This is a genomic window from Clostridium sp. OM02-18AC (assembly GCF_003481825.1).
GTDB lineage: Bacteria > Bacillota > Clostridia > Lachnospirales > Lachnospiraceae > Brotaphodocola.
The window spans coordinates 1-43,802 of record NZ_QULW01000019.1 but is presented as its reverse complement, the minus strand read 5'-3'; the positions used below and the strand labels follow the sequence as shown (position 1 = coordinate 43,802).

General features: G+C 49.1%; 38 protein-coding genes, 5 tRNA genes, 1 pseudogene and 1 other annotated feature. Of the genes and pseudogenes, 5 read left to right on the top strand and 39 right to left on the bottom strand.

Annotated features, from left to right (window positions below):
• Positions 1–500 precede the first annotated feature (500 nt).
• The 4 genes from DXB18_RS13060 to DXB18_RS13045 form a co-directional block, all read right to left on the bottom strand.
• Positions 501–2,477 carry a TRAP transporter fused permease subunit gene (locus tag DXB18_RS13060; protein ID WP_118708248.1) on the bottom strand — a complete coding sequence of 659 codons (1,977 nt, stop codon included), beginning with the start codon at positions 2,475–2,477 and terminating at the stop codon, positions 501–503.
• A gap of 131 nt (positions 2,478–2,608) precedes the next feature.
• A complete protein-coding gene (locus DXB18_RS13055) occupies positions 2,609–3,667 on the bottom strand; it encodes a TAXI family TRAP transporter solute-binding subunit (protein ID WP_118541142.1) in 1,059 nt (352 codons plus the stop codon).
• A gap of 253 nt (positions 3,668–3,920) precedes the next feature.
• Complete coding sequence (locus DXB18_RS13050) at positions 3,921–5,846, bottom strand: FAD-dependent oxidoreductase (RefSeq protein WP_118708246.1); 1,926 nt, start codon at positions 5,844–5,846, stop codon at positions 3,921–3,923.
• Positions 5,847–5,877: 31 nt separating this feature from the next.
• On the bottom strand, positions 5,878–6,717 hold the full coding sequence (locus DXB18_RS13045) for a sugar phosphate isomerase/epimerase (protein ID WP_118541146.1): 840 nt from the start codon (positions 6,715–6,717) through the stop codon (positions 5,878–5,880).
• Between the two features lie 193 nt (positions 6,718–6,910).
• On the opposite strand from DXB18_RS13045, the gene DXB18_RS13040 reads away from it, so the two are divergent.
• Positions 6,911–7,792, top strand: coding sequence for a LysR family transcriptional regulator (locus DXB18_RS13040; RefSeq protein ID WP_118708244.1), 882 nt, complete (start codon positions 6,911–6,913; stop codon positions 7,790–7,792).
• 19 nt (positions 7,793–7,811) lie between these two features.
• Here the strand turns inward: DXB18_RS13040 and DXB18_RS13035 are convergent, their stop codons facing one another.
• The 6 genes from DXB18_RS13035 to DXB18_RS13010 all read right to left on the bottom strand — a co-directional run bounded on the left by DXB18_RS13035 (position 7,812) and on the right by DXB18_RS13010 (position 16,344).
• Positions 7,812–8,690, bottom strand: coding sequence for a shikimate dehydrogenase (locus DXB18_RS13035; RefSeq protein ID WP_118708242.1), 879 nt, complete (start codon positions 8,688–8,690; stop codon positions 7,812–7,814).
• Between the two features lie 161 nt (positions 8,691–8,851).
• Positions 8,852–10,852, bottom strand: a complete 2,001-nt coding sequence (locus DXB18_RS13030; protein WP_118708240.1) for an FAD-dependent oxidoreductase — start codon at positions 10,850–10,852, stop codon at positions 8,852–8,854.
• 232 nt (positions 10,853–11,084) lie between these two features.
• Positions 11,085–12,998 carry an ABC transporter ATP-binding protein gene (locus DXB18_RS13025; RefSeq protein ID WP_118541154.1) on the bottom strand — a complete coding sequence of 638 codons (1,914 nt, stop codon included), beginning with the start codon at positions 12,996–12,998 and terminating at the stop codon, positions 11,085–11,087.
• A 4-nt stretch (positions 12,999–13,002) separates the two neighbouring features.
• Entirely contained in the window at positions 13,003–14,736 is a 1,734-nt protein-coding gene (locus tag DXB18_RS13020) for an ABC transporter ATP-binding protein (protein ID WP_207665788.1), read from the bottom strand.
• A gap of 67 nt (positions 14,737–14,803) precedes the next feature.
• On the bottom strand, positions 14,804–15,241 hold the full coding sequence (locus DXB18_RS13015) for a MarR family winged helix-turn-helix transcriptional regulator (protein WP_118541156.1): 438 nt from the start codon (positions 15,239–15,241) through the stop codon (positions 14,804–14,806).
• 230 nt (positions 15,242–15,471) lie between these two features.
• Positions 15,472–16,344, bottom strand: a complete 873-nt coding sequence (locus DXB18_RS13010) for an NAD(P)/FAD-dependent oxidoreductase (protein WP_118708238.1) — start codon at positions 16,342–16,344, stop codon at positions 15,472–15,474.
• A gap of 341 nt (positions 16,345–16,685) precedes the next feature.
• Here DXB18_RS13010 and DXB18_RS13000 point away from each other — a divergent pair.
• A tRNA-Leu gene (locus DXB18_RS13000) sits at positions 16,686–16,769 on the top strand.
• 5 nt (positions 16,770–16,774) lie between these two features.
• Positions 16,775–16,858 (top strand) — tRNA-Leu (locus tag DXB18_RS12995).
• 92 nt (positions 16,859–16,950) lie between these two features.
• Here DXB18_RS12995 and DXB18_RS12990 read toward each other — a convergent pair.
• The 17 genes from DXB18_RS12990 to DXB18_RS12915 form a co-directional block, all read right to left on the bottom strand.
• The gene (locus tag DXB18_RS12990) at positions 16,951–17,406 is read right to left on the bottom strand and encodes a SpoVA/SpoVAEb family sporulation membrane protein (RefSeq protein ID WP_118541160.1); all 456 of its coding nucleotides are present in this window, start codon (positions 17,404–17,406) and stop codon (positions 16,951–16,953) included.
• A gap of 89 nt (positions 17,407–17,495) precedes the next feature.
• A complete protein-coding gene (locus tag DXB18_RS12985; RefSeq protein ID WP_347560894.1) occupies positions 17,496–17,951 on the bottom strand; it encodes a stage V sporulation protein AB in 456 nt (151 codons plus the stop codon).
• Entirely contained in the window at positions 17,941–18,573 is a 633-nt protein-coding gene (locus tag DXB18_RS12980) for a stage V sporulation protein AA (RefSeq protein ID WP_118541162.1), read from the bottom strand. Before DXB18_RS12980 ends, DXB18_RS12985 begins: the two co-directional genes overlap by 11 nt.
• Complete coding sequence (locus tag DXB18_RS12975) at positions 18,570–18,797, bottom strand: hypothetical protein (RefSeq protein ID WP_118708236.1); 228 nt, start codon at positions 18,795–18,797, stop codon at positions 18,570–18,572. Before DXB18_RS12975 ends, DXB18_RS12980 begins: the two co-directional genes overlap by 4 nt.
• A gap of 225 nt (positions 18,798–19,022) precedes the next feature.
• On the bottom strand, positions 19,023–19,292 hold the full coding sequence (locus DXB18_RS12970; protein ID WP_118708234.1) for a hypothetical protein: 270 nt from the start codon (positions 19,290–19,292) through the stop codon (positions 19,023–19,025).
• Positions 19,293–19,423: 131 nt separating this feature from the next.
• Positions 19,424–20,143, bottom strand: a complete 720-nt coding sequence (locus DXB18_RS12965) for a SigB/SigF/SigG family RNA polymerase sigma factor (RefSeq protein WP_118708232.1) — start codon at positions 20,141–20,143, stop codon at positions 19,424–19,426.
• Between the two features lie 6 nt (positions 20,144–20,149).
• Positions 20,150–20,566, bottom strand: a complete 417-nt coding sequence (spoIIAB, locus tag DXB18_RS12960) for an anti-sigma F factor (protein ID WP_118541168.1) — start codon at positions 20,564–20,566, stop codon at positions 20,150–20,152.
• Positions 20,567–20,701: 135 nt separating this feature from the next.
• Positions 20,702–21,043, bottom strand: a complete 342-nt coding sequence (locus DXB18_RS12955) for an anti-sigma factor antagonist (RefSeq protein WP_118708230.1) — start codon at positions 21,041–21,043, stop codon at positions 20,702–20,704.
• A 179-nt stretch (positions 21,044–21,222) separates the two neighbouring features.
• Positions 21,223–22,527 (bottom strand): tetratricopeptide repeat protein, encoded by a 1,305-nt coding sequence (locus DXB18_RS12950; protein WP_118708228.1) that lies wholly within the window; start codon positions 22,525–22,527, stop codon positions 21,223–21,225.
• A 12-nt stretch (positions 22,528–22,539) separates the two neighbouring features.
• Positions 22,540–22,674 carry a hypothetical protein gene (locus tag DXB18_RS16755; protein ID WP_279220625.1) on the bottom strand — a complete coding sequence of 45 codons (135 nt, stop codon included), beginning with the start codon at positions 22,672–22,674 and terminating at the stop codon, positions 22,540–22,542.
• 114 nt (positions 22,675–22,788) lie between these two features.
• Positions 22,789–24,051 (bottom strand): folylpolyglutamate synthase/dihydrofolate synthase family protein, encoded by a 1,263-nt coding sequence (locus DXB18_RS12945; protein ID WP_118708226.1) that lies wholly within the window; start codon positions 24,049–24,051, stop codon positions 22,789–22,791.
• A 73-nt stretch (positions 24,052–24,124) separates the two neighbouring features.
• On the bottom strand, positions 24,125–26,776 hold the full coding sequence (locus tag DXB18_RS12940) for a valine--tRNA ligase (protein ID WP_118708292.1): 2,652 nt from the start codon (positions 26,774–26,776) through the stop codon (positions 24,125–24,127).
• Between the two features lie 123 nt (positions 26,777–26,899).
• Positions 26,900–27,179, bottom strand: a binding site (T-box leader).
• Positions 27,180–27,320: 141 nt separating this feature from the next.
• A tRNA-Met gene (locus DXB18_RS12935) sits at positions 27,321–27,394 on the bottom strand.
• 16 nt (positions 27,395–27,410) lie between these two features.
• Positions 27,411–27,483, bottom strand: a tRNA-Val gene (locus DXB18_RS12930).
• A gap of 170 nt (positions 27,484–27,653) precedes the next feature.
• Entirely contained in the window at positions 27,654–28,265 is a 612-nt protein-coding gene (locus DXB18_RS12925) for a class I SAM-dependent methyltransferase (protein WP_118541175.1), read from the bottom strand.
• A complete protein-coding gene (locus tag DXB18_RS12920) occupies positions 28,262–28,603 on the bottom strand; it encodes an arsenate reductase family protein (RefSeq protein WP_118708224.1) in 342 nt (113 codons plus the stop codon). The genes DXB18_RS12925 and DXB18_RS12920 overlap by 4 nt, the downstream gene beginning before the upstream one ends.
• Before the next feature lie 123 nt (positions 28,604–28,726).
• On the bottom strand, positions 28,727–28,924 hold the full coding sequence (locus tag DXB18_RS12915) for a hypothetical protein (protein ID WP_118541179.1): 198 nt from the start codon (positions 28,922–28,924) through the stop codon (positions 28,727–28,729).
• A gap of 270 nt (positions 28,925–29,194) precedes the next feature.
• Here DXB18_RS12915 and DXB18_RS12910 point away from each other — a divergent pair, with 270 nt between their 5' ends.
• Positions 29,195–30,286 carry a ribonuclease H-like domain-containing protein gene (locus DXB18_RS12910; protein WP_118708222.1) on the top strand — a complete coding sequence of 364 codons (1,092 nt, stop codon included), beginning with the start codon at positions 29,195–29,197 and terminating at the stop codon, positions 30,284–30,286.
• A gap of 86 nt (positions 30,287–30,372) precedes the next feature.
• Here DXB18_RS12910 and DXB18_RS12905 read toward each other — a convergent pair whose 3' ends face one another.
• Positions 30,373–31,860, bottom strand: coding sequence for an aldehyde dehydrogenase family protein (locus DXB18_RS12905; protein ID WP_118708290.1), 1,488 nt, complete (start codon positions 31,858–31,860; stop codon positions 30,373–30,375).
• Between the two features lie 675 nt (positions 31,861–32,535).
• Between DXB18_RS12905 and DXB18_RS16235 the strand changes: the two genes are divergently transcribed.
• A complete protein-coding gene (locus tag DXB18_RS16235) occupies positions 32,536–32,673 on the top strand; it encodes a hypothetical protein (RefSeq protein WP_182430571.1) in 138 nt (45 codons plus the stop codon).
• Here the strand turns inward: DXB18_RS16235 and DXB18_RS12900 are convergent.
• From DXB18_RS12900 to DXB18_RS12850, 11 genes and pseudogenes are all read right to left on the bottom strand, one after another.
• The gene (locus DXB18_RS12900) at positions 32,667–34,598 is read right to left on the bottom strand and encodes a diguanylate cyclase (RefSeq protein ID WP_118708220.1); all 1,932 of its coding nucleotides are present in this window, start codon (positions 34,596–34,598) and stop codon (positions 32,667–32,669) included. The two genes, DXB18_RS16235 and DXB18_RS12900, sit on opposite strands and share 7 nt — an antisense overlap.
• Before the next feature lie 266 nt (positions 34,599–34,864).
• Positions 34,865–35,743: pseudogene (gene trpB, locus DXB18_RS12895) on the bottom strand (tryptophan synthase subunit beta); the annotation flags it as partial.
• Positions 35,744–36,130: 387 nt separating this feature from the next.
• Complete coding sequence (gene fsa / locus DXB18_RS12890; RefSeq protein ID WP_118541187.1) at positions 36,131–36,784, bottom strand: fructose-6-phosphate aldolase; 654 nt, start codon at positions 36,782–36,784, stop codon at positions 36,131–36,133.
• Between the two features lie 208 nt (positions 36,785–36,992).
• Positions 36,993–37,685 (bottom strand): L-ribulose-5-phosphate 4-epimerase, encoded by a 693-nt coding sequence (locus DXB18_RS12885; protein ID WP_118541189.1) that lies wholly within the window; start codon positions 37,683–37,685, stop codon positions 36,993–36,995.
• Positions 37,686–37,894: 209 nt separating this feature from the next.
• Positions 37,895–39,511, bottom strand: coding sequence for an FGGY-family carbohydrate kinase (locus DXB18_RS12880; protein WP_118708218.1), 1,617 nt, complete (start codon positions 39,509–39,511; stop codon positions 37,895–37,897).
• Positions 39,512–39,711: 200 nt separating this feature from the next.
• Positions 39,712–39,855, bottom strand: a complete 144-nt coding sequence (locus DXB18_RS16365; RefSeq protein WP_195715064.1) for a hypothetical protein — start codon at positions 39,853–39,855, stop codon at positions 39,712–39,714.
• A 206-nt stretch (positions 39,856–40,061) separates the two neighbouring features.
• A complete protein-coding gene (locus DXB18_RS12870; RefSeq protein WP_118708214.1) occupies positions 40,062–41,114 on the bottom strand; it encodes an NrtA/SsuA/CpmA family ABC transporter substrate-binding protein in 1,053 nt (350 codons plus the stop codon).
• Positions 41,115–41,133: 19 nt separating this feature from the next.
• Positions 41,134–41,847 carry an ABC transporter ATP-binding protein gene (locus tag DXB18_RS12865; protein ID WP_118541249.1) on the bottom strand — a complete coding sequence of 238 codons (714 nt, stop codon included), beginning with the start codon at positions 41,845–41,847 and terminating at the stop codon, positions 41,134–41,136.
• Between the two features lie 23 nt (positions 41,848–41,870).
• Entirely contained in the window at positions 41,871–42,707 is an 837-nt protein-coding gene (locus tag DXB18_RS12860; protein WP_118708212.1) for an ABC transporter permease, read from the bottom strand.
• Positions 42,704–43,423 carry a hypothetical protein gene (locus tag DXB18_RS12855; protein ID WP_118708210.1) on the bottom strand — a complete coding sequence of 240 codons (720 nt, stop codon included), beginning with the start codon at positions 43,421–43,423 and terminating at the stop codon, positions 42,704–42,706. The genes DXB18_RS12860 and DXB18_RS12855 overlap by 4 nt, the downstream gene beginning before the upstream one ends.
• A 226-nt stretch (positions 43,424–43,649) precedes the next feature.
• Positions 43,650–43,721, bottom strand: a tRNA-Glu gene (locus DXB18_RS12850).
• Positions 43,722–43,802 lie beyond the last annotated feature (81 nt).

Sequence of the window (43,802 nt, the reverse complement as noted above, 5' to 3'; positions counted from 1 at the left end):
CTTTTGCTCGTAGGCTGCGCCGCCTATTGTTGGAACTGCGACCCAAACTCGCACGCGCTGCGTGCTCAAACAAGGGTCTCCGTTCCAACGCTATGCTCGCCCACTCACGGATTTTCAAACAAATGCTTATCCTGTACCGGCTGGCTTGCGTTTCCTGTGTACTGGCTTTACTAACATAAAAACCTGCAACCATTACTGATTTGGCAGATAGTTAGCCTATCTCTGCCATTTCAGTAGTGGTTGCAGGTTTTTTGTATGTAGTGGAGCCAACACAGTAGAAAGCCCCCGCCCCGCCATGCATAAGCGCATTCTTTTAGCCAATTTTGCCCGTTTTGTGAGCATAGCGATTGCTTCGGAGCTCTGTCTGAGCGAACGCAGTGAGCGAGTTAGCGGAGAAGCAATCTAATAGGCGGCGGAGCAAAACGGGCGAAAATTGGCGTGAATGCGTTTATGCATGGCGGGGCGGGGGCTTTCGGACTTACTGTGCTAAATTGTTTATTTTATGCAGCCAGCATCTCCTTCTCTTTCTTGGCTGCCTGGTATCCCAGTACGCATACCGCACCTACCAGAACCAGTCCGATAAGGTCGGTCAGGCTTCCCGGTACGAGCAGGGTCAGACCACCTACAATGCAGAGGATACGCTCCCACCATTTCATGTTGCGGAATACGAATCCACTTAAACCGGCTGCCACACCGAAGATACCGATGAGGCTGGTGATGGTGATCATAACAACCTCCGGGATAGTGGTGTTGATGAACAGCATAGCCGGATTCATGGCGATAATGTACGGTACGATGAATGCTGCGATGGCAAGACGGCTTGCGTTGAACGCGGTCTTCATCGGTCCAGCCTTTGCGATGGCGGCGCCTGCGTAGGCGGCCAGTGCAACCGGCGGGGTGATATCTGCCACGATACCAAAGTAGAATACAAAGAAGTGTGCTGCGAGCATCTCAACACCAATTTCCGGGCTCATGAGGATCGGGGCACAGGTTGCTGCCATGATGCAGTAGGTTGCGGTGGTCGGAACGCCCATACCAAGAACGATACAGCAAAGCATGGTCAGAAGCAGTGCTACGATCATGACACCGCCGGATGCAGATACAATGGCACGCAGAAGTTTGGATGCAAGACCGGTAGAAGTGATGCAGCCGGCTACGATACCAGCCATGGTACATGCAGATGCTACAGTGATGGTTCCCTTGCCGCCTGCCTCCAGCGCATCGATGATCTTGCTTACGTTGATACGGTTATCGGAGTTGAACAGACCTACTACGATAGTTACCAGGATTGCGATTGCTGCGGAGCTCTGCATGGTACGGGTACCATTGGATACCAGAACGACAAGAACTACAAGCGGAGCCAGCAGATAGATTTTGCGGATCAGGTAGCTGAATTTCGGAAGGCTATCTTTATCAAGTCCCTTTAAGCCAAGCTTCTTTGCTTCCAGATGTACAGCAATGTAAATACCTGCAAAATACAGGATTGCCGGAAGAATTGCAAGGACTGCAATGCGGGAGTACGGAACACCGGTGTACTCTGCCATGAGGAATGCGGCTGCGCCCATGATCGGCGGCATGATCTGTCCGCCGGTGGATGCTGCTGCCTCAACAGCGCCTGCAAAATCCGGTTTGTAGCCGGTCTTGATCATCATCGGGATGGTGACGGAACCGGTAGTTACGGTGTTTCCTACGGAAGAACCGGAAACCATGCCGCACAGAGCAGAGGAAATAACAGCTACCTTCGCCGGACCGCCGCAGGAGGAACCTGCCACGCAGTTTGCAAGGTCAATGAAGAATGCGGAAATACTGGTCCGCTCCAGGAAAGCACCAAAGATAATGAAGACCACAATGTATTTCTGACATACATTGATCGGGGTGTTCATAACACCATTGGTGGTGTAGAACAGATCGTAAACAACCTTACCAAAACGGACATTTGCAAAGGTGTAGATCAGCAGTGCACCGACTACAAACAGGATCGGCAGGCCGACACACCGGCGGCAAAGCTCAACCAGAACAAGAATGGCAACGATGGCCAGAGCCAGCATAAACGGGTCTTTGGAAATGACACTGTAGCTGGTTAACAGGATTTTCTGTGCGTTTGCTGCAAAGTAAAGAAATGGACCTGCGCCTGCGACCATCAGTACAATATCATACCACGGAATGTAGTTTACACGGACGTGCCCTTTTTTGACCGGATAGTTTAAAAATCCGATGATGATGATCATAGCCAGAAACAGCGTCAGGCGAACCTCTGGAAGACTCTTATCCACCAGGGTCAGGTAAATGCAGAACAGGGAAAATGCTGCCATCAGGAAACGGATCACGGCTTTCGGCTTTCCTTCCCATACACGGACGTTCGATTCCCTGTCATATTTTTTCATCACCGCATCAACATCCTCTGCGGTTCCGGTTAAACCGTCAGCTGCCGGGGCGCTGTCCACAGCTGCTGTGTGTTTTTTATTCAGAAAGCTCATAGTCGAATCCCCTTCCTATTCTTATTCAGGCGCTTCCGGGATTCGGAAACGCCTGATTGTCTTCATTTTGGAGCAGTCTCACCTGACCTTGCTTAACATACACCGGTCCGATGATACTTTTCCACTGCTTCCTATTTGGTCGGAACAGTCAGACCTTTTTCTGCGAAGTATTTTGCAGCGCCAGCGTGATACGGAACTGCGGTTACGGATGCTGCAAAGTCAAGGTCCAGCTCATTCTTCTTGTCGTGTCCAAGTGTGTCGATGCTGTCGTAGATGCCTGCTACTACGTTGTAGATATCGTTCTCGTCTACATCGTCCTGCGCGATGATAACTGCGCCGACTGCAACGGTGGTTGCGTCTTTCTCAAGACCGTAAGCATCTTTGGAGATCACGTTCTTGGTGTAGTAAGGAGAAGTCTCCTGAAGTTTTGCGATGTGCTCATCGTCTAACTCTACCAGATATACGTCTCTGGTTGCTGCCAGGGAGGTCACTGCGGTGGTCGGTGCGCCTGCTACGATGAAAGCTGCATCGATCTTGCCATCCTGCATAGCCTCGACGCTGTCGCCGAAGGACTGGTAGGTAGGCTTGATGTCGTCGATGGTTAAATCATAAGCACCCAGGCAATCCAGAGCGTTGAAGTAAACACCGGAACCGGAATCACCAACGGATACGGTCTTGCCTTTTAAGTCTGCCACGGTTTTGATCTCCGGGTCGAGGGTTACGATCTGTACCTGTTCCATGTAAAGCGCTGCCACGGTAGAGAAACCGTCGATCTTTGCGCCCTCAAAGAGGTTCGTACCGTTGTAAGCGTATGCCATAACGTCGGACTGTACGAAACCAAGCTGTGCGTCGCCTGCATCCATGGCCTCGATGTTGCCCTTGGAGCCTTTGCCGACGATCGCGGTTACGGTGGTGTCGGTCAGGTCACTGATCTGGCCTGCGATCACACTTCCGAATCCGTAGTAAGTACCCTGGTCACCGCCGGTGGTAAAGATCAGCTCTTTGCCGCTTCCAGCCTGACCGATCTTGTCAGCCGGTGCTGCTTTGGTGTCTGCCGCGCTGTCAGCTGCAGTGGTATCTGCTGCTTTTGTATCAGCTGCGGTGGTAGATGCGGAACCGGAACCGCCGCAAGCGGTGAGGGATAATGCTGCCATCATAGATGCCATAACCAATGCCATGTTCTTTTTCATAATCGTATCCTCCTCGGGTTTTGTTTTACAGCCTGCTGTTCACGCCTGGCATGAATCTCAACTGTTTTTCTCAACTTGGTGCCCATTATAGCATAAAGATTTTTTAATATCAAGCAAAATATTGTAACTATTACAGCTTTTTAGTTGTGCTTTTTCGCGCTAAATCGCGAAACAAATTGAGATTTGATATGCCGGACAACAAAAAAAATCCAGAAACATCATTCTGACATTTCCGGATTTTTTGCATTATATTCTATAATTTCATTGCCGCCTCATAGGCTTCTTTCGTAGCATCCAGGGCTCTTCTTGCCTTCCCTGCATCCCCGATCACATATACTTCTTTTCCAAGTGCTTTCAGTCCGTCTGCAAACGGATTGTAATTTTTATAGCCCATTGCCAGCACAACGCTGTCATAGCCTCTTACTTCCTGCATACCGCCATCCGCTGTCTCATACGCAACACCGTCTTTGTAGAAGCGGCTGACCTTTGCTCCCGTGATCTGTCCGATCTGGTACTGTTCGAAGTCTTTCATCAGATAGATCTTATGTTCCTTGATCACATCAGCACCGATCTCATCGCGCAGCTCAATCACATCTACCTCATGCTCCTGCTCGCCTAACAGTGCCGCAATCTCACAGCCGACCATGCCGCCTCCGACTACCAGGACCTTTTTGCCCGGTGCACATCTTCCATCCAGTACATCAGAACCGGAAAGGATCTCCGGCTGGTCAATGCCTTCGATCGGAAGAACTAACGGCTTTGCTCCGGTTGCCACGATCACTGCATCCGGATTTTCTTTCTGAATCTGTTCCAGGGTAACTTCCTGATTCATCACGATGCGGACTCCGTCTTTTTCACAGCGGTGGATATAGGCACGCACCATATTGGTGATGTCTCCTTTTCCCGGCGGGAAAGCTGCAAGGCGCATATTGCCGCCCAGGGTTTCGCCTGCCTCATACAGAGTCACGTCATGTCCGCGCTCTGCTGCGACAAATGCCGCACACAGTCCGCCGACACCGCCGCCAACGACCATAACGCGTTTTGATGTCTTTGCCTTTTCCATACCGGCAGACTCATGTCCAAGGAATGGGTTCGTCAGACAGCAAAGCGGCTTTCCCTGGTACATACTCGGAACACAGCCCTGAAGGCAGGCAATACAGGGGATCATGTCTTCCAGCCGCTCTTTTAGTGCCTTGTTCGGCAGTTCCGGATCCGCAAGACTCTGACGGCCAAATGCCACCAGATCCGCACGTCCTTCCCGCACCAGAAGCTCAGCATACTGCGGCTCCGTGAAACGGCCGACGGTAATGACCGGAATGGTCACGGCACGTTTGATTTCCGATACCAGATCTGCAGAAAATCCGCCATGAATTGCAGTCGGTGCCCACATAAATTCATCCCGGATATGTACCGCACGGGAAACATGGAGCGCATCGATGCCGCAGTCTTCCAGATATGCGGCAATCGCTGCACTGTCATGTACATCGTTTCCGCCTAACACCTCATCTGCGCTGTTGATACGGACCAGAATGGCAAGCTGGTCTCCCACTCTTTCCCGGATATTCTCAATGATCAGACGAGAAAAACGCATCCGGTTTTCAAAACAGCCACCAAATTCATCGACACGCTTGTTGGTTCTCGGTGAAATAAAGGAATTCACCAGGTATCCATGTGCCATATGCACTTCCACTGCATCCGCTCCTGCTTTTAAGGCGCGCTCTGCCGCTGCACCATATCCTTCGATCAGCTCATAGATTTCCCCGGTAGTCAGGGTTTCCGGAATATCCCTGCCGCAGCAGGCCTGGATGGAAGATGCTGCCTTGATCGGTGCCCCTGCATTTTTTGCATTGCCTTCCGGTCCGGCATTCTGAAGCTGAATGGAAACCTTTGCCCCATATGCATGGCAGGCATCGATCACCTTTCTAAAACTTTCAATTGTCGTGTCATCATACAGGCATGGTTTTCTCGGACCACCCTTTGCGTCCGGATGGACTACCGTTGCCTCAATGGTAATCAGTCCAAATCCGCCCTTTGCCCGCGCTGCATAGTATGCCGCAGACTGTTCACTCATGGTGCCATCCGTGTTTGCAAAATTGTTTCCCATCGGCGGAACCACAAATCTGTTTTTTACTGTCATATTGCCAATCTCGATTGGCTGAAACATTGCTCTGAATTTCATGTCCTTCTCCGTTCTCCCAGGCGGTATTTCCTTAATCTTCCAGTAACTCCGGCCAGGTTTCCTTTAAAACGTTCACCGTGTTTTCGTGCGTATAGACTGCTGCTTCTTTTACTCCCTTTGCCAGGATCGCATCGGAGATAACTTCCACGCCAACCGCACGCGGGGAAACCCCTGCCTCCCGGATCATCCGGATAAATCCCGCGGTGTCTTTCGCTCCGGTTCCCGGTGCAAGACGGTCATGCATGGATTCATCTCTTAAAATGGAATCCGCATAAGGTCTCTCATAGGCATCGTTGATCTGAATGCTCACAACCTTCTTTGCCATTTCCTTTGTCAGGATGTCATACGGCTGGTTTGCTCTTACCCAGTGCCAGGTATCCAGAATGATCATCGCATTGTCGCAGCCGGATGCCATGACTACCTTGTATGCCTTGTCCAGATCCGGGATACCACTGTACGGCATTGGCTCCACTCCGATGATGTACGCTCCGGCTCTCTGGCACAGCTCTTTTAACTTCTGCGCAGTGTACTCCACAGAATAGTTTTCCATCAGTCCGCAGTTGATATGCTGCACGTCAAAAAGATCACACATATGGAAACACATCTGCTCTTTATACTTCTGCTCGTAAGAACGGTGTTCCTCCGCCCACTGGACAATGTATTCCACTTCCGTTACTTTCATATCATACTTTTTCAATATTGCAAGGATATCCTCATCCTTTAATCCTTCGTTCAGTGCGTCCACATACGTTTCTGCGCGCAGGCCGATTCCCTCGTAACCTGCCTCTTTGGCTGCTTTTACACGCTCCTCAAAACGGCACTGGTCTCCCAGAGTCCAGGAACTGATCGTGATTGGATGCTGTTTTGACATAATTTTTCCTCCTGTCTTTTGCCATCAGCGGCATACGATTTCCAGTTATAGAATGACAATTTTCTATCAATTGATTGGTTTTATTATACGTGCTTCCGTTTCTAAAAACCAATGCTTAATTTTCACAGAATTAATAGAAAAAATCTATCATTTATGTTATTCTTTTAGCAGGGAAAGGAGTTTGATCTTACGCATGAATTTATATCAGCTTCGTTATTTTGTCACACTGGCCAAGCTGCAGCATTATCTGAAAGCATCGGAACAGCTTTGCATTACCCAGCCAAGTTTAAGCCATGCGATCTCATCGCTGGAAAAAGAACTTGGTGTAAAACTTTTTGAAAAAGACGGACGAAATGTTGTCCTCACGAAATGTGGACGGGAATTTTTAAAGGACACCGAATATACCCTCCAGCTTCTCGACCACAGCATAGAAAATTTAAAATCTTCCGGAGCCGGAAACGGAAGACTCGATATCGGATTGCTTCCCACACTTGGAACAAATTTCGTTCCAGGTCTGGTCCGCAGCTTTTTAAACGAATATCCGGATAAACAGATTGACTTTCATTTTTCGAATGGACTGACTGCCGACTTTCTGGAAGGACTCAAAAACCAGAAATACGACATTGCCTTTTGTTCCCGTATGGACCAGGAACCGCTGATTGAATTCGTTCCTGTCGCAAAACAGGAACTGGTCGTCATCATTCCCAAAGATCATCCCCTGGCAGACCGCGACTCGGTCACCCTGCGCGAAACCCTTGACTATCCGCAGATCATGTTTTCCAAGCGCAGCGGACTGCGCCCCATGATCGACAAGCTGTTTCTTGCCTGCGGCAAAATGCCGGAATGTATTTTTGAAATTGATGAAGACCAGACCATTGCAGGGTTCGTCGCACATGGCTTCGGCATGGCCATTGTCCCGGACATGCCAATTCTAAGTAACATGAGCCTGAAAGTCATTCATATTACCGAAGCCAACTGGGAACGCCGCTTTTACATGGCGTACTTAAAAAACCGCTACCGCACCCCGCTCGCAGAACAGTTTTTAGCCTACGTAAAATCCCATACTGCGTTATAAAACGACCAAAGTTTCCGCTTTAATCATCGTAGCGGATGTTCAATACTTCTTTCATGTGCTCGATCGGCATATCTTTTCCAGTCCACAGCTTAAACGCTGCTGCGCCCTGGAACAGCATCATGCCAAGTCCGTTCATGGTTTTGCATCCCGCTTTTTTCGCCATCGCGCGCATCTTGGTCTCCAGCGGAGAATATGGGATATCGACTACGATCAGTTCCGGGCGGAAATAGGACTCGTCTGGAACAACAGACAGACCTTCAAGCGGCTTCATGCCTACGCCGGTTCCATTGACGAACAGATAGGAATCTGCCATTTCTTCGCGGAGTTTGTCCTTGTCTTCTAAATCATAAAGGGTTGCTTTGCACGCGGTTTTCTCATTGATCTTTCTGACGGTTTCCTGTGCATTTTCCCAGAATTTATCATGTGCATTGAAAATAGAGATCTCCTTCACTCCGTCCAAAGCAGCCTGGATCTCCACTGCAGTTGCAGCACCGCCGGCACCTACAATGGTCATCTTTTTGCCAATCACATCGATATCGTTATCCTGCAATGCCTGCATAAAACCGATGCCATCGGTAATATGTCCGGTTAATACACCATTTTCATTGACAATGGTGTTGACTGCCCCGCAAAGCTCTGCTGCCGGAGATAACTTGTCCAGATATTTTCCAACAACAGTCTTGTTCGGCATGGAAACATTTGCGCCAACCATCTTCATCGCACGAAAACCTTTGATCGCATCTTCCAGGGTGCTGTTGTCTACCTCGAATGCAAGATACGCGTAATCCAGACCCAGATAGGCAAATGCCTCATTGTGCATTGCCGGGGAACTGGAATGCCGGATCGGGTATGCAAATAATCCAATTAATTCTGTATGTCCTGTAATTCTCTCTGCCATAATGATAACTCCTCTCCATTTCAAACGATTGCCAGACAATCATAGCAACATTTTAACAAAAGTTCAATATTTCGCCAAAAACTCCCGCCATTTTCCTACATTACATATTACATGCCGCCGGACACTGCACGTGCATGTGCCGGCAGCATGGTCTTCTGATATTACAGATAATCGTGACGTGCCAGTGCACTTAAGATATTGCGTCCTTCTTCCGTTCCCTCAATGATCCTGCGGGCACGCTTGCTGTCGCCAATGTTGATGATGTCCACATTGGTATCTCCAAAAGCCTCTTCCAGATCCGCAAGAACCGGTGTATTGGCTCTCATGCCAAGACAGATGAAGCCATAGTCGAACGGAATTTCCTGAATTTCGCCCTGCGGGGTTTTTACGATGAACCGGTCATTCTTCACTTCCTGCAAAACGGTGTTTACCATCTGTTTTACCTGATATTTTTTCAGTTTTGCCTGAATATCACATTTGGAAACCGGATCCAGACCATTGCCGATCATCGGAAGCATTTCTACCATGGAAACCTCTGCGCCCCGCTCTGTGAAAAATTCCATGACGTCAAGACCAACGGCGCCGCCGCCAATGATGGAAACCTTTTTTCCAGCCATATCTTCCGGATACTCCTGGATACGGTCGATCATTTTCAGCACGGTAGCAACATTCGTGCCCTCTTTGTCAACCAGATCATGAAGACCGGTGATCGGCGGAAGGGTCGGAACGGAACCGGTTGCATTCACAATGATATCCGGATTCAGGCTCTTTACCAGGTCCACATTTGCACTGGTATTGCGGAAAATAAATAAATTATGCAGTTTTTCTGCGCGGTGGATCAGATACTGCGGGAAGTCTGCAAGGCGCTTTTTGTCCGGGATTTTGGAAATCACGGAGGCAAGACCGCCCAGCTGTGCACTCTTTTCGATCAAAAACGTGGTACATCCAACTTCTGCTGCCGTGCAGGCTGCTTCCAGTCCGGCAGTACCACCACCGATCACGACCACGTTGCAAGGCTTTTTGACTTTATGCTTCATGTAATCTTCTCCGCTGTTGACAGCCGGATTCACGGTACAGCGGATTGGCTGGTTTAATCCGATCCGGTGACCGGCACAGCCGATATTACAGGAGATACAGTTGCGCAGATCACATTCTTTTCCATATTCTACCTTGTTGACCCATTCCGGTTCTGCGATCAGTCCGCGTCCCATACCGATAAAGTCTGCATCACCTTTTGCAAGAATGTCCTCAGCAACCTGCGGATGACGGATATTTCCTACCGTAATACAAGGTTTACCAAACTTTTCTTTCACTGCTCTGGCCATGTAGGAGCGCCAGCCATCCGGCAGATAGTTTGCATCGATCTGGTACTGGATGGAACCGTTTAAGCCGCAGGAAACATCGAACACATCGACTTCTTTCTCCAGATACTGCAAATAGGTAAGGGTATCCTCGAGAGTATTGCCGCCTTCCATAAATTCATCAGCACTGATACGAAGGAAGATTGGGAAAAATGGTCCAACCTGCTTTCTCACTTCTTCAATGACCATGCGTGCAAACCGGGTACGGTTTTCTACGGAACCGCCAAATTCATCGGTACGCTTATTATAGATTGGGGAAAGGAACTGGCTGATCAGATAGGAATGACCGGCATGAATCTCTACGGCATCAAATCCACAGATCTGTGCGCGCTTTGCAGCCTCTCCGTACTTACGGACGATATGTAAAATTTCATCTTTTTCAAGCGGTCTCGGAATCTCCCCGCCTGCTTTGGAAGGAACGTCCGAAGCAGAAACTGGCTGCATGCCAATTCGGGACGACATTGCAGATGCTCCGGCATGGTTGATCTGGATCGCGATGCAGGCACCATGTTTGTGAACATTTTCACATAATTTGTACAGACGCGGGATGTAGTTATCGAGGTCAATGCGCAGCTGGGTGGTTCCGTTTGAGCCCTGCGGGGAATCCACACTTGCATTCTCCACGATCAGAAGACCCGTGCCTCCCTTCGCCCTCTGTTCATAATAATTGATGTGCAGAAAGCTCATTTCTCCGTTCTGTTCTCCAAAGTTGGTGCCCATCGGCATCATGACAATTCTGTTTTTTACAGTCATATGACGGATGGTCATCGGACTGAAAATATGCTGGTAGTTGTTCTTCATAGTATTCTCCGTTTTTCTTTGATACCTATAATTTACGTCAAATGATAAAAAAATACCAATTCGTTTTTTTGAAAAAAATCATAGATATGGTCTATGGATTTCCAGGCACCGGACACGCCGCCGGAATATCTTGCAGGGCACTTTGTTTCGCAGAACCACGCTCTTCTATAAAATAGAAAAGAGACTGCCAAAACAGCAGTCCCTTCGTAAGTATATTTGTATGTTATTCTGTTTAATCCAGCTCGAACGCTCCGGTATACAGCTGATAGTAAGTACCCTTCTGGGCGATCAGGTCGTCATGGTCACCACGCTCGATGATGCGTCCGTGGTCAAGCACCATGATGGCCTTACTGTTGCGGATCGTGGACAGGCGGTGTGCGATGACAAGCACGGTTCTGCCCTCCATCAGGTTATCCATACCCTGCTGTACCAGTGCCTCGGTACGGGTATCGATGGAACTGGTTGCCTCGTCTAAGATCATGGCAGGCGGATCCGCCACAGCCGCACGGGCAATGGAGATCAGCTGGCGCTGTCCCTGGGACAGGCTTGCTCCGTTTCCGGTCAGCATCGTATTGTAACCGTCCGGCAGACGGGTGATGAAGCTGTCTGCATTCGCCAGCTTCGCAGCTGCGATGCATTCCTCATCGGTAGCATCCAGACGTCCATAACGGATATTCTCCAGAACGGTTCCGGTAAACAGGTTGACCTCCTGCAGTACCACACCTAAGGAGCGGCGCAGGTCTGCCTTGCAGATCTTGTTGATGTTGATGCCGTCGTAACGGATCTTTCCGTCCGGGATATCATAGAACCGGTTGATCAGGTTGGTGATCGTGGTCTTTCCGGCACCGGTCGCACCAACGAATGCAATCTTCTGTCCCGGCTTTGCAAACAGGGAGACATCATGCAGCACCAGTTTCTCCGGAACATAACCGAAGTCCACATGCTCCAGACGGATATCGCCCTTTAACTCGGTGTAGCTTACAGTTCCGTCCGGACGCGGATACTTCCATGCCCAGATATGGGTCGGGTGATCGGCTTCCACCAGTTCCCCGTTCTCATCGTGTTTTGCGTTGACCAGGGTAACAAAGCCCTCGTCCTCCTCCGGCGTTTCATCGATCAGCTCGAAGATACGTCCTGCACCTGCAAGACCCATCGCGATCAGGGCTACCTGGTTGGAGCTCTGTCCCACGGTCTGTGCCAGCTGTCTGGACATGCCGAGGAAGGTGATAATGATGCCGACAGACACCGGGCTGAAACCGCTAAGGGTCAGGTTCGGAGCCTTGCAATATACCATCAGACCGCCTACGATCGCCAGGACCACATACATCAAGTTACCCATATTGCCCAGAATCGGCATCAGCGCGTTGCCGTACTGGTTTGCCGTCTTACTGTCGCTAAACAGCTGCTCATTGTACTTTAAGAAGTCCTGCTTTGCTTCTTCCTCATGACAGAAGACCTGGACAACCTTCTGACCGGACATCATCTCCTCGATGAAGCCCTCTTCCGCTGCCAGGGAACGCTGCTGGTACATCATGTACTTAGAGCTCATGCCGCCGTACTTCTTTGTTACGGTCAGCATCGCTGCCACAAACAGGCATACTACGATGAACATCGGAATGCTGAAGCTGGTCATCATGACGATCATCACTGCGATGGTAAGGATGGACTGGAACAGCATCGGCATACTCTGGCTGACCATCATACGGATGGCATCGGTATCGTTGGTATAGGTACTCATGATGTCGCCGTGTGCATGGGTATCAAAATATTTGACTGGCAAAGTCTGCATCTTGGTGAACATATCCACACGGAAGTTCTTTAAGGTACCCTGGGTGACGGTCGCCATAATGCGGGTGTAGATCAGGGATGCGCATACACCAAGTGCATAGATCAGAGCCATGCTTCCAAAGATGGAAACCATCTGCGGCCACACGCTGTCCATGCCGTTCTCCACACCAGGAAGAATACACTGGTCGATCAGCGCCTGAATGTAAATGGTCTGTCCGACGGAAGCGACCGCCGTAATGATGATGCAGACCATAACCGTGATCAGATGTGCCCGGTAATGGGAAAATAAATATGCCATCAGGCGTTTGAAGGTGCCCGGCTTGATACCGGAGCCATTTGCGTTTCTCATTTGTCTCATCCTCTTACGCCTCCTTACTCTTAGTCTGGGAATCAAAGATTTCCCGGTAAATGCCGTTGAATGCAACTAATTCGTCGTGGCTGCCCTGCTCAACAATACGTCCGCCGTCCATGACCAGAATGAAATCTGCATCCTGCACGGAAGAAATACGCTGGGCAATGATGATCTTAGTGGTATTCGGCAGTTCCTCGCGGAATGCCTTACGGATCAGGGCATCGGTCTTGGTATCGACTGCAGAGGTCGAGTCATCCAGAATCAGGATGCGCGGCTTCTTTAACAGGGCTCTTGCGATACACAGACGCTGCTTCTGACCGCCGGATACGTTGGTACCGCCGCGCTCAATGTAGGTGTCATAGCCGTTCGGGAACTGGCTGACAAACTCATCGGCCTGGGCGAGCTTACATGCGTGGATGATTTCTTCATCAGTCGCGTTCTTACTGCCCCAGCGCATATTTTCTTTGATGGTGCCGGAGAACAGAACGTTTTTCTGCAGGACCACGGCAACCGCATCACGCAGGGATTCCAGATCGTACTCGCGCACATCTTTTCCTGCGACCTTTACGCTTCCCTCGCTGACATCGTAAAGTCTGGAGATCAGCTGGATCAGGGATGTCTTGGAAGAACCGGTTCCTCCGATGATGCCGACCGTCGCACCAGACGGGATATGCAGGTCAATATCAGACAGCGCAAACTTTTTGCTCTTCTCGGAATATTTGAAGGAAACATGATCGAAATCCACGCTTCCGTCTGCAACCTCAGTTGCCCCGTTTTCCGGGGAAGTCAGGCTGCTCTCATGGTTTAACACTTCTGCGATACGCTCTGCACACTCGGAAGCCATGGTTGTCATGATAAATACCATGGAGAGCATCATGACGGATGCCAGGATCTGAACACCGTAGCTGATCAGGGAAGAAAGCTGTCCGGTCGTCAGCTCGGTCGCTCCGGAATTGACGATCATCTGCGCTCCGATATAGTACACCAGGAACATGGACAGGTACATGCAAAACATCATGGTCGGGTTATTGAATGCCAGGATCTTCTCAACAAAGGTGAAGTCCTTGCGCACCTCTTCTGCCGCCTGGTTGAACTTCTCGGTCTCGTAGGATTCACGGACAAAGGATTTTACCACACGGATACCGGCTACGTTCTCCTGCACGGAGTTATTTAAGGCATCGTACTTTTTGAAAATGCGCTTGAAGATCGGATGCACATGGGTGGCAATTCCAAACAGTACGCCTGCCAGAATAGGCAGGATACATAAGAAGATCAGAGCCATCTTCACATTGATGGTCATCGCCATGATCACGGAAAAAATAATCATGAGCGGGGTACGCACAGCCAGACGGATTAACAGCTGGTAAGCGTTCTGTACGTTTGTAACATCCGTTGTCATACGGGTTACCAGGGACGATGCGGAAAATTTATCGATGTCCGCAAACGCAAAATCCTGGATTTTAAAATACATATCCTGTCTTAAGTTTTTCGCAAAACCACAGGACGCCTCTGCCGCGTTTCTCGCAGCCAGCACACCACAGCCTAAAGACATGGTTGCCATGACCAAAAGGACCAGGCCATACTGTAAGATTGGTGTCATGGTGTCGGCAGACAGATGATCGATCAGCTTTGACATCACCAGCGGGATCATACACTCCAGTACAACCTCGCCTGCTACAAAAAGCGGTGATAAAAGAGACTGTTTCTTGTACTGCCGTACACTCTTCAGTAAAGTTTTAACCACTGCAATTCCTCCTTGTTTCCCTTGTAAATGATTCTGTTGCCGTTCATGCATACGTGAACAACAAGCATTACTCTGCCAGATTTTTCAGCATTTTGTCTGTCACAGAAAAAAAGACCTGCATCTCTTCCTCTGAGATACCGGCTATCAGCTTTTGATTGAGCTTATCAAGACCTTTCAGCACGCAGTCCTTATACTGCAGCGCTTTCTCGGTCACCACGATCTTTTTTCTTCTTGCATCGTACGAAACCGGCTCCTTGCGGATCAGCCCCCGCTGCTCCAGCTCCTTTAAGAGCGCAGTAGCCGTGGGTGGTCTGAGTCCGAATTCCGCCTCGATGTCTTTCTGGAAAACATCACTTTTCGTATGCTCTGCCAAAAGAAAATGAAGTGTGCGTCCCTGCGCTCCACTGAACATCCCGGAGCCGAAGGCCGCACACATCTCTCTGCTGATTCCGTTTGACAAACGTTTGATGCTGCGCATGGCAATTCTTTCTTCCTGCTGTTTCATTGCACCTCATCATGTTGTGTGACTTTGCAGCCGCCTTTTCGCCTTGCTTTTTTCGAAGCAGACCTTGATGTTACCTCTGTCGGCCGCATGTTTTATTTAGTTTCCTAAGTATGTTAGGACATTATCGCTAATTTGTCAATCGGAAATTTGTGAACTTTTTATGAAATCATACCAGGGGCAAAAAGTCTGGAATCCGATGCAGGCTTACTTGCAAGAGGATTGTGGACCTTTTACTGCTTTTCGTTTCTACGTTTCTGGTCCAGATAAGAAACCGCAGACAGTGCCGCAATATTTCCCTGCCCGGCCGATTTGATATACTGGTAAGGCCGTCCTGCAATGTCACCGCAGGCAAAGCATCCAGGCACATTCGTCTCCATCTGCAGGTTGACCGCCACATGGTTTCCATCCATTTGAAGTCCCGGTACCAGGTTCTTCGGAGACACACTCTCCCTTAAAATAAAAATGCAGTCTGCCGGATAACTTCCGGCACTGGCCACCAGTGTATCTGCCTTCATGCCGCCGGTAATCTCCTTCGGCACTCCGTTTACTACCGTAATCTTTTCCGAAACCTCCACCGGCTCCTTGTACATTGGGAAATAATACACCTTTTCGGCAATATCAGCCAGAAAATCGGCTTCCGCCTCCTCGGATTTCTGATATCCGATCACGGCCACCGTTGCGCCACGGTAAAGCGGCGCGTCGCAGGTCGCGCAGTAGCTGACGCCGCGGCCTAAGAATTCTTCTTCGCCAGGAAGCGGCTTGCCAAAATTGACACCGGTTGCCAGAATCACAGTATCCGCCTCGCAGATGTCCTGTCCCACCTGCAGGGAAAAATAATCGCCCATTGGATAGATCAGATTCACCCGGTCCTCCACGATCGGGATCTGCATCCGCTCAATGTGTTCCTCAAATGCCTTGCCAAGCTCTGCCCCGCTGATTTCCGGGAACCCAAGATAGTTCTGGATTTCCTGCGCTTTCTGTACTTTACTGCTCAGATCCCGGCTTCCTACTAATAAAATTTTCTTTTTGCGGATGGCCGCCGTAACTGCCGCGGAAAGTCCCGCCGGGCCGGTGCCGATGATGGCGATATCGTAACGTTCCATGTATAATCGTGCCTCCTTGCTTTCTCTGTTCTTTTGAATAGTTCTATTATACACAGAATTGTTTTCTTCTACAATCCTGCAAACAGGGCCGGAAGTTCCGAAATATCGAATTTCAAAAATCCCGGCACAAACGGCAGCGAAAAATTTAGCAGCATCAGCACCGTGTCATGCCTTTCGGCTTGCGGACTTTACCGCCGGTGGGGACTTACCTGCTATGATTCCCCCCGCCTCGAAGATCCTTATGCAATTTTTTTGATAGTTTTATTTTTTCAAAAATTTTTCAAAAATTCAAAAAAGTACTTGCGCATTTTTCAATTTTATAGTATAGTATGTTCTTGTCGGCGGGAGTGCTGGAATTGGCAGACAGGCTAGACTAAGGATCTAGTGGCAGTTATGTCGTGTGGGTTCAAGTCCCATCTCCCGCAGGTATGCAGAAGTGGCGGAATTGGCAGACGCGCACGGTTCAGGTCCGTGTGGTAGCAATACCTTGTGGGTTCGACTCCCATCTTCTGCATTGCAGAATCAGCGGACGCGCCACTGGTGCCTCCTCGATATGCTGAGCCAAATGAGCCATCGTACAGATCGTACGGTGGCTCTTCTTTTTTCTTACATAATCCCCAAAACTTTTCCAATCAAAAACAATATCCCCAAAAGCCAGCTCGTCAACACCCCAAACAGGATCACCGGCCCTGCAATGGTAAAAATTTTACATCCAATTCCGAATACGTGTCCCTCGGCCTTGTACTCAATAGCCGGGGCCACCACCGAGTTCGCAAAGCCGGTGATCGGCACCAGGGCTCCTGCACCGCCCCACTTCACGATCTTCGGGTAGATGCCAAATCCGGTCAGCAGCACACTCGCCAAGATCAGTTCGATCAGCATCCAGGTCTGTGCCGCTTCCTTTTCCATTCCCAGATACTTCATCATAAGCATCACAGATGCCTGTCCGACCGTGCAGATGATACCGCCTGTCACAAAGGCATGCAGCATGTCGCTCCCAAGTTCATTGACCGGCGTGATCTTTTTAATATATTCATCGTAAGCTTTTTTGTTTAATTCCATTTGGTATTTTCTCCTTTATTACTATGTGCGGTTCAGGCACGCATTGTGCAGACAACAACGAATTTCGAAACAATATTCACCTTTCTGATTCATTCTGCAGACATCCCGCACAAAAAATACGTCAGTGCCCCGGCAAGCTTTCCCAGTGCGATCGACAGAATCAGATACTGCAGCCCCACCGCCAGATAGAGCCGGCGGCTGATGACCGGCAGTGCCTTTAATGTTTCCGAGAGTGACATGACAAGACACCCAACAAAAATCCCTACCGCCATACCGAAAGTTCCTAAAAATAAGGATGACAGGCCAAACAACGGAATTGGGAATTCATACAGATCCACAAGATTTCCCAGCACACCTCCGGCAACGATCACGCTTCCATACAGCATGATATGCTCCTTCGTACCAGTTTTCCCGATCAGCCGCGGAAACACGCCGATGATCACCAGAAACGCAAAGACTCCTGCTGCGATCACGCCTCCCGCGCTGATGCCGATAAAAGCCAGAGCTGCATTCTGGATCATTCGCATTCCCAGACTAGGTAACATCGATTCCGCGCTCCTTTCTGGAATCATTCTGGATCACGGTCTTGCTGATGTTATCCTCATACAGCCGCATCTCCACCTCCAGCGGAGTTGGGTCCGTATTCAGCTTCCACTTTGCGAAATGATTGAAGAACGCGATGATCCCTACTGCAAGTCCCACGGAGTACGAGAGTTCCAGAATCGTGTATCCGGGCGATTCCTGCCCGGTAACAAGACGGTAAACTTCACCAAACACGGAAGTCACACTCACGTCGTTGTTAAAGGTCATGATTGCAAACGCTGCCCCGCAGAAACAGATGATGCAGACAAAGATGGTCTTGCACCACTGCCAGAACAGATTCTGCTTCACCTGCGGCTGATAGTCGATGATGAATTCCACTTTTCCCACATTGTTGACCGTGACCGACGAATCGGCGCTTTCCAGAATCCGGATCACATCCAGTGCATTTTCCACATACCGTTTTCGTTTTTCTTCCCGGATTGTTTTGATCTTTAAGCTGGCACAGCGGTTTTGCACATGCGTGTCGCTGCAGTAAACTTCCGCCACATCCTTCACCTGAATATCTGGTTTATGGACCTCTGTGATCTCGCGCAGATTCAAGTAGACAGTGTGCTGCGCACTCATACGGCCACCTCACAGACACAATCTAATACGTCTGTCAGATTCTGCTTCTGTTCCTCACTTTTATTCTCTCCAAGTTTTGTTTTCTGTACTTCCTGCCACACCAGAGTACCATCCGGTTCTTTTTTCTCAGGTCCATGATAGAAACAAAGCCAGCATGTCGCCATCACCAAAAGAAGCGAAAGCATTGCGATAAAGATACTGATTTTTGATTTAACAAATTTCATTTCCGTTCATTCCTTCCATTCTTTCTTCTGTCTATCTAAATTTGAGTATGCTCATTTATACCAACAGATATTCCCCATAAAAAAAGAAGCCACATACGGTTTCAACCGCACTAGCTTCCTTTCATAGCAAATGAGACAATTCAATTAACAATAAAATTTCATCTCATCCTCAACAAAAAACCTTTTCCACTCCGAGCATATCAGAAAGAACTGTGCAGAAACAAACTAGGCAATCCGGACACCTCCACTGGCTGCATACTTATAAATCAAATGTGCATTGCTCTGCAATAATTTTTCAAAAAATTCCATTTCAGAATCTGAATAACCATCGTTTTGAATCCATTTGTAATCTGGAAGTACACATCTGGCAGAATCAAAGCCTTCTTCTGTCGGGCGTTCAAAATTTACGATTACTTTTTTCTTTCCATCCTCCTCAATAATCTGGGAATGAACAATCTCAGTTTCATCAGCAAGCGTCATATACGGATACATCATAATTTTCCATTCTCCATTTCTCATATGGATCAAATACTTTTTTCCAACAACTTTCTTCTATTTCTATTATGACCCAAAGACAAAATAAAAGGAAGATACGAATCCCAAAATCATGATATTTATATGCGCAGCTATGCCCCCAGATATTCCCGCATCTGCTTCAAAATCCGTTTTTCCAGCCGTGATACCTGCACCTGGGAAATGTTTAGATCCGCAGCGATCCGCGTCTGGGTCTGATTTTCAAAATAGCGCCGCACGATGATCTCCCGATCTTTTTCTGGTAATTTTTCCATCAACTGGTTTAAGACAAGCCGGTTCATAAGCTGCTCCTCATTTTGTGTTCCATCCGGAATCCGGTCCATCAGGCGCAGTCCGCCATCGTCTCCATTTCCAGACTCCCGGTACAGCGATTCCACCTCAGCTCCGGCTCCCATGCAGGCTGCAACTTCTTCACAGCTGATATCCAGCTCCTTCGCAAGTTCCGAAAGTCCCGGTTCCCGCCCATACCGCGCTGTGAAAGCTTCCCGTGCTTTGTGGATGCGAAGTCCAAGCTCCTTTATAGAACGACTCACGCGGATCATGCCGTCATCACGCAGAAAGCGCCGGATCTCGCCAGCGATCATTGGCACTGCGTAAGTCGAAAAACGTACCCCAAACCCCAGATCAAACTTGTCCACCGCCTTTAAAAGGCCGATGCATCCGATCTGGAACAGATCCTCCAATTCGTGTCCCCGTCCGTTGTAATGTCTTGCCACACTCCAGACCAGCCCCACATTTCCCATGACCAGCCGCTCCCTCGCTTCCTCATCACCGGCATGGGCACGCTGCAAAAGCTTTCTTGTGTCATCCATACACATTCACCTGCCGATTTGTTTTCGCATAATAACCTTTGTCCCCTTGCCCAGCTCGGACTCCACATGGACCTGGTCCATAAAGGCCTCCATAAAAGAAAATCCCATACCGGAACGGGTTCCTGTCTTATCTGTAGTAAACATGGGTTCCATGGCCTTCTCCACATTCCGGATTCCCACGCCATAATCTTCCACCACCACCGTCAGCTCCTTACCTTCCGTCTCCACCTCAACAGTGATGATGCCGCTCTCGCCTCCATATCCATGGATTTCCGCATTGGTCACTGCCTCAGAGACAGCGGTCTTCACATCATCGATTTCCTCCAATGTCGGGTCCAGGCGGCTCATGAACACTGCAACCACGACCCGGGCAAACTCCTCATTTCTTGAAAGGCTCTCCAGTTCCATCCGAAAACGCTCCATATATTCCCATCCTCCCGTTTTTCAGCTTTTCGATTCTTTTGTCACAACCTGTCCCAGCTTTCCACGTACTGTTTTCCATTTTCTCCTGCCCAATCCAGACAGCTGTTTTTTGCAGTCATTTTCGTGCATGGCCTCTCACCCTGCGATCGCCGCTTCCTTTGTATCAAAATATTTCATGATCCGGCCAATCCCTCCGATGGCCAACACGCGCCCTACCTGGGCATTCACTCCATAAATTGTCACCGTGCCGCCGCTTCCCGCCATCTGTTTGTAGCGGTTCAATAAAATCCCGATTCCGGAGGAATCCATAAATTCCGTTCTGGAAAAGTCAAACACCACCTTGTTGATATAATTTTCCGATAACAAAAGATCGGTCTCATACTTTAAATTCCGGCAATTATGATGGTCTAACTCCTTTGGAAGATGAATTATCAGGGTCTGCCCGTGCGCCTCATAAGAAAAAGTCTGTTCGTACATATATAAAACTCCCTTCCTTTCCGAAAAATAAATCCACAACAGCGATGTGGCTGCTCAAGCTTCCCTCAAAAACAACACTCGCACCACTGGCACTGCTTCTAATATCCACTACAACAAAAAAGGTACGGCAGAGCACACATTCTGTGTATTCTCTGTCGTACCTTTTCTTATTTTTTAATTTAGTACCCTCTCTGGGTCTTCGCATCGTCCACATAATCCGAATTCGGATAATTCATGATGATGTCCGTAAAATACTGGGTCGCGGTCTGCTGGTCTCCGGCCGTCACATATGCCATACCCAGCTTGTAGATCACTTCCGGGTTGTCTGCCTTGATCTGCAGGCTCTTCTGGTAATATTCCTCAGCCTTTGCAGCATCTCCTGCCGCCAGCGTTTCATCGCCCATGTTCATGAGTACTGTGTAACCATTTTCAGCCATATCCTTCTGGATCCATGCTACCGTTTCATTCAGCACGCCGTCATTTAATACAGACCAGTCGGTATCCACATACAACAGCACGGCTGTCTGCTGGTCTTCATCCCGGTATGCCTGCAGGATTTTCACCAGGTTCTGGTACTGCGCCAGGGTGCCTCCACTGGAATTCTGCAGAGTCTTTAAATTTTCCTCTGCCTGATCCTGTGCACTCTTCGCTGTCTCCACCTTCTGGTTTAAGCTGTCGATCTCCAGATTTTTCTGGTTTAACTCCTCCAGCGTATTTTTCAGTTCCTGATTATGCTTCGCATTCAGGGACTCGGTACTCGCTGGCATGACCAGAAAGAAGATGACCATGGCACCAAGTACCAGGCCGACCAGGATATTTAATACTGACTGCCAGCCGGTATTTTCCTTATAGCTTGGCGGTATGATGATGTCATCGTCCTGCATCTGCCGGTGGGAAAAGGCATTCTGCAGTTTCCGTTTTTCCACCTCAGCCTTGCCGGTATTGTGCTTGGCGATGTCCATGTAATGGAGCGCCCACGGGTTGTAGCGGTCAATCTTTAAAGCCTGGTACAGGCACCGTCCCGCCTTGATATAATCCTCATGATGGAGGTACAAAAGCGCAAGCAGTTCCTGTGCCTTGACATACTGCGGGAATTCCTCTACCATGCGCATCAAAAGCAGGACAGCCAGATCCTCGTTGTCGTTCTGGGCATAGATCAGTGCCTGATTATACTTCTTCGCAGCCTGATCCGCCAACTCCAGATACCCTCTTGCCGCATGGACTTTACGCAGATATTCTTCTGCCAGGTTGTCCTGCTCCTGCAGGTTTAAGCTGATGACCCACTGGGTCAACGCCGCACCTACCTCGCCAATCTCATTGTAAATAAGACCCAGGAGATTTCTCGCATCGGTCTGATATTTGTCAAACCGGAGACTCTTTTTCAGCGCAGTAACCGCGCCGGACAGATCCCGGCTTTTTGCTTTTTCCAGACCAATGTTATAATAGGCATTGGCAATCTGCCGGTTTTTCGTTCCTGTTTTCATATTCGTTTTTTGTTACTCCCTGTTTTTCAGCAGTTCCACCATCAGATCTGTCATATCGGTCAGATCCTCTTTCACAATCTGCATTTCCACATCACCGACTTCCAGACTCGGCTGGAAGCGTGCGATCTCTTCTTCAAAATCCAGCATACAATTTCCTTTCGTCGTTTGCCGCCACCTGCAATCAGACAGCTGACAGCAGAAATGTTACTGCCCCACATACTCGCCCCGCAATGAAATTCCCCAATGCTTTTCCATGCGCATTTAACATCCGCGCTGCTTCAGGGTTTCCAGAATCTCCCCGATCAGATACAAAGAGCCTACCATATATAGGCGTTCTCCTTCCTTCTTTTCAGAAAGTGCAAAATCAAGCGCTTTCTTTGTGGAATCAAACGCAGTGACATGGCTGCATCCGGCTTCCTCAAACTGACGCGCCAGGGCATCTGCCTGAAGTCCCCGCTCACTCTGAAGCTGCACCACCGTAACCGATTCTGGAGAAAGTTCACCGCAAAGCAGCCGGATCATCTCACGGTAATCCTTGTCCGACACCGCCGCAAATAAAAGATGAATCCCCGGCTGCTGGCACAATGTCTCCTGCGGATCCATCTCTGCCATCTGCTCCTTCACTGCCTGGATAAATGCACGGATCCCGCCCGGATTGTGTGCACCGTCCACCCAGACATCAGGAGCAACCTGCTGCATCCGGCCATTCCAGTGCACCGAAGCCAGCGCTTTTTTGCACACGGCATCATCCACACCGGTAATATCCAGTACCTCCAGTACTTTTACCGCCAGTGCCGCATTCATAGCCTGGTAAGGCGCCGCAAAGGAAACCTCCCGGTACGCACCTTCTGCCGTAAGTCCATAAGCTGCGCAGCCAAGCCTGTCCGCAGCTGCCGCGATCACGGCTCCTGCCGCCTTGTCGTTATTATCATACACAAGCGGCACCCCCGGCTTGATAATCCCGGCTTTTTCTGCCGCGATTTTCTCCACGGTATCACCCAGATACTGCGTATGGTCGAGACTGATCGAGGTGATCACACAGGCTAACGGATGCCGGATCACATTGGTCGTATCCAGCCGTCCGCCCAGTCCCGTTTCCAGGACAACAAAGTCCGGCTTTTTCCGTCCGTATAAATCCATTGCCATCAGGAATACAAACTCAAAGAAGGTCGGGTGCGAATAGCCCTCTTCCATCATTTCGTCAGTGACAGCCTTTACCCGGGCGAAGCTTTCCGAAAAGTCTGCCTCATCAGCCGGTTTTCCATCATAAAGGAACCGCTCCTTCACGTCCACGAGATGCGGGGACACGAACGTTCCCACATGATACCCGGCTTCCATGAGAATGGCTGTCAGGTCCGCACACACCGAACCCTTTCCGTTGGTTCCTGCCACATGGATGATGTTTAATGCTTCATCCGGATTTCCCAGCTTTTCCAGAAAATCCCGGACCTCATCCAGCGTATTTTTCTTTTTTGTCCAAAGCGGGATCCCCAGCAGGTAATCCCGCGCATTCTTGTCTATCATTGTAATCTATGCCTGTCCACTTAAAATTATGAACGATTGCGAAATTTATTTTTGTTCCACTTCACGCCGCCAGTTACTGCAGCTGTGCCAGACGTGCCTTTACCTGCTCCATCATCTGGGTGTATTTCTCCAGCTTAGCCTTCTCCTCGTTGATCTTTGCTTCCGGAGCTTTGCTTACGAACTTCTCGTTGGACAGCATGCCGTTTACACGTGCAAGCTCCTTGGTGAGGCGCTCTTCCTCTTTCTGCAGGCGCTCAACCTCTTTCGCGATATCAACCAGCTCTGCAAATGGCATATAGATGGATGCCTCCGGAATTACAACGGATACTGCGTCATCGGCAATGCCCTGCTTATCCTTCTGTAAGAATACCTCGCTTGCATAGCCCAGGGTTGCAAAGAATACCTTGCTGTGCTCGAAGATCTGAAGCAGCTTCTCATTTTCGGAAACCACATAAACCTTTGCTTTCTTGCTCGGTGCCACGTTCATGGAAGTACGCACATTACGGATCGCACGGACTGCCTCCTTGATGGTCTCCACGGCATACTCATCCTGCTCAAAGTTCCACTCTGCCTTGTACTCCGGCCATGCGGATACCATGACGGACGCCTCCTCATCCTGCAGGTTGCAGAAGATCTCCTCGGTGATGAACGGCATATACGGATGCAACAGTTTTAAGGAGTTGATCAGAACCGTCTTTAAGGTCCACAGTGCTGCTACCTTGGTGCTGTCCTCGTCGTTCCACAGACGCGGTTTTACCATCTCGATGTACCAGTCACAGAACTCTTCCCAGATGAAGTCGTAAACCTTCTGCAGGGCGATACCAAGCTCGAATTTATCCAGGTTCTCGGTAACATCCTTCGCAAGGGTGTTGACCTTGGACAGAATCCACTTATCAGCCATGGTCAGGTCAGATAAGGAAACATCGTGTACCGGAGCCTTCTCCATATTCATCATGATGAAACGGGATGCGTTCCATACCTTATTTGCGAAGTTACGGCTTGCTTCCACTCTCTCCCAGTAGAAACGCATGTCGTTGCCCGGTGCATTACCGGTGATCAGCGTCATACGCAGGGCATCTGCGCCGTACTTGTCGATAACCTCAAGCGGATCGATCCCATTGCCAAGAGACTTACTCATCTTGCGTCCCTGGCTGTCGCGTACCAGACCGTGGATCAGGACGGTGTTGAACGGACACTTGCCGGTCTGCTCATATCCGGAGAATACCATACGGATAACCCAGAAGAAGATGATATCGTAACCGGTTACCAGCACGTCGGTCGGGTAGAAGTATTCCAGCTCCTTGGTTTTTTCCGGCCAGCCCAGGGTAGAGAACGGCCACAGTGCAGAAGAGAACCAGGTATCCAGGGTATCCTCATCCTGCTTTAAGTGGGTGCAGCCGCACTTCGGGCACTTCTCCGGCATGGATTTTGCAACGGTGATCTCGCCGCACTCCTGGCAGTAGTAAGCCGGGATCCGGTGGCCCCACCACAGCTGTCTGGAGATACACCAATCACGGATTCCCTCTAACCAGTGCAGATAGGTCTTTCCGAAGCTCTCCGGAACGAATTTTAAGTCGCCGTTCTTCAATGCTGCGATCGCCGGTTTTGCCATCTCATCCATGCGGACGAACCACTGCTGTTTTACCATCGGCTCAACGGTGGTCTTGCAGCGGTCATGGGTTCCTACATTATGGGAATGCGGAACAACCTTAACTAACAGCCCCAGTGCCTTTAAGTCTTCTACCATAGCCTTGCGGGCCTCATAGCGGTCCATACCGTCATACTTGCTGCCCTTGCAGTCGATGGTCGCATCGTCATGCATGATGCAGATCTCAGCCAGGTTGTGGCGGCGTCCAACCTCGAAGTCGTTCGGGTCGTGAGCCGGGGTGATTTTCACGCAGCCGGTACCAAACTCTTTGTCTACATATTCATCCGCAATCACCGGGATCTCGCGGTCAGTTAACGGAAGCTTTAACATCTTGCCGATGATATCTTTATAGCGCTCATCCTCCGGGTTTACTGCAACTGCGGTATCACCAAGCAGCGTCTCCGGACGGGTGGTTGCGATCTCAACGAAACGGCCTTCCTCGCCCACGATTGGGTAATTGATGTGCCAGAAGAAGCCATCCTGCTCCTCATGCTCTACCTCTGCGTCGGAAATAGAAGTCTGGCAGACCGGACACCAGTTGATGATACGGGAGCCCTTGTAGATGTAGCCTTTCTCGTACAGCTTTACAAATACCTCAAGCACAGCGTCAGAGCAGCCCTTGTCCATGGTGAAGCGCTCTCTGTCCCAGTCAGCGGAAGAACCAAGCTTATGCAGCTGCTTGATGATGCGGGTGCCGTACTCTTTCTTCCAGTCCCAGCATGCCTCCAGGAATTTATCGCGTCCCAGATCGTGCTTATCGATGCCTTCTTTTCTCAGCTTGTCGATTACCTTCACCTCGGTTGCGATTGCTGCGTGGTCGGTACCCGGCTGCCACAGCGCCTCGTAGCCCTGCATTCTCTTGTAACGGGTCAGGATGTCCTGCATGGTGTTATCCAGTGCATGACCCATATGCAGCTGTCCGGTAATGTTTGGCGGCGGCATAACGATGGTAAACGGCTTCTTGCCCTCTCTCTTTCCGCGCTCAGCATCTGCGTGGAAGTACTTGTTATCCAGCCATTTCTGATACAGCTTTTCCTCAATGGCAGAAGGATTGTAATTCTTTTCCAGTTCTTTCATGATCATTTCCTTTCCTTATGTGTAAATGTGTAGAAATCCTCTTTTCCACGGCAGCTCTCTGGAACAATTGCATTTCTTCTATAATAAATAAAGAAAGCCCTCTATACAGAATCTGCGTTCTGCATAAAGGGCGAAAAGTTCCGCGGTACCACCTTTGTTTCTCACTTTGTCACTGCTGCCAGAAGCAACAGCTGTCTCCTTAACGCGGATCAGACGGGAACCCCTACTTCGTCTAAATCCAGACTGCAGGGTCCTCTTTGAAACACTCCGCACTCCAGATATGATTCAGGATTCCGGCTCCGAAGCTACCTTCCGTGCGCGCCCTCTGAAACCGTCTTCCAGCCGATGGACGGTTCTCTCTGACAGAAGCTTACGACGTACTCCTCTTCTTCCCAGCCTGTTTGCATATCGTGAATATTTTAAAGCAAAGAGGCGGAAGTTGCAAGGGGTTTCTGGAAAATTTATGATTCTTTTTATTCTTTTCCAAAACAAACAGAAAAAGCAAAAAAGACAACCCATTTTCACAGATTGCCTTTCTTCATCGTAGCGGAAGGGAGATTTGAACTCTCGACACCACGGGTATGAACCGTGTGCTCTAGCCAACTGAGCTATTCCGCCATATTTGGTTTTGGTATGGGGCCTATAGGGCTCGAACCTATGACCCTCTGCTTGTAAGGCAGATGCTCTCCCAGCTGAGCTAAGACCCCATATCGTCTGTCCGAGTGATGTCTCACTCAACAGTGCTTACGTAGTATAACCTTTATTGTTCTAATTGTCAATACTTTTTGTACAATTTTTTTATTTTCTTTTTTCCACATTTCCGATAGACATGGAACTGCTACGAAAATGGATCACATAGCTTTATGCGTTGCTCTGCCTAAGCAATCTCAAACAGTACAATCCGCTCCCTTACATCCTTCCCGTCAAACAGATCCCTGCAGTCGATCTCATCCGCGAACATCAGCTCATCCACGGTCATCAGATAGACCATATACTCGTCGGACGGATAATAGAAAAACAAGCGGATCTCTCTTGGATTTTCATACCAAGAATCCAGAATCCGCCGGACTACTTTCTTCAGCAGCTCCACAGAAAACGGGTTAAAGAAATAAGCGCGGTTCACCGTTTCCGGCACCTCATACGCTCCTGCATCGGCCAGAACAAACTCTGTCCGGCTTCCGGAAACCGCTGTTTTCTGATTTTCTACAGCAGCCTCATAGATACGCGGATCATATTCCACGCCAATGCTGTGGCAGCGAGTCTGATACGATAAGTAGCAGTCCACCCGTCCCTTTCCGCAGCCATAATCCAAAAGGACATCTCCTTTTCGAATCCACCCGCAGTTGGCCAGACGCTCCAGTACCGCATACGGTGTCGGCTCGTAGGGATAACGGTATTGGTCCGCATTGGAATCGTCCCGTCCCATCGTTTTGATCTTCAGCAGACGGTCCCACTGGTTTTCTTCCTGTTCTGAATATCTTCCGCTCATGACCAGCCCTTCCACACATCTGGCTGATAGCCGATCGTAGACTGCTTACCATTTCGCACGACCGGAGTTTTGATCACCTGGGGATTTTCCAGGATCTTCTCCAGCTTATCCTCTGCTGCCAGATAGCGGATCAGCGCCAGCGTATCCTGGTCTTTCGCATCCGGATTCAGCATGGCTTCCAGGCCGCCATTCGCCTGCGCTACGGAATTGAATTCGCCCTTGCTCATGCCCTTTTCCTTCATATCTATAAACTGAAACCTAATCCCGCGCTCCTTGAAAAAACGTTCTGCCTTGCGGGTATCGCTGCACTTTTTTGTGCCGAAGATCTGAATATTCATGTCAATCTGCCTTTCTATTTCTTTAATCTGTTTTTTCTTCCAACGTTCCGACTTACTGTCTTGCAACAAAACAACTTGTCATTTTGTTCTGTTTTCCAAAACAAACTGAACCGTTTTTACCTTTCAAAACTTCTCCGGCAATGCTTCCGGCCAGATATCTCCCTCGTCCAGCCCCTGCTCTGTCAGCCACGCATCCTCCACCGATACATACCGTTCGGTTCCATCCTCCCGGAGCAGAGTCACAGAAACCTTCGGGGACTGCCCTGGCAGCAGACCTTCGCATCCATACTCCCCATCAAAAATATGTTTGATCTTCCACATGTTCTTTTCCTGCCTCTTTGTTATCTTCACTGGAAATAAGTATAATGGAAAAACAACTTTCCCGCAAGAATATTGTAAATTTGACATTCCCTGCACCTGCCGTTATAATCAAGTCGGGCACGGGCAAACTATACTTTCTGCTTTGTCTTTTCCGCGGTAGCCGCATCATGCGGTCTGTTTCCGCACACGTGTCTGGCAACCTCATACGACTACGTTACTGTTCATGCGCAATGTCCGTAACACAATCACCAATGATAAGGAGTTTTCCCATTGATCACCATAGAAAAAAAGCTCCAGCTTCCCGACACCTACCCGTTAGAGCGGATCGGAAAACTGGAGGATCTTCTCTTTTTTGATATTGAAACCACCGGCTTTTCCGGTGACCGCTGCCAACTGTATCTGATCGGCTGCACCTATTACAAAGACAATACCTGGAACCTGATCCAGTGGTTTGCGGATACCAGGGCAGCTGAAGAAGACTTGCTGCACAATTTTTTCAAATTTTTGAAACAATATAAAACACTGGTACATTTTAACGGGGATGGGTTCGATATTCCGTTTTTATTAAAACGCTGTAAACATTTCAATCTGCCCTACAGCTTTGACAATGTAGCCAGCTTTGATATCTATAAAAAAGTAAAGCCATACCGGAATCTTCTGGGGCTGGACAGTTTAAAGCAGAAATCCATCGAACAGTTTCTTGGGATTTCCCGCACCGACAAATACAATGGCGGACAGCTCATTGAAGTCTACAAAGACTATCTGATGACACACGAAAAAGAGCTGTACGACCTGCTTATCCTGCACAATGAGGACGATTTAAAAGGCATGCCTTCTATTCTTCCGATCCTGAATTATCCGGATCTGTTAGAGCATGCTTTCACCCTGAAAGAACAGCAGATTGTGGACGAGTCCCTGGCAGACGGACAGACCCGCCATCTGTTAAAGCTCATCTGCCAGAGTCCCTATTCCATTCCGGTTCCGGTCAAAGCAGCGATGCCGCCAGCCAGATGCCGGATCGAGCAGGATCAGGTTATCTTTTTTGTCGAACTGACCGAAGGCACCCTTAAGCATTTTTATCCGGACTATAAGGATTACTACTATCTTCCCTTCGAAGACCGCGCTGTCCACAAAAGTATCGGCGCATGCGTGGACAAAGAAGCCCGCATCAAGGCGACAGCCTCCAACTGCTATACCAAAACCACCGGATTTTTCCTGCCCCAGTTTGAGGCAATCTGGGAACCCGTCATGAAGCAGGAATACAAAGATAAAATGCTTTACGCTGCACTGGGCGATGTGTATCTCGCAGAGGAACACTGCCTGAATCAATACACCAGTGCCATTCTTTCTTATCTGAAATAACGATGCCACCCGACATAACACAGGCCCGGAATCCCATGTTCTCTAGATCCCGGGCCTGTACTTCTTATATGAAATTGTCCCCCGTTTTACCTTGCCGGATAAAAACCTGACGGCACTTCATTGAGATTGATCATGATGTTTTTCGTCTGGCTGTAAGCATCCAGGATTGCCTTGTCGTTCTCACGTCCGATACCAGACTGTTTGTAACCGCCAAACGGTGCACCTTCCGGAATCTGATTGTAGGTGTTGACCCATACACGTCCGGTCTCAATGCTTCCTGCTACCCGCAGTGCACGGTTTAAGTTCTGGGTCCATACTGCGCCGCCCAGACCGTATACCGAATCATTTGCCATGGCAATGACCTCTTCCTCGGTCTTGAATTTGATCACAACCGCTACCGGTCCGAAGATTTCTTCCTGTGCTACCCGCATATCATTGGTTACATTCGTGATCAGGGTCGGTTGGATAAAGCTGCCCTTGTCACATCCATTTTCTGTGTAGAAATCACCGCCGCAGGCCACGGTTGCGCCCTCTTTCTTTGCCAGTTCCACATAAGAGAGGATCTTTTCTGCCTGTCTGCGGTTCACCTGGGCTCCCATCTGGGTTTCCGGATCCAGCGGATCTCCAACCTTCACTTTTCCAAACGCATCCACCAGGGCTGCCACAAACCGGTCATAAATCTCTTCCTGTACAAAGACGCGGGAACCTGCGCAGCATACCTGACCCTGATTAAAGAGGATACCAAGCTGGACTCCGTCTACCGCCATATCCCAGTTGCAGTCCGCAAAAATGATGTTGGCACTCTTGCCGCCCAGTTCCAGGGTAGACGGGATCAGTTTCTCTGCTGCCGCCTTCGCCACATTCTTTCCGATCTCGGTAGAACCGGTGAAAGCCAGCTTGCACAGATCCGGATGATCCAGAAGATACTGACCGGACTTGCTGCCAGAACCGGTTACCAGATTCAGCACACCCGCCGGGAGCAGATCCGCGATCAGTTCGGTAAACACCAGCATACTTAAGGAAGTTGCGGAAGACGGCTTAAATACCACACAGTCGCCTGCTGCCAGTGCCGGAGCCAGCTTCCATGCTGCCATCAGGAATGGGAAGTTCCACGGTACGATCTGTCCCACAACACCGATCGGCTCACGGAGTACAAGGCTCATCATATTGCCGTCCAGCACAGAAGCCACACCTTCATCGGTACGGATCAGGCTTGCATAATAGCGGAAGTGACGGATGGAGTACGGCACATCAATGGCTGTAGTCTCACGAATTGGTTTTCCGTTATCCATCGTCTCTACCTTTGCCAGCCATGCCGCATTTTCTTCGATGCGGTCTGCGATCTTCTCCAACAGTGCCGCACGCTGCTCTTTTGTGGTCTTCTTCCATTCCGGATATGCTTTCCACGCTGCCTTTACTGCCGCATCCACATCTTCTCTGGTAGCTTCTGCACATTGCGCCAGTTCCTGTCCGTTAGCCGGGTTCTTGCTGGTGTAAACCGCACCGTCCGAAGCCGGGCGCCACGCTCCGTCAATAAAAAGTCCATACACGTTCTTTAAAGTCTGCTCTGCCATAAGTGAATCCTCCATTTCTGCGATCTGAAAATAGTTTGTCCGGTAGTTTTCGTTCCTGTTCACTGCACCGGATTTCTTATGGCTTCATTATAGGGTTTATCTGGTATTATTGAAATCACCAGAATCATTCTTTTTTCAGATATCAGTTTTCCCCTTGTTTTCCAAAAATATCAAAAAGTCAAACGGATTGTCTTCTTATTTTCCTGACAAGTACCAGCTCGGATCTATTTTCAGAGACCAGATAATAAACAATATCGCACAGTAACGAATAAAAGGTCCGGGCGTGTACGAGTCTGACTTCTTCCATTTTCACATATCGTTGTTCGCTTGCTTTCGCTGACACATGTTCGCCTGCATCGGATTACATCCGCTGCATTCGGACATGGGTCCTCAAGAGGCGAAACAACTGATATGCTGAAAATTCCAGAAGCCAGACTCGCACACGCCCTACTTTTTGGGCACCGCTGCGTACGAAAAAACCTGCAACCATTACTGATTTGACCGATAGTTATCCTATTTTCATCATTTCAGTAATGGTTGCAGGTTTTTTATATGTAATGGAGCCAGTATAGTAGAAAGCCCCTGCTCCGCCATGCGTAAGCGCATTCTTTTAGCCTGTTGCAGCCCGTTTTGTGAGCATAGCGATCGTTTCGGAGCTCTGTCTGAGCGAACGCAGTGAGCGAGTTAGCGGAGGAACGATCAATCGGCGGCGGAGCAAAACGGGTGAAAACAGGCGTGAATGCGCTTATGCATGGCGGGGCGGGGGCTTTCGGAACTATTGATGCTTACTGTACGATATTGTTTATTTATTGAATCTCCTGCATTTTCTGCTTAATCTTCTGTTCGATCTCCATCAGGCATTCAATCAGGATCGGATTGAAGATTCCGCACTCTCCATTCAGGATCATTGCGATTGCTTTCTCATGGCTGTAGCCCTTTTTATAGGCGCGCTCACTGATCAAGGCATCGTAAACATCAGCCAGTGATACAATCTGGGCGGAAATCGGGATTTCATCCCCAACCAGTCCATCCGGATAGCCTTTTCCGTCATACCGCTCATGATGCCACCGGCAGATCTGATACGCAATATCGATCAGTGCTTCATCTTTGTAGCGTTCCATCTTACTCAGCATGGACGCACCGATCAGGGTATGCTTTTTCATTTCCTCGAATTCTTCTTTTGTCAGTTTTCCCGGCTTGTTCAGGATTTTCTCGTCGATACCGATCTTTCCGATATCATGGAACGAAGATGCGGTGGAGATCATCTGACAGAGTTCTGGTGTCAGGTGATACTGGTCTGTTTTTTGTAAAATTCCTTCCAACAGCATTTCTGTCAGCACTTTGATATGCAGAACATGGAGACCACTCTCTCCATTTCGGAATTCTACAATCTGGCTTAAGACTTCAACCATCATCTGGTTATTCTTTTCATTTTCATGGATCTGGTCGGATACCAGGGCGATCAGCCGCCGCTGTTTTGCGTAAAGCTTAATGGTATTGAATACTCTCTGACGAACCACACGGTTGTCGAACGGACGGCTGATATAATCCGATACCCCTAACTGGAATGCTTTCCGGATAAAGGCACCCGATTCTTCGCTTGAGATCATGATGACCGGAATATCTTCGATCCAATGGTTCCGATTCATGCTCGCAAGCACTTCAAACCCGTCCATGACCGGCATGACAATGTCGAGAAGAACTACGGAAATTTCTTTTCCGTACTGTCTTAAAAGTGCCAGACTCTCTTCTCCATTATCAGCTTCGACGATGTCAAAATCGTCTTCCAGCATGGTAATTAAGATGTCACGGTTCATTTCGGAGTCATCGACCACAAGGATTTTCTGCTTATGCATATCGCCATTCTTGTTCAGTCGTCTTGCCTCCTGCTCCGTCACGACCATATTTTTCTTGTTTTTCGCCTGATACATCAGGTGGTCGGCTCTGGCTACTGCAAGATCGATTTTTTCACTCTGGCAGAGGACGCCGCCAATGCTGATGGAAATCTGCAGCTTGGTATAGCCCGGAATGTTCGCCTCATGGACACGGCGCTTGATTTCCTGCAGCTTTTTGTTGAACACTTCTTCGCCGATATCCGGCATGACTAGCAGAAATTCGTCACCGCCAAAGCGGACCAGACTATCGGATTTGCGCGTGTATTTCCGGATAACATCGGCGACGGTACGCAGCGCCATATCGCCGGCATTATGTCCGTATGTGTCGTTATATAATTTGAAGTCGTCCAGATCCACCAGGGCAATCCCGGCATTCCACTCCCGGTCTTTCATCTCGTCTTCATAATAACGCCGGTTGTAGGAATCCGTGATCGCATCTTTGTAAAGCTTGTCATTGTAATGGACAAACAGATCCACAAGTTTTTTATGGTTCAGCTGACCAAATGACCATTCATTATCCAGCAGACGAACCAGCTCCATGATATACTCTTTCCCGCCAATTTCTACATAACGGGCGATCAGCTGGTATAAAACATCATCGAAGACTTCCAGTTTTCCACGTTCTGTTCTGCTGGCTGCCGCATTCGCAACCACACAGTTCTGGCACTGCTGTTCCATTTTCCGGAAATTGCAGGGACTGCATGCATCGGATTCTGATCTGCAGCGTTCCCGGATCTGATCTGCTTCGTCTACCGAAAACAGCCGGACTGCCTGGAATATTTTTTTGAAATTTTCGATTTCTTTCTCTGCCTGTCGTGGTGTCATTTTTTCGTCTACTGCCATATATATATGCTCCGCCTTTACATGCGCCGGATCTGTGAAAACTCCTTCGATCTGCGTTAACTATTATATCTAGGATAACATTTTACAAAGGAAATAACAACCCGCTATTGTGTCATATTTCGACAGGCTCTGACAAAATATAACGTTTCCAAAGGAGCGTTTTCTGTTTCCGCCACACCTGCGTAAGCAAACAGCAGCAAGCACAAAAATTACTGGTTATGCACCGCCTCACACAGTTCCCGCACATAAGCCTGAATATGCTCCGATGCGATCTGCCCGTATTCGTCCTGGCAGAAATACAATTTCATGCCGTGGAAGATCCCCAGACGTCCTGTGGCAATGGTTGCTGCCGTTTCAGCGGTATTCACACCCCGTCCGGCTGCCTCGCAGCCGATCAGCTGCACGTCTTTGTCTTCAATAAAGTGGTAAAACGCTCCAATCGCGTTGGAGCCACCGCCCACGCAGGCCAGCACAGCATCCGGAAGCCGTCCTTCTTTCTCTAACATCTGCTGCTTGATCTCTTTGGAGATCACTGACTGAAAATCTCTCACGATCGTCGGAAACGGATGCGGTCCCATGCAGGAACCAAGCACATAGTGGGTATCCTCAATGCGGTTCGTCCACTCCCGCATAGTCTCAGATACCGCATCTTTTAAGGTTCCGGTTCCGGATGTCACCGCATGGACTTTCGCTCCCAAAAGACGCATCCGGTATACATTCAAAGCCTGGCGTCTGGCATCTTCCTCGCCCATGAAAACCTCACATTCCATTCCCACGAGGGCCGCCACCGTTGCAGTAGCCACACCGTGCTGACCGGCTCCGGTCTCCGCGATGCCCCTGGTCTTTCCCATCTTTTTTGCCAAAAGCATCTGACCGATGACGTTGTTGATCTTGTGGGCACCGGTATGGTTTAAATCCTCACGCTTTAAATAGATCTTTGCCCCACCAAGATCTTTCGTCATGCGCTCCGCATAGTAAAGGCGGGACGGGCGGCCTGCATATTCATTTAACATGGTTGTCAGTTCCCGGTTAAACTCCGGATCATCTTTATAATGCTTATATGCCTCTTCCAGCTCGATCACTGCATTCATCAGGGTTTCTGGAATGTACTGACCGCCGTGAATACCAAATCTGCCTTTGCTCATAATAGTTCCTCCTCATTTGCTTTGTGGTTATTTCGAAAGAAACAAGAAATCAACGGAGTTCTCTTTCCAAAAACATTTCCAGAAAAGAAAAAATCCCGGCATAGCCAAAGCTATGCCGGGACGAATGTGATCGTGCTACCACCCGATTTTCACAGAATCAAAAAGCAGATATTCCACATCGGAATATCTGCCACCAATCTGTCTCATATCCAGGTACGGAAACACTTCCTACTGAGCGAATTTACAAACTCAGGATTTTTGTTTCGATACCCGTATCCATTAACGCTGGAACACGGCCTCAGCTACTTGCGAAAGCGTTCGCCTGGCGTCTCACAAACCCATTCCAAAAGAAGCTTCATACAATCTGTCAACTATTAATTTTACAGATTATTCTCCAAATACAGCCTTGTAGTCTGCCTGGAATTTCTCAATACCCTGATCGGTTAACGGATGCTTGGTCATCTGAACCAGTACCTTGTACGGAACGGTTGCGATGTCAGCACCTGCCTTTGCGCAGTCGATCACATGGATCGGGTTGCGGATGCTTGCTGCAATGATCTCGGTCTGGATGTCGTGCATCATGAAGATCTCGGTGATCTCGTTAATCAGATCAATGCCTGGCATGGAGATGTCGTCCAGTCTGCCAAGGAACGGGGAAACATAGGTTGCGCCTGCTCTTGCAGCTAACAGTGCCTGTGCTGCGGAGAAGATCAGGGTTACATTGGTCTTGATGCCCTCTGCATGCAGAACCTTCACTGCCTTTAAGCCTTCTACGGTCATCGGGATCTTAACAACCATGTTTGGATGAATGGCTGCGATCTCACGTCCCTCTTTGATCATGCCCTCTGCGTCAGTGGTGGTTGCCTTTACCTCACCGCTGATCGGTCCGTCTACGATGGAAGCGATCTCTGCGATAACCTGATTAAAATCGCGGCCCTCTTTTGCGATCAGGGACGGGTTGGTGGTAACACCACAGATAATGCCCATATCGTTTGCTTTGCGGATCTCGTCTACATTCGCGGTATCTACGAAAAATTTCATGATTAAAAATCCCCCTTATTTTTTGATGTTTGTGACTGTAAAGGTAAAGAGCAGTCACGATATTCTATCAAAATTGTACTACCTGTCTGCAAATTTTGCAAACAATTTTTCATTTTTACGCACAATTTTACCTGAATTTATGATTGTGGTTCACGTAAGGTTCCTGTACACGCGCAAGTGTGTCCGGCAGCCAGATTTTCGATTCCTGTTATTTCTGACCGTAATAAGCATTTGGTCCATGTTTTCTCATAAAGTGCTTGTCCTGCATACACTGCGGCGTGCGGTTATCTGCATTCGGATTGATGAGCTCCGTCATAAAATTCATCTTTGCGATCTCTTCCAGCACGACTGCATTGTGAACAGCCTCCGCTGCATTCTTGCCCCAGGTAAACGGACCATGGTTCTTGCAGAGAACAGCCGGAACATACATCGGGTTTTTGCCTTTGAAGGTTTCCACGATAACAAGGCCGGTGTTCTTTTCGTAACCTTCCTCGATTTCCTCTGCAGTTAAGTTTCTCGCACACGGAATCTCGCCATAGAAATAATCTGCATGGGTAGTTCCGTAGCACGGAAGTCCTCTTCCTGCCTGTGCCCATGCCGTTGCATGCGGGGAATGGGTATGTACAATGCCGCCAATCTCCGGGAATGCTTTATAAAGCTCTACATGGGTCGGGGTATCGGAGGAAGGATTCATGGTTCCCTCTACCCGGTTTCCGTTTAAATCCATAACTACCATATCTTCCGGTTTCAACAGATCGTAATCGACACCGCTCGGTTTGATCACGAACAGGCCGCTTTCCCGGTCAATTCCACTGACATTCCCCCAGGTATAGGTGATCAGCCCGCGCTTTGGCAGCTCCATATTTGCTTCATATACCTGCTGTTTTAATGCTTCCAGCATACCTTTTTTCCTCCCATTTCTTACTGCTTTTCCAGCAGCTCTATTCTGTCCGGACCTGTCTCTGGTTTCTTCTGGTCTTTCTCTGGTTTTTCTGCTTTATCCTTTTTCTCTTTTCCTTTGCAGTTTTCCCAGCCTTATTGTAAAAGTGCCCGGATCAAAGGGTCAGAGGAGGTTGTCACCTCCAGCCCCATTCCAAACCTGCATGTCCTTCAAGCCTTCTCCGGCATTGCCTCCACGGCTGCCCGCTCAACCGGCAGACCTGCATGGTAGCGTACCATAAATTCATCAAAGCCCTTGACATCGTCTGCATCCGGCTCTACGACTGTGCCGTGCTGGCCGCCAAATACCTTATTCTCCAGATATGCATCCAGAGTCTCACCGTCTTCCTTCCATACACGGTAGGATGCAAGCAGTGCTGCGCCCCATGCACCGCCCTCTCCGGCTGTCTCCATGACCTCGACCGGAACCCCGGCTGCTGCTGCCATAATCTTCTGGCCCACGCCCTTAGTCTTAAAGAGACCGCCATGTCCTAACAGGACGTCCAGCTTAACCTGCTCTTCGCGGAACAGAATGTCAAGACCGGTCTTTAATGCGCCAAGGGAAGTATACAGATGGGTCCTCATAAAGTTTGCCAGATTGAATTTATCGTCCGGGCGACGTACAAATAACGGGCGTCCCTCTTCGAAACCGGTGATGTGCTCACCAGAGAAGTAGTTGTATGCCAGAAGTCCTCCGCAGTCCTTATCGCCCTCTAAGGCCTTGTTATAAAGAACACCAAACAGGCGGTTCATATCGGCCTCCATGCCCATGCTCTCCATAAACTCTTTAAACAGGTTTACCCATGCATTTAAGTCAGAAGTGCAGTTGTTGCAGTGTACCATGCCTACCAGGTCTCCGGCCGGTGTGGTAACCAGATCGATCTCCGGGTGTACCTTCTTTAATTCTTTCTCCAGAACGACCATTGCAAATACGCTGGTGCCTGCGGATACATTACCGGTACGCACCTTAACGCTGTTCGTTGCAGTCATGCCAGTACCTGCATCCCCCTCCGGCGGGCACATCGGGATGCCTGCCTCCAGGTTTCCGCTTACATCCAGAAGCTTTGCACCTTCGGCTGTCAGGGAACCTGCATCCTCACCGGCAACCAGAGCCTTCGGCAGGATGTCGCGAAGCTTCCAGGGATAGCCCTTCTCTGCTACCAGTGCATCGAACTTTTCTACCATCTTCTGGTCAAAATCGTGGTTGTGGATGTCAACCGGGAACATACCTGCTACATCGCCGATGCCCAGGACCTTCTGTCCGGTCAGCTTCCAGTGTACATAGCCTTCCAGAGTGATCATGTAATCGATATCCGGCACATGCGGCTCTCCGTTTAAGATCGCCTGATACAGATGTGCGATGCTCCAGCGTTGCGGGATCGGATAAGAAAACAGCTCTGTCAGCTTCTCGGAAGCCTCTCCGGTGATGGTATTTCTCCAGGTACGGAACGGAACTAAAAGCTCTCCGTTCTTATCGAATACCATATAACCATGCATCATGGCACTGATGCCGATGCCGCCTACTGTATGCAGTGTTTCGCCATACTGGCTCTTTACATCCTCTGCCAGCTTTGTGTATGCATCCTGGATGCCGCTCCAGATATCCTCTAAGGTATAAGTCCAGATACCATCGGTTAAGCGGTTCTCCCAGTCATGGGCACCGGATGCGATGGGCGTGTGGTCCTCTCCCACTAAAACAGCCTTGATACGGGTGGAACCGAACTCAATACCGAGAGCGGTTTTCTTTTCCCGGATCCACTGTGCGATTGTCTCTTTGTTTGCACTCATGCGTATACCCTCCTTGCATTTCAATGGTTTTATTTTACTACTTTTTCACAAAAAAGTCTTGTGTTTTTCGTCTGTTTTTCCCATTTTTGCCACAATGTTGTACTTTCTCTTGCCTGATTTCAAAATCCTGTCATGTATCTTTGTATAAATATTGTCGTATTTTAGCAATTTTTGCTCATTGAAAAGACAACTTTCTCTGATCAGATAACCCGGCGCACGCAAAGGATCGTCCGGTATGTCGCATAGCTCGTAATGATCCCGTTTTTCGTATTGCTGGCATGAACAATTTTTCTTTTTGCTTCTTCAATCTGACTTTCTGTGCCAGCCAGAGTGTTCTTTATCACCGGTGCGGGCTGACAGATTGCTGATGCAAATTGCTGTGGAGGGCGTGGAACAGATTGGTAATCCCACATATCAAATGTCTGTGACAGCCGTGGCACTGTATGGCACGATTCTCCTGCGTATGCCTGCGACGGCAGCACCAGCTGCCCATCCTTCTTATTCTCCTGTGTACAAACTTTTTATCCTGTTTCGTTGCACTGCAACAATTTTATTTGATAAACAGACTGTTTACATCCAGTGCCTCGTCGATCATGCCGGACTCCAGCATGAAATCTGCAGTCTTCTGGAATCCATCGATGTCGTCCTCGCTGATATTCAGGGAGAAATCGTAGTAGTCATACATCTCTCTGACTGCTTCCTCATCCAGATCAAGCTCCTTTGCCACAATGCTCATAGTCTCGTCCGGGTTTTCCTTCATGAAATCCGCAATCTCCTGCTGGGATTTTTCAAGCTGCGCGATCACCTCCGGATGCTCATCATAGAACTTCTGGGTGGTAGCCACTGCAATGATCGCCTTGATGAGTCCCTCTCCATCGGTTACCTTGTGGTAGCCCTGCTTGTCAGCATTGTAGGCAACCGCACCAGCTAACAGCGCTACGTCTACACTGCCGCCATCCAGGCCTGCCTTCGCATCCGGGATGCTCATGCTCACATAGTTTACATCATCCATGGTCATGCCAGCCTGTGCCAGGTAAGATACTAAAAGCTCATGCAGGTTTGTACCAGCCGGACCTGCAATGGTCTTGCCCTTTAAGCTCTCCGGAGTAGTCAGACTCTCGTCCTTGGAATACATGCAGAATGCCTTCGGGGAGCGGCTGTACATATTCAATACTTTAATATCCGCGCCATTTGCTGCAGACAGGATCACAGAGGTTGCGCCAACTGCATATAAAACCTGCACATCGCCAGATGCCAGCGCCTGTGTCTGGTCTGCGCCGGAGGTGATCTCCGCGTACTCGGTGGAAATGCCCATCTCACCGAAATCCTTCTCAAAGATTCCCTGGTTCTTCTCAATGATCGTCGGCACATTCAGCGGAGACGTTACATAAGTAAATACCAGCTTGTCCAGATCAGATCCTGCCGCTTCGCTTTTCTCTGCCTCGCTCTCTGCGGCATCTGTTTCTGCGCCTGTTTCCTGCGCAGTACTTTCTGCAGCACTTTCTGCTGCCGTTGTCTCAGCCTCTTTCTTAGAACTTCCGCAGCCAGTCAGGGACGATACTGTCATGCATGCAGCAAGTCCCAGTGCGATCCATTTTCTCATAATGTTGTTTCCTCCTCAGTCACATAAAATTTAGATTGTTTATAATATCCCGTTTCAGGGAAATAAAACCGTCATTCAGAAGATTTCTCTCCTCTGCCGGTGTCTCCACCGGATACACCTTTTTCACCAGGCCCTTTTCGATCACTACGATCCGGTCTCCCAGGATCAAAGCCTCATCAATGCTGTGTGTCACAAACAGGATGCTTCCCTGTTTTTCTTTCTGCACCCGCAAAAGCTCCTTCTGCATCTGTGCCCTCGTAAAATGATCCAAAGCCGCAAAAGGCTCGTCCATCATAATAAAATCTGGTTCATATGCTAACGCCCTTGCGATCGCCGCCCGCTGCTTCATGCCTCCGGAAAGCTGGGATGGAAAGGCTTTCTCAAACCCAGAAAGGCCAACTGTATGGATCAGCTTCCGGATCATTTCCGGATCCTGCCTGTTTTTCTTTACGCCAAACACCACATTGTCCCAGACATTCAGCCACGGCATCAGCCGCGGCTCCTGGAAGACAAACGCAGTCTTATGGTTTCCATCCCACAAAATCTCACCGCCATCCGCTTCTTCCAGCCCGCCGGTCAGGCGCAAAAGCGTCGTTTTTCCACAACCGCTCTGTCCCAGGATCACCGTGATCGTTCCAGCTGGAATATCCAGATCAATGCCATTTAACACCGGGACGGTTCGGTCCTCAACCTGGTAGGATTTCTGTATGTTTTTTAATCGAATTCCTGTCATTGCTGCCATGTTCTCCATTTTAACTATCTTTCACTATCCGTCCCTCTCACGGTTGCCAGGCACCAGCTCGTGACGAATCCAAATAACCAGTCTGTCAGGTATCCGACCAGTCCGATCACCAGAATACCAACAATGACCTTATCAGTCCGTGACATCTGCTGGGCAAAGAGGATCATATGTCCCAGTCCCGTGGATGCCGCCACCATCTCCGCTCCAATGATCGCACGCCAGCTGTAGCCCAGGCCAATACGCATCCCCACCAGAATGTCTGCCATCGCATACGGCAGTACGATCCGGAAAAACTTCTGACGTTTCGAATATCCAAACATCGTCCCGACCTCCAGAAGCTTTTTGTCACAGCCGGTAAAGCCTTTCACGATATTTAAATACATCGGAAAAAACGAAGCCAGAACAATGATCACTGTCTTGGTCGTCTCCCCAATCCCACACCACAGGATCAGAAGCGGGATCATGCTCAGCGGCGGTACATTGCGGAAAAACTGCACTGCATGCTCATAAAAACCGGAAGTTGCCGGAAACAAAGCACGGAGCATGCCAAGCACAAATGCCAGAACAAAGGCGATAGTAAATCCTTTGATCACGCGCAGAAAGCTGATGCCAATGTCCCGCGCAAGTTCTCCGCTCTGCAGCATCTTCAAAAAACTTTGAAATACTTTTTGAGGTGACGGAAGCACATAAGCACTTAAAAGCTCCATGCGGCACACCAGATACCAGGCCGCAAAAACAACAAGCACACCAGCAACAGGCTGAAGAAAGGATAACGGAATGCCGATCCTGTCTCCCTGTTTTTGCCGGAAAGCACGGTCGGTGCGAATGTATGCTTTCTTTTTTTCCTTCATCGTACTCCATCCCCCATATGACAACCCTGGCTGCAGTAAAGCAATTCCAGAAGCAGCGGATCGCGCTTCATTTTGCCATATCCTGAATCTGAAACCTTTTTCCGTCTTTCAGATTCTCTTTCTGCTTTCTGTCCTGCAGCTTCTCCTTCTGATAAACCACCTGCCACCGCCTCACCGCTCTGCTCCAGATAAGTCTCAATCTCTTCTCTTCCGCTTAAGCTTACCACCGGGACCTTAAGATCTGCAAAAAATCCTGGTGGAATCGGGCTGGCCTCCGGTGCATCTTCCGGTGTCTCGCCAAGCTCAGCAAGGAAATCCTTCCAGCTCACAAAACGGGTCCGCGGCAATTCTAACGCATTTCCCTGCTCTGCCAGAATGCGGCAGGGTGTCGTGATAATCTTGTCTCCATCTGCCAGATCGCTTCTGGCACTGAGTTCCCTGGCACAATGGATCAGGATTGGCTCAATGTCCGCCACCTGAATGGGAACCCCCTTTTCTTCTTTATACCGCTCAATCAGATTCACAGCCTCCGGACACCTGGCATCCGCCACCATTCCGTTTGCATGATTCATCAGATTCTCATATTGTTTTTTCACGCTGCTGCACCAGTCTTTGCAGCAGCGCACCTGCGTAAGATGATGCTCTGTTAAAATCCGCTCTAAATTCTGCTCCGATATCATACGCTCCGATACCGGATTGATCCATAAATATGTCAAATAATCTTCCTCTTGTTGTCTCTCTGTGTTAGTTCTCCGTTTTTCTCCATTCTCAATTTTCCGAGACATTTCTGGATTGCCGGAGTTCTCCTATAATTAGCTCTTGCTAACCGTGCTGATAAGCATACCAAAGTTATAGGCAATTGTCAATTTGTATTTTTCTCACTTAGCGAGCTCCTAATGAATATAGAAAAAAGCCAGACAAACCTGTCTGACTTCAACCTTATGACCTCGCCGGGAATCGAACCCGGGTTTACGCCGTGAGAGGGCGTCGTCTTAACCGCTTGACCACGAGGCCGTATTTAAATTTTAGAGGCATGTACCCTCAAAACCACATATTGAATTTCATCCGTTTTCTTTTACCTAAACCGTCTTGGTT

Bases quoted from the DNA above. Each gene is read 5' to 3' on its own strand.
- DXB18_RS12970 (WP_118708234.1), bottom strand. From the start codon at position 19,292: ATGATGTATCCGTATATGACGCTTGCTGATGAAACTGAGATTGTTCAT.
- DXB18_RS13045 (WP_118541146.1), bottom strand. From the start codon at position 6,717: ATGTCAAAACAGCATCCAATCACGATCAGTTCCTGGACTCTGGGAGAC.
- DXB18_RS12905 (WP_118708290.1), bottom strand. From the start codon at position 31,860: ATGGCAGAGCAGACTTTAAAGAACGTGTATGGACTTTTTATTGACGGA.
- DXB18_RS12870 (WP_118708214.1), bottom strand. From the start codon at position 41,114: ATGAGAAAATGGATCGCACTGGGACTTGCTGCATGCATGACAGTATCG.
- DXB18_RS12965 (WP_118708232.1), bottom strand. From the start codon at position 20,143: ATGGATGACACAAGAAAGCTTTTGCAGCGTGCCCATGCCGGTGATGAG.
- DXB18_RS16755 (WP_279220625.1), bottom strand. From the start codon at position 22,674: ATGCTGGATTTTGAAGAAGAGATCGCACGCTTCCAGCCGAGTCTGGAA.
- DXB18_RS12925 (WP_118541175.1), bottom strand. From the start codon at position 28,265: ATGAGCGGAAGATATTCAGAACAGGAAGAAAACCAGTGGGACCGTCTG.
- DXB18_RS12975 (WP_118708236.1), bottom strand. From the start codon at position 18,797: ATGAAATTTGTTAAATCAAAAATCAGTATCTTTATCGCAATGCTTTCG.
- DXB18_RS13055 (WP_118541142.1), bottom strand. From the start codon at position 3,667: ATGAAAAAGAACATGGCATTGGTTATGGCATCTATGATGGCAGCATTA.
- DXB18_RS12860 (WP_118708212.1), bottom strand. From the start codon at position 42,707: ATGAAGGAAAAAAAGAAAGCATACATTCGCACCGACCGTGCTTTCCGG.
- fsa (WP_118541187.1), bottom strand. From the start codon at position 36,784: ATGAAATTTTTCGTAGATACCGCGAATGTAGACGAGATCCGCAAAGCA.
- DXB18_RS13040 (WP_118708244.1), top strand. From the start codon at position 6,911: ATGAATTTATATCAGCTTCGTTATTTTGTCACACTGGCCAAGCTGCAG.
- DXB18_RS12950 (WP_118708228.1), bottom strand. From the start codon at position 22,527: ATGAAAACAGGAACGAAAAACCGGCAGATTGCCAATGCCTATTATAAC.
- DXB18_RS12880 (WP_118708218.1), bottom strand. From the start codon at position 39,511: ATGAGTGCAAACAAAGAGACAATCGCACAGTGGATCCGGGAAAAGAAA.
- DXB18_RS12915 (WP_118541179.1), bottom strand. From the start codon at position 28,924: ATGTGGAAGATCAAACATATTTTTGATGGGGAGTATGGATGCGAAGGT.
- DXB18_RS12990 (WP_118541160.1), bottom strand. From the start codon at position 17,406: ATGGAATTAAACAAAAAAGCTTACGATGAATATATTAAAAAGATCACG.
- DXB18_RS13035 (WP_118708242.1), bottom strand. From the start codon at position 8,690: ATGGCAGAGAGAATTACAGGACATACAGAATTAATTGGATTATTTGCA.
- DXB18_RS12940 (WP_118708292.1), bottom strand. From the start codon at position 26,776: ATGAAAGAACTGGAAAAGAATTACAATCCTTCTGCCATTGAGGAAAAG.
- DXB18_RS12900 (WP_118708220.1), bottom strand. From the start codon at position 34,598: ATGGCAGTAGACGAAAAAATGACACCACGACAGGCAGAGAAAGAAATC.
- DXB18_RS13050 (WP_118708246.1), bottom strand. From the start codon at position 5,846: ATGAAATTCAGAGCAATGTTTCAGCCAATCGAGATTGGCAATATGACA.
- DXB18_RS12980 (WP_118541162.1), bottom strand. From the start codon at position 18,573: ATGAGTGCGCAGCACACTGTCTACTTGAATCTGCGCGAGATCACAGAG.
- DXB18_RS13010 (WP_118708238.1), bottom strand. From the start codon at position 16,344: ATGGAACGTTACGATATCGCCATCATCGGCACCGGCCCGGCGGGACTT.
- DXB18_RS12985 (WP_347560894.1), bottom strand. From the start codon at position 17,951: ATGTTACCTAGTCTGGGAATGCGAATGATCCAGAATGCAGCTCTGGCT.
- DXB18_RS12885 (WP_118541189.1), bottom strand. From the start codon at position 37,685: ATGCTGGAAGCATTAAAACAGCAGGTATATGAAGCAAATATGGAGCTG.
- DXB18_RS12945 (WP_118708226.1), bottom strand. From the start codon at position 24,051: ATGATAGACAAGAATGCGCGGGATTACCTGCTGGGGATCCCGCTTTGG.
- spoIIAB (WP_118541168.1), bottom strand. From the start codon at position 20,566: ATGGAGCGTTTTCGGATGGAACTGGAGAGCCTTTCAAGAAATGAGGAG.
- DXB18_RS12920 (WP_118708224.1), bottom strand. From the start codon at position 28,603: ATGAATATTCAGATCTTCGGCACAAAAAAGTGCAGCGATACCCGCAAG.
- DXB18_RS13015 (WP_118541156.1), bottom strand. From the start codon at position 15,241: ATGAAACAGCAGGAAGAAAGAATTGCCATGCGCAGCATCAAACGTTTG.
- DXB18_RS12955 (WP_118708230.1), bottom strand. From the start codon at position 21,043: ATGTACGAACAGACTTTTTCTTATGAGGCGCACGGGCAGACCCTGATA.
- DXB18_RS12865 (WP_118541249.1), bottom strand. From the start codon at position 41,847: ATGACAGGAATTCGATTAAAAAACATACAGAAATCCTACCAGGTTGAG.
- DXB18_RS13030 (WP_118708240.1), bottom strand. From the start codon at position 10,852: ATGAAGAACAACTACCAGCATATTTTCAGTCCGATGACCATCCGTCAT.
- DXB18_RS13025 (WP_118541154.1), bottom strand. From the start codon at position 12,998: ATGAGACAAATGAGAAACGCAAATGGCTCCGGTATCAAGCCGGGCACC.
- DXB18_RS13060 (WP_118708248.1), bottom strand. From the start codon at position 2,477: ATGAGCTTTCTGAATAAAAAACACACAGCAGCTGTGGACAGCGCCCCG.